This window comes from Donghicola sp., from assembly GCF_025210255.1.
In the GTDB taxonomy this organism is placed as follows: domain Bacteria; phylum Pseudomonadota; class Alphaproteobacteria; order Rhodobacterales; family Rhodobacteraceae; genus Donghicola; species Donghicola eburneus.
Genome location: NZ_JAOARZ010000025.1, coordinates 56520 through 104483, shown reverse-complemented (window position 1 = coordinate 104483; position 47964 = coordinate 56520). Strand labels below are relative to the sequence as shown.

Genomic DNA, 47964 nt, shown 5'->3' with positions numbered 1-47964 from the left:
TTTGGCGTTTCAGCAGGTCTAGGAAACGGGCACGGGATTCGGGGAGAGGTTTGTCGCCAAAGGATTTTGCGAGGTGGTGTTCGAGGAAGTAGCCTGTGAGACGGAAGCCATCGAGGATCTCTAGGTCGGTGACTGGACCTTGGCCAAGAAGGCATTGGGGAAGCGGCAGAAGCTTGGGGGCCCATTTGCCAGCTCCTTCGGAGCTGACGGCACGGCCTGATCGAGGGGAGACGTAGGCCAGATCATCCATGTCGCCGGTTACGGCGCAGCGGGAGAGGTCGAGCCCAAAGCCAAGTTCCTCGAGCAACTCGAGTTCCCAGCGCAGGTAGGCGAGGGGAAAGGCGGCAGGGTGCGCTAGCAAGTCCATAAGTGTGACGGAGCGGATGTAGAGCGGGTGGTGCGCTTCGCGTTCAGGGAGCGCGAAACGCAGCAGTGCCGTTGTCGCGTTGAGCCCTGCGAGCGCAACGCGATCAGCCAGCGCCGCGCTCCGCGAACGAATGGGCTCGACTGAAAATGTGCCAAGCTGATCCTCAACCCGTGCGCGCCAAGTCACGTCGACTTGGTTGCCAGGCTGAAGGATTGGGGCGATCTTGCGCGATACACCACCGCGCACGACACCTGCGTGGCGGCCGTGATCTTGGGTGAACACTTCGATGATGGCTGATGTTTCCCCGTGCTTGCGGGTCGACAGCAGGATGCCTTGGTCTCTCCATTCCATTTGGCAACTATGGGCTGCGGCTCCGCGGTTGCAAGGGGGTGACGCAGGGCTCCGCTTGCCTATAGAGGTTGTGGGACCTCAGAGTGCAGGCAAAGGGGGACTGCGACGTTGGAACACCGTTTGATGTGGGTTATTGGCGCTGTGGCGGCGATCAGCCTTGTTCTGCAGAGTTACGTTAATTTGATCGCCGATGGCCCCGAGGCAACGCTGCTGTCAGTGTGGTGGAACATGCTGCGCTATTACACGATTCTAACCAATCTTGTGGTTGCGGCTGTATTCATCATGCGGCCCCAGTTCACGGCGCATTGGGCCGGTGCGATAACCCTGCAAATTCTACTCGTCGGCATTGTTTACCACGCCCTTTTGTCGTCCACCCACGTGCCCGAAGGCCTACTGGGAGAGGTGGCGAACCACGGGCTCCACACTGTTGCACCCGCGCTCGTTTTTCTGTGGTGGCTGATCTATGCGCCAAAACAAGGATTGGGGTGGCCAAACCCGCTATGGTGGGTGATCTGGCCGCTGATCTATGCCGCCTACGGAATTTGGCGCGGAACGCTTGACGGCAAGTATCCCTACTACTTCCTCAACCTGCCAGAACTCGGGCCCATTGGTCTGCTGCGCGAAATGAGCATCGTCGCAGCAGGCTTTTTGATTTTTGGCTTCGTTCTCTTGGGAATCGCGCGGGTTCAGAGACCCTCTTCGTCCAGCAAATGACGACCTTGTCGATCTTCGACCTCGATCACCCAAATGTCGGGGTCAAAGGATTGCTGACGGCGGATGGCTTCGTCCACCTCGAACTCGGGGCCGGAGGCCAGTGTGGCCCAAACCCGCTCGCCTGACATCAGATCATAGGTCCGGTGAAAGGCCTGCGCCTGCCCGTCCAGTGTCGCCAGTTTGACCAGCACCGCCCCCGCCGTGTCGTCGCCATGGGCGATTACGTAGGCGGGGATGTCGGCCAGCCGCAGGCGCGCCAGATAGGCATGCACCCAAAAGTCAGAGGTGAGACGCGCCATTACTTGCCGTCTTTGAAATCAAGGCCCATTTCGCTGTAGCGCTCGGCCTCGTCCAGCCATTTCTCGCGGACTTTGACCTGCAGGAACAAGTGCACCTTGCGACCCAAGAATTCGGTCAGTTCTTCGCGGGCAAGCTTAGAGATCGCTTTGATCGTCTCGCCTTTGTTGCCAAGGATGATGCCTTTGTGACCGTCACGGCTGACATAGATGATCTGATCGACACGGGCACTGCCGTCCTTGCGCTCTTCCCAGTGCTCGGTTTCGACCGTCAGCTGGTAGGGCAGTTCCTGATGCAGGCGCAGGGTCAGCTTTTCGCGGGTCATTTCAGCCGCGATCATGCGCATGGGCAGGTCCGCAATCTGATCCTCGGGGTAGAGCCAAGGGCCCTCGGGCAACTCGCCCGCCAGCCACTTGCGCAGATCGGTGACGCCGTAGCCCTTTTCGGCCGAGATCATGAAGGTCTCGTCGAAGGGGAAGCGCTCATTCATCTCTTTGGTGATCGCCAGCAGCACGTCGCTTTGTACGCGGTCGATCTTGTTAATCGCCAGCACGACGCGACGGCCTTTGGACACATCGCCAAGACCTTCGAGGATGCGCTCGACGCCCTCGGTGATGCCGCGGTGCGCTTCGATCAGCATGACGACCAGATCGGCGTCAGCCGCACCGCCCCAAGCCGCCGCGACCATCGCGCGGTCCAGACGGCGCCGGGGTTTGAACAGACCGGGGGTATCGACGAACACGATCTGGCAATCCCCCTCCAGCGCGACGCCGCGAATGCGGGCACGGGTGGTCTGCACCTTGTGGGTCACGATCGACACCTTCGCGCCCACCATGCGGTTCAGCAGAGTGGATTTTCCTGCGTTGGGTTCGCCGATCAAGGCGACAAAGCCTGCACGTGTTGTCATGGATCTCTTTTCGATTCTGGTCTGTCTGGAATTCAGCGGTCTTGCCGCCCTGCGCGGGCCGTGTAAAGCCCGCTGAGGATAATAACACCGATCCCCGCCCACGTCAGCAGATCGGGCCACTCTCCGAACACGGCAAACCCGAGGATGATCGCAAAGAGCTGGCGAGTGTAGCGGAACGGGGTCACGATGCTGATTTCGCCCGTCCTCATGGCTAGCGTCAGGGCGCTATAGGCCAGCACACCGGCAGCAGTCGCCCCCATGGTCGCACCGACCGACAGCAGCGTCGGGGTCGTCAGGCTCTCGCCCATGATAAATGACAGCAGCACGCCCGCAATGACAAGGATCGCAAAACCAAGGCTACCCAGTTGCTCGGTCGACATGGTGGCGGGGCTGGCGCGGGTGGCCAGATCGCGACCCGCAAAGCCCAATGTCGCGAGGACGGCAAAGACTGAGGTCAGCTCAAAGAGCTGAGGGGTCGGGCGGATGATCAGCAGCACACCGACCAGCCCAAGGCCGATCGCGAGCCAGCGTCGCCAGCCCACCCGTTCACCAAAAAAAACCACGGCCCCGATCACCACGACCAGCGGCGCGGCCTGAAGGATCGCACTCGCGCTGGTCAGTGGGGTCAGCGCCAAAGCCAGAGCAAAAAACAGACGCCCGATCAGTTCGGACACAGACCGCAAGATCAGCGCGGTCGAGAAAAGCTGGGGATGCCAGATCGGCTCTTTGCGGCGCAGGGACAGCAGGGCGAATACGGCAAGACCCATCGCCCCGAACATCATAAGCGCTTGGCTGGTCGCGATATCCTGCGTGGCGCGCTTGAAAAACGCGTCTTCGACAGAGAACGCCCCCATCGCGGCAGCCATATAGAGGCTGCCCCTCGCGTTGGGACTCACGCGGCGCCGCTTTCGAGCTGGTCGAGCAGGGTCTTGGCCGCAGTCTGTTCGGCTGTGCGCTTGGCGCCGGCGGTGGCTTTGGCCGTCTCGCCGCTTTCCAGTGTCACAGACATGGTGAAGGTCGGCTGGTGCGGCGGGCCATCGCGGCTCACTTCCTGATAGCGCGGAGGCTGCTGGCCACGAGCCTGTGCCCATTCCTGCAGTGCCGTCTTGGGATCGCGGGCATCTGCCTCGACCGTTTCGACTCGCTTGCCCCAGAGTTTCAGGACGACATCACGAGCCACTTCGAAACCGGCATCACGGTACACGGCGGCGATCACCGCCTCCATTGCGTCACCCAGCAAGGCCTGCTTGCGGCGGCCACCGGACATCATCTCGGACCGGCCGAGTTTCAGCACATCCCCCAGCGCAATCTCGCGGGCGATGTCGGCGCAGGCCTCTTTGCGGACCAAAGCGTTGAAACGCGGGGCCAACAGGCCCTCGGCCGCATTGCGGTCCGCCTTGAGCAGCGCTTCGGCCATCACCAGACCCAGCACCCGATCCCCGAGGAATTCGAGACGCTGGTTATCCTCGCGCGTTGGCGAGGACATCGAAGGGTGTGTCAGGGCACGCAAAAGCAATTCGGGGCGCCCGAACCGGTGCCCCAAACGCTCTTCGAATGCTTTCATGTCGGCAGAGAGTTTCACTCGATCCTCTTGAAGAAACGGTCGCCGCGCCAGGTCCAGAAGAACAGCATGGACCGACCAGCAGACGAGAACATGATGCGATCCGCGCGGCCAACGATATTTTCGTAGGGCACATAGCCCACGCCGCCGATCGACTGGGGCACGCGGCTGTCAGTCGAGTTGTCGCGATTGTCGCCCATAAAGAAGTAGTGGCCTTCGGGAACGGTGTAGATCGGGGTCTGGTCGGACGCCTGACGGGTGATGTTCAGGACGTCGTGCGACACGCCATTGGGCAGCGTTTCGGTCATCCGCGACTTGGTGCAGAGCGCACCTTCGCCAACGGGGCCGTTTTCACAACGAGGATACAGACGCTCGGGGCCTTGGGCCTTGAAGATTTCTTCGAACTGGCCTGCGTCTTCGAGTTCAACCGCTTTGCCGTTGATGTGCAGCACGCTGTCGACCATCTGGATTTCATCACCGGGCAAACCAATGAGACGCTTGATAAAGTCCGCGCCGCTCACAGGGTGTCGGAACACAACAACGTCGCCGCGCTGGGGTTCACCGCCCAAGATGCGCTCGTTGTCGCCCTTGAGGAAGCCGCAGAAATCCTCGGCGTCGATGTTGATGCCCAGACGGGGAATACGCACGGTCGGGCAGGACGCATATGAATAGCCGTAGGCCATTTTGTTTACGAAGAGGAAATCGCCAATCAGCAGCGTGTCCTTCATCGAGCCCGACGGGATCCAGAACGGCTGGAAGAAGAAGGTGCGGAACACACCAGCGATCAGAATAGCGTAAACGACCGTCTTGATGGTCTCGATAATAGCGTTTCCGGCTTCGGACTTGGCGGCCATAAATATATCACTCTCGGCGGCGGGTTGATGCATGTTTCATGGGGGCCAAGGCGTCAGGTGTCAAGCGATGCGGGGGCAATCGGGCGCGCCTCGATCACCACAAAGGCCTGCGCCCAAGGGTGATCATCGGTCAAAGTCACGTGAACGATGGCCTCGTGACCATCGGGCGTCATCTGCGCCAACCTTTCCGCGGCCCATCCGGTTAGGTGCATCACGGGTTGGCCACTGCGCAGATTGCTGACGGCCATGTCCTTCCAACTGATGCCCATGGCGAGGCCGGTGCCAAGCGCCTTGGAACACGCCTCTTTGGCCGCCCAGCGCTTAGCATAAGTGCCTGCTTCGTCCTTGCGACGGCTGGCTTTTGCCTGCTCCTCCTCGGTGAAGACGCGATTACGAAAGCGGTCGCCAAAGCGGTCCAGCGTTCCGGAAATGCGTTCGATATTCGCAAGGTCGCTGCCAATCCCAAGGATCATGGGCTGACCGTCAGGATTTTCAGGCTGGCCGCGCCAAAGAGCGCCGCAAAGGTCAATTCGAACCAGCGGCGCGCCCGTTCGTAGACGCGAATTGCAGCAGCGCTGGAAAAGAGCAGTGCGTAGGCGACCATGACAGACGTCGACGCGCCCATCAGGATTGCTTGGAGGCGAAACAGGTCGGACATCGGTGCCGCAGGCGGCAGAGTCAGCGCGAAAACCGATCCCCAAGCCAGCACGGCCTTGGGGTTGGTCAGGTGGATCAGAAGTCCCTTGAGATAGACTTTGTCAAAGGACCCGTCCGCGATGTCCGCCTTAATCTCCACATCCTTCTTCATCGCAGAGCGCAAGGATTTAAAAGCGAGAAACAGCAGGTACGCCGCACCAAGGTACCGCATCACTGTGAACATCCAGACTTGCGTCTGCATAACGGCCCCCATGCCCAGAATGGCGGCGGTCGACCAAAACAGACTGCCTGTCAGAATGCCGGACGCGAACAGCATCGCATGCGGCCTGCCAGAGCGCATGGCGGTTCCCATCACCCCCAAAGACGCCGGCCCGGGCGAGCCGACCATCAGCATCCACCCCATGACGAATAGTACAAGTTGGGTGGGCGTCATGCCCGCGCCTCGTCCATCAGACGGCGCATTTCTTGGATCGACGGCACGATGCCGCGGAAAATCGCCTCGCCGATTAGGAAGTGGCCGATGTTCAGTTCCATCATCTGCGGCAGGGCTGCGATGGGCTGCACAGTGTCATAAGTCAGACCGTGTCCAGCGTGGACTTCGAGCCCCAGCCCGTGGGCGAAATCAGCCATTTCGGTGATCGACTCAAGCTCGCGGTCACGATCCTCGAACCGGCCTTCGGCATGGGCGTCGCAATAGGCACCGGTGTGGATCTCGATGACCTGTGCGCCAATACGGTGGGCGGCCTCAATCTGGCGTTTGTCGGCGGCGATAAAGATCGACACGCGGCAGCCAGCTTCGCGCAGGGGCGCGATAAAATGGGCCAAGCGGTTTTCTTCGCGGGCGACTTCCAGACCGCCTTCGGTGGTCCGTTCTTCTCGCTTTTCCGGCACAATACAGACCGCGTGGGGCTTGTGACGCAGGGCAATTTTCTGCATCTCGTCGGTCGCGGCCATCTCGAAATTCAGTGGCACGGACAGAACGTCCATCAACCCGTCGATATCGGCGTCGCTGATGTGGCGACGGTCCTCGCGCAGGTGGGCGGTGATGCCGTCCGCGCCCGCCTCTTCGGCCATTTTGGCTGCGCGCAACGGATCAGGAACAGTGCCTCCGCGTGCGTTCCGGACAGTGGCGACGTGGTCGATATTCACTCCGAGACGGAGTTTGCCGAGCGGTTGCATATGTGCCCCCAAGTTTCAAAGTCAGTGCCGCGAAGACCCGCTGTCTTTCGCATGTTTCCGTTTCTTGAGCGACGCTAGGCGCGCTGCCAAAGTCCCGCGCCGCCGTTTCTGGTAGGCCCGGATGAGGGGTAATGTGACGTAATAGCCGACAATTGACAGGACCAATCCGGGTAAAATTCCCCCGACCAGATAGGGAAAGAAAACCTCGTGGTAAAACACCTCGAGTCGGCTCCAGTCCGTATACTCGCCAGTGAAGAAGGCAATGCAGTTCTGCAGCAGGTTCTCACCAGCATCAAAGAACTTCTCGACCAGCGACTTGTCCAGCCGGTGCCCGTCCTCGATCCCCAGAAAGAAGTAGCCCGTCTTCATCGAGATCACCGCGATCGGCACATAGGTCAACGGGTTTCCGAAAAACGTCCCGAGGATCGACGCCAAGATGTTGCCGCGCAAAATAAACGCCAGCCCCGCCGCGATGAAAAAGTGCAGGCCATACAAGGGTGTAAAGGTCGTGAAGAGCCCCGCCATGATCCCGCGCGCAATCTTTTCCGGTGTATCGGGCAGTCGGTAGACGCGGTGGCGCACGTAGTGAAACGCACGTTTCCAGCCGCCTTTGGGCCAAAGGAAGTCCTTGGCGATCTGCCAAAGCGTGCGTTTATCACGACGCTTAAAGACCACGCCAGCTACCTCTCTTACTTGTCACCCGAAGCATGAAGGCGGCTCGCATCGCGGCAGCGGGAGATTTCCGCTACGTCACTGTCCGCTTGTAGCGCCGTCATGACACGGTGGAGGTGTTCCACATCCTTGAGGTCGACATCAACCATCAGTCGGTAAAAATCAGGTTTGCGATCAAGGAAATGCAGATCCGAGATATTCGCTTTCTGCTCGCCGATCAGAGTGCAGATCCGCCCCAGTACACCTGCATCATTGCTAATCGTAAGATCAAGCGAGACAGGATACTTGGCCGGGTGCTCGCCGCCGTGCCAATAGATGTCCATCCAGCGGCCAGTCTGATCCTCGAACTCGGCCAGAGCCTCGCAGTCAATGGCGTGCACCATGACGCCCTGCCCGCGGGTCGTGATGCCCACGATCCGTTCACCCGGAACCGGCTGACAGCACGGCGCCAGCGTAAAGCTTTGTCCCGCTTCAAGGCCGATCACAGCGCGTTTCGGCTCCACCTCGGCAGAGGTGTTGAGTTTCAGGTTCGGGTAGATCGCGGCGACAACTTCGGTGCCAGTGATCTCTGCACTGCCCAGACGCGCTAACAACTCTTCGCCGTCGGGAATGCGCAGGGCGGTCGCGGCAGTAGAGAGCGCCTTGTCAGTCGCCTTTTTGCCGACATGTTCAAACGCAACGCGAGCCAGCTCGCGGCCCAGCTTGATAAAGCGTTCACGATCCTCGGCACGCAATGCGCGGCGGATCGCCGATTTCGCGCGGCCGGTGGCGACGATGTCGATCCAAGTGGCCTGCGGCGTCTGCCCCTCCGCCGTAATGATCACAACGCTTTGGCCGTTTTTTAGGCGGGTCCAAAGGGGCACACGCAGGCCATCAACTTTGGCCCCGACGCAGGCGTTCCCAATCCGCGTGTGGATCGCGTAGGCAAAGTCGATCGGCGTCGCGCCTTTGGGAAGTTTGATCACCTCCCCCTTCGGCGTGAAACAGAACACCTTGTCCGTGTACATTTCCAGCTTCACCGCCTCGAGGAAGGCATCGTGATCGTCATCCTCTTCGAAGCGTTCGGTCAGGCTGGCCAGCCATTTCGCGGGATCTACGGCAAACGGGTTCCCGCTGCGCACACCGTCTCGGTAGGACCAGTGCGCGGCCACACCGGTTTCCGCCACATCATGCATCTGACGAGTGCGAATCTGCACCTCGACGCGGCGACCATCGCGTCCCGACACCGTGGTGTGGATCGAGCGATAGCCGTTGGATTTTGGCTGGCTGATGTAATCCTTGAACCGGCCCGGAACCGCACGCCAGCGCTGGTGGATCGCTCCCAGTGCGCGATAGCAGTCCTCTTCAGACTCGGTAATGATGCGGAAGCCATAGATGTCCGACAGGCGGCTAAAACCCTGATCCTTGGCCTGCATCTTGCGCCAGATCGAATAGGGCTTCTTGGCGCGGCCAAAGACCTCGGCCTCGATCTCCTGCTTTTCCAAGAGATTGCGCATGTCGCCGGTGATCCGGTGGACCACATCGCCCGCCTCTTTGTGCAGCATGACAAAGCGGCGCATGATGCTGGCGCGTCCTTCGGGATTCAGCACGCGGAAGGACAAGTCCTCTAGCTCTTCGCGCATCCACTGCATGCCCATACGGCCTGCCAGTGGGGCAAAGATTTCCATGGTCTCGCGGGCCTTTTGCGCCTGCTTTTCAGGGCGCATCGCCTTGATCGTGCGCATGTTGTGCAGACGGTCGGCCAGCTTGACCAGAATCACGCGCAGGTCCTTGGACATCGCGATGAACAGCTTGCGGAAGTTCTCGGCCTGCTTGGTTTCGGTCGAGGACAGCTGCAAATTGGTTAGCTTCGTCACACCATCAACCAGATCGGCGACTTCTTGGCCAAAGCGCTCTGTAATCTCGGAATAAGTGGATTTGGTGTCTTCGATCGTATCGTGCAGGAGTGCGGTGATGATCGTCGCATCATCCAAACGCTGCTCGGTCAAGATCGCCGCAACAGCAACGGGATGCGTAAAGTAGGGCTCGCCCGAGTGGCGGAACTGCCCGTCATGCATAAGGCGGCCATAGTCATAGGCCGCCTCGATCAACTCGGCATTGGTCTTCGGGTTGTAGTTGCGGACCAGGGCGACCAGGTCTTGCGCTGCAATCATTCCGGTTAGCCCTGTATCGGCAAATTACTTCTGACCCTGAGCTTCCATCAGAGCGCGCAGCAGCTTTTCTTCGGACATATCGTCGTCCTGCGGCTTGTCAGCAGTTTCCGCACCCATGAGCAGAGCCATCGAATCATCTTCGGGCTCATCAACTTCGATCTGGGTCTGGTTCGATTCAATCATGCGCTCACGCAGCGAATCAGCCGACTGGGTCTCTTCTGCGATCTCGCGCAGGGCAACGACAGGGTTTTTGTCGTTGTCACGTTCGACCGTGAGCGACGCACCAGCAGAAATCTCGCGTGCCCGATGGGCAGCAAGCATCACCAGATCAAAACGGTTCGGAACCTTGTCGACGCAGTCTTCAACGGTAACGCGGGCCATGGGATCTCCACTTAGCAGGCTTGTAGAAAGCGCTTATTTATACGGGCTCGGGGTAATTTACAACCCGTGTTCCGTCGATCGCTTGCACTGAGTCAACCTCGGTGTCAGGCAGGCTGTCACGAAGCTGTCGCGCAGTCAGCTTCGTGACAGGATGAACCCAATCTTCGGATATGTCACACAAGGGGACCAACACAAATGCGCGATCCTGCACGCGGGGGTGTGGCAGAATCAATTGCTCCGGGGCCTTTGTTTTCTGCCGTTCCAAGGGCAGGTCGACCCATTCTTGGTAAGTTTCGGTGTCTGGGCTCACCTGTTCATTGAAAGAAATCAGATCGATATCGATTACACGTTCGCCCCAACGAACAATCCGTTTCCGCCCCATTTCCGCCTCGATTTGATGGCAAATCTGCAAAACTTGATGCGCCGATAGAAGGGTATTTGCACGAATCGCACAGTTCACGAAATCTGCACCGATTCCGGCCGGAAAGGCTGGTGTAAGGTAGAATTTCGAAATTGAGAGCGGAAAAACGTCGCGTTCCCTGAAAAGACTGGCTACTCTGACTTGCAACTCGATATTTTTTGAAACATCAACCTCTTGATTGCCACCGATAGAAAAAATGACCTGATTATACTTTTTCATGTCCCCTACCCCAATATTGCTGACTGCGTTCAACGCTTGAGTTTTGCACAGTTCACCATACTTCGTTCTAAGATGCCCAGATAAGACCACTCACCTTTAACGGCATCCAATTACCGAAAGGAATTTTCATGTTCTACAAGGACGAGCGATTGGCTCTGTTCATTGATGGATCGAACCTCTACGCAGCGGCTAAGTCGCTTGGCTTCGACATCGATTACAAGCTTCTTCGCCAAGAATTCATGCGACGCGGTAAACTCCTGCGCGCGTTCTACTACACCGCTCTGCTCGAGAACGACGAATACTCGCCGATCCGTCCTCTGGTTGACTGGCTGCACTACAACGGCTTTTCCATGGTCACCAAACCGGCCAAGGAATACACCGACAGCCAAGGCCGCCGTAAGGTCAAGGGCAACATGGACATCGAGTTGACTGTCAACGCGATGGAACTGGCGCCTCACGTGGACCACATCGTGCTGTTCTCTGGCGATGGCGACTTCCGTCCGCTGGTCGAAAGCCTGCAGCGTCAGGGTGTTCGTGTTTCGGTCGTGTCGACTATCCGCAGCCAGCCCCCAATGATCGCCGATGAACTGCGCCGTCAGGCAGACAACTTCATTGATCTGAACGATCTGAAAGAAGTGATCGGCCGCCCCCCGCGCGAAATGCCCGACCGTTCGGACGACACCTCCAAAGACGACTAAGTTCTGACGACGTGCCCACCGCGCCGTCAGAACAACCCACTGTACGAGTATCGGCCCCGAGGACACTGCACCACTCACATCGCAGGTATCCAGACGGGGCCCATCCCCCCCTTCATCACGATCTCCGGCCCGCCAATTGCGAAGGCGGCCCCCATGCATTAGGTCTGGGGCAAATGTGCATGACAGGACGGTAGGTATGACCAAGCCACAGCTGACCATCTATCTCGCAGCCCCCCGCGGGTTCTGCGCCGGTGTGGACCGCGCCATTAAGATTGTCGAAATGGCCATCGAGAAATGGGGCGCGCCGGTCTATGTCCGCCACGAGATCGTGCACAACCGGTTCGTGGTAGATTCCCTGCGCGACAAGGGCGCTGTCTTTGTCGAAGAGCTGGACGAATGCCCCGACGACCGCCCTGTGATCTTTTCGGCCCACGGCGTTCCGAAATCCGTGCCCGCCGCAGCCGCCAAACGCGAGATGGTGTACGTCGATGCCACCTGCCCGCTGGTCAGCAAAGTGCATATCGAGGCAGAGCGTCACTTCGAAAACGGTCTTCAGATGATCATGATCGGCCACGCGGGCCACCCAGAGACGCTTGGCACCATGGGCCAGCTGCCTGAAGGTGAAGTTCTGCTGGTGGAAACAGTCGAGGATGTGGCCAAGGTCAACGTCCGCGATCCATCCAAGCTGGCCTTTGTCACCCAGACCACCCTGTCCGTGGATGACACCATCGACATCGTGGCCGCGCTGCGCGAGCGGTTCCCCGCGATCGTCGGCCCCCACAAAGAAGACATCTGCTACGCCACCACCAACCGCCAAGAAGCGGTCAAAGCGGTCGCGCCCGATTGCGATGCCCTTTTGGTTGTTGGCGCGCCGAACTCTTCGAACTCCAAACGACTGGTCGAAGTCGCCGCCAAGAACGGTTGCAACTATGCGCAACTTGTACAGCGCGCAACCGAGATTGACTGGCGCGCCTTGGGTGAAATCCGCAGCCTTGGCATCACCGCTGGCGCTTCGGCCCCAGAGGTTTTGGTGAACGAAGTCATCGATGCCTTCCGCGAGCGTTTCGACGTCACTGTTGAGATGGTGGAAACGGCCAAAGAGAATGTCGAATTCAAAGTGCCTCGCGTCCTGCGCGTACCTGCGTAATTCACTTCAACCTACATGATCTGGCTCAAAGACCGGGGGCGTGAAACCGCTAGGGAGTGAACTAATTTCAACGGCCAATGGCCGCACTGATTGGAGTTAGTTATGACCAGAATCCCTTTGCCCGCCCTTATCTTAGGTTTTGCAGGCGTCATCCCCTTTGCATGGGGCGCTGCCTGCATCCTTTACCCCGAACTGAATGAATGGAGCCTAATGACCTTGGGCTCGCGTATGTCTGCGCCGTACATCCAGCTGTCCTATGGCCTGATCGTGCTCTGTTTCATTTCGGGCATTCTCTGGGGCTTCTCGGCCACGGTCGAAGATGACACCCTGCGCGCCTATGGCCTTGGCCTGTCGTGCCTGCCGACCATCTGGGCCTTCTTCATGGTGGGCGATGGCACCATGAATTCCGCGATCAACCTGATCGTCGGATTCGTCGCCCTACTGGCGCTCGACGTCTATTACAATTATCTGGGGATGAACCCGAAGTGGTGGCTCCAGCTGCGTATCATGCTGACCATCCTTGTTGTCATCTGCCTAGGAATTACAGCTTTTGCCTGATCTATACGCCTACACCGACGGAGCATGCAGCGGAAACCCCGGTCCTGGAGGCTGGGGCGCCCTGTTACAAGCAAAGTCAGGTGAAGACGTGGTGAAAGAGCGCGAGCTCAAAGGCGGCGAGGCCGAGACGACCAACAACCGTATGGAACTCTTGGCCGCGATCAACGCGCTGGAGGCGCTAGAGCGCCCCAGCACCATCACCGTGGTGACCGACAGCGCCTATGTCAAAGGCGGCATCACCCAGTGGATGTTCAGCTGGAAAAAGAACGGCTGGAAAACCAGCACCAAAAAGCCGGTCAAGAACGAAGACCTGTGGCGCCGCCTCGACGAGGCGCGGCAAAGGCACGAAGTAAAATGGGAATGGGTCAAGGGCCACGCAGGCCACCCCGAGAACGAGCGCGCCGATGAACTGGCCCGCGCGGGTATGGCCCCTTTCAAGAAATGACAGCGACCTACGCCCTCGATCTGGCAGCGGTGTTCGTGTTCGCCTTGTCTGGCGCGCTGGTCGCGAGCCGTCAGCAGCTGGACCCCGTGGGCTTTGGCTTCGTGGCCTGCCTGACAGCGGTTGGCGGCGGCACGGTTCGCGATGTGCTCTTGGACCGGAACCCTGTATTCTGGATCGCGGACCCGATTTACATTCTGGCCGCCCTGCTCGCGGCGGCCCTGGTTTTTCTGATCGCCCCGCAACTCGAGAGCCGCTATGCCGCGATCCGATGGCTCGATGCCGTCGCCCTGTCGACTGCGGTTGTGGCAGGGGTCTCTGCCGCACACGAAGTGGGCCAGAGCCCGATGATCGTCACCATCATGGGCATGATTACAGGCTGTTTTGGCGGGCTGATGCGCGATGTGGTGTGCAATGACGTTCCCTTGGTCTTGCGGCACGGAGAACTCTACGTCACCGCCGCACTCGCGGGGTCAATCACGTCCGCCCTGTTGGCCCTGATTATTCCCGATCCGGTGATCTATCTGTCCGCAGGCGCGGCTGCGACATTTGTCGTGCGCGGGGGAAGCCTGCTGTTCGGGTGGAAGCTGCCGAACTATCGGCACCGCCCGCCGCGTCAGTAATCATCAGCGCCGAAAGTGAGTCGGAACGATGATCAGCGCCCCAATCGACGCGATGATGGCGTTCAGGCCCGGACTGCGAAATCCAATGCCGAACATGATAGTCACGAAGTAGAACAGAAACGCGCCGCCCACGCAGATCACGATGGACGGCAAATAGCCGTTGCGCGTGAAGCCCGAACGCTCGGAGACGTAGCCCACAATGCCTGCGATCACTACGGTGCCGATCAATACGGGAAACATCGCTTACTCCGACCCTAGTTTTTCGCCTGTTTCAATGGGCCATCCGCGCAGAAAAGTGTCAATGTCCTGAGCGCCCTTGCCCGCGCGTTGCGCCTTGGTGATGCGGACTGCGCCCTCTGCGCAGGCAACGGTCAGGGCAGGTCCGATCACAGTGCCAGCATCGCCCTGTCCCTCGGCCAGTTCGGCCCCCAGCAGTTTGATCCGCTCGCCCTTGTGTGTGGTCCACGCACCGGGAAAGGTTGCAAGGCCGCGGATCTGTCGGCTGATCTCAATCGCAGGCTTGGCCCAATCGACGGCGGCTTCGGTTTTGTCGATTTTCGACGCATACGTAACGCCATCTTCAGGCTGAACTTCCGGCGTTAAGGTCTCAAGCGCCGACAGAGCCTCGACAATGCAGTCCGCGCCCATGGTGGACAGACGGTTGTGCAACTGATCGGTGGTCTCGGTCTCGCCGATCGGAGTTTCTTTGCGCAGCAATACGGGACCTGTGTCCAGACCTGCCTCCATCTGCATGATGCAGATTCCAGTGGCCGCGTCGCCCGACATGATTGCGCGATGGATCGGTGCGGCCCCGCGCCAACGCGGCAGCAAAGAGGCGTGGATGTTCAGGCAACCCTTGGCGGGCGCATCCAGAATGGCTTGGGGCAGGATCAGGCCATAGGCCACCACGACCGCCACATCGGCGCCCAACGCTGCAAATTCCGCCTGCTCGGCTTCGCCCTTCAGGCTGACGGGATGGCGGACGGGCAGGCCCAAGGCTTCCGCGCGTGCATGGACGGGGGTTGGGCGATCCTTCTTGCCGCGCCCCGCAGGACGGGGTGGCTGGCAGTAGACGCTAACGACCTCATGGCCCGCCTCGACCAGTGCATCCAGCACCGGAATCGAGAAATCGGGCGTGCCCATGAAAACAACCTTCATTGGAACTTCCTCGATTTGCGGACCAGCATGTCGCGTTTCACCTTGGACAGGTAGTCGGTGTAGAGCTTGCCGTTCAGGTGGTCGATCTGGTGCTGCACGCTGGTCGCCCAGAGGCCGACAAAATCCTTTTCCACCGTCTCGCCGTTTTCATCAATGTAGCGCACGGTGACGGCCCGAGGACGCTCGATCCGCGCCGACACCCCGGGCAGGTGCGGGCTCGCCTCTTCGTGCTCGCGCAGTTTCACCGAGGCGTGCAAGATTTCGGGGTTCGCCATGCGCACGGCCTGACCACGTTCATCGCTGGCATCGACCACGATCAAGCGCTGCAAGACACCGATCTGGTTCGCGCCCAGCCCAACGCCGGGCATCGCTTCCATAGTGTCGATCATGTCCTGCCAGATTGCGCGGATTTCGTCGGTGATCTCTTCGACCGGCGCGGCGACTGTGCGAAGACGCTTGTCGGTATAGGGCAGAGTCTTACGTCTCACGAACGGGCCCGCTCTTTCTTCAACTTCATGGACTTGCGTGTGATCATCTGGCGTTTCATCGGGCCAAGGTAATCAATGAACAGCTTGCCGTTCAGATGGTCGATCTCGTGCTGCACGCAAGTCGCCCAGAGCCCGTCAAAGTCCTGCTCTTGCAGATTGCCGTCGCGGTCCAGCCAGCGCACCTTGACCTCTTTGGGGCGTGTGACTTCGGCAAACTGGTCGGGGATCGACAGGCAACCCTCTTCGTAGACGTTCGTGTCGTCCGAATTCAGGATGACTTCGGGGTTGAACATCACCATGGGCTGGGGCGCTTCGCCGTCCTCTTTGACGCAATCCATGACGATCACGCGATCCATGACACCGATCTGCGGCGCGGCGAGCCCGATGCCGGGCGCATCATACATCGTTTCCAGCATATCGTCGGCCAGCTTGCGCAGGTCGTCCGAGATGTCGGCCACGGGGGCACATACCTTTTTCAGGCGCGGGTCGGGGTGGATCAGAATGGGGCGTATCATAAAAATTCATCTAGGCGATGGCGCTCGATCACGCAACGCCCCTTGCGTCCGCAAAACACCGCGATAGCCTGCCGGCAGGACTAAAAAAGGACGCACCCCCATGAATTTTGACGAAATCATCGACCGCGTGGGCACTCATTCCGCGAAATGGGACCAGATGGAGCCCTTGTACGGCGTCTCGCCTACGGACGGGATTTCGATGTGGGTTGCCGACATGGACTTCCGCCCGCCCGCCAGCGTTCAGCGCGCGGTCGAGAAGATGGCAGAGCATGGGGTCTATGGCTATTTCGGCGGCGATCAGGACTACAAAGGTGCGATCCAGTGGTGGATGGACAACCGCCACGGCTGGACCGTCGACGCGAAGGCAATCATGACCACTCATGGATTGGTCAACGGAACCGGTATGTGCGTGGATACCTACACCAACCCCGGTGAAGGCGTGGTCCTGTTCACACCCGTCTACCACGCGTTTGCCCGCACCATCCGCGCAGCTGGACGCGAGGTCGTCGAGTGCCCGCTGGTGATCGAAGATGGCATCTACAAGATGGACTTCGATGCCTATGACGCCCAGATGACCGGCAACGAAAAGATGGTCATCCTGTGCTCGCCCCATAATCCCGGTGGCCGTGTCTGGACGCTGGAGGAACTGAAGGGCGTGGCCGCGTTCGCCAAGCGCCACGACCTGATCCTTGTGTCGGATGAGATTCACCACGATCTGGTCATGCCCGGCAACAAACATCACGTCATGGCTGTCGCTGCGCCTGACATCATGGACCGACTGGTGATGATGACCGCCACGACCAAGACTTTTAACATCGCGGGCAGCCATACCGGCAACGTCATCATCCCCGACGACACCCTGCGCGCCAAATTCAGCGCCCGCATGATGGCTTTGGGCATTTCGGGCAACTCGTTCGGTCTGGAGATGACCACCGCCGCCTATTCGCCCGAAGGTGCAGAGTGGGTGGATGCCTTGGTAGAGTATCTGGATGGCAACCGTCGCCTCTTGGACGAAGCTCTAAAGAGCATCCCAGGCGTGACCTCCATGCCGATGGAGTCGACCTATCTGGCGTGGGTCGATTTTTCAGGTACGGGCATGGACCAGTCCGAGTACAAGAAACGCATCGAACAAGACGCCCGCATTGCAGCCAACCACGGCGAAACCTTTGGCAAAGGCGGCGAGACCTTTATGCGGTTTAACTTTGCAACGCCGCGCGCCCGCGTTGCCGAAGCAGCAGAACGTCTGAAGGCCGCCTTTAGTGACCTGCAGTAAGCACAGGCTGCCCCGTTACAGGCGGGGCAGCAAACCCGCTGGCGCGTTCGGATCTTCGGCGAAATCCACAGGCGGTTTGTCAGCGGCCGGCGTGCTGCGCTTGAACTCGTAGCGCATTTCGCCGTCGCCCACTTCGGATGCCACGATCAGCGCCTGCGACAGGTGACGCCCAGCGTCGTACAGGTCGACCAACCCGCGCAAATGGGGCGCATCTTCGGTCGCAACCGAAAACCCGTTCGACCACATTTTCAGAACTTTGTAGCTCTCTTCTCCGTTCTGCACCCGCAAACGGCTTTGGCGGCGCTGGTTTGCGATTACCGCATCCCGCAGTCCGTCCTCTACATCTTTTGGCAAAAACGTTGACATCTGACCCTCCATCGCACTCCGAGCATGACACGCGAAAGACTAAGGTCAAGTTTCCAATGGATAACTTCGACAAAGGTCGCGCGCTGCAGCCTTCCTGCAACGCGCGTGCCATGAGCATTTCCGGCGTTATGCCAAGGCCGCAGCCACCACATCAGACAGGGGCGTCGTGGGCCGTCCGATCAAGCCAGACAGGGTATTTCCATCATCATAAAGCGCGCCTTTGGACGCTTCGGCGTCAAAGCTGGCGAGCGCCGCAGCGAACCCTTCGGGCAGGCCCGCCTGTGTCAGCGCTGCCGCATACTCAGCTTCGGACATGTTCACATAAGGAATATCCTTGCCCGTCTGTTTGGACACCTCGGCGGCCAATTCGATCAGCGTATAAGCCGAATCGCCCGAAAGCTCATAGGCTTTGCCCACGTGCCCTTCGCCGGTCAGCACGGCCACTGCAGCCGCAGCATAATCCACCCGTGAGGCCGACGAAATACGCCCATCCCCCGCCGCACCAATCAGCGCGTTATGTTCGACCGCAGCCGGCAAGCTCATAGTGTAGTTTTCGGTATACCAACCATTGCGCAACAACGTGTGCGGAATGCCCGAGTCGGCCAGCAGCTCTTCGGTAGCAACGTGTTCAGGGGCCAGCGAGAGCGTGTTCTCGGTCGCGTTCAGCAGGCTGGTGTAGGCGATATAGGGGACGCCCGCTGCTTTGGCCGCATTGATGACCGCGGTGTGCTGGTCGATCCGCTTGCCAATCTCGCTTCCCGAAATCAGCAGCAGCTTATCCACGCCCGATAGTGCAGGCTCTAGGGTTTCTGGCTTGTCGTAATCAAAGACCCGCGCCTCGACACCCAAGTCCGCCGCCTTTTCGGGTGAACGGACCAGAGCCACAATCTGCTCTGCAGGAATCTTGGCTTTCAATTGATTGATAACAATGCGGCCCAGTTGGCCGGTGGCGCCGGTGATCGCGATGGTCATTTCAAAATCCTCAACCGTGTTTCGATGACCCATAGCTAGACATAGCGCTTGTATTTCGTAAGTACGTACATAAATGTTAGTGCATAGATTTTTTCGGAGGTTTCATGACATCCCTCAGCGACGCCATTCACAGCGGGGCCCTGCGCGGCAATGTTCTGGCCAGCGCCTGCCCGTCTCGCGACATCCTAAAACACGTCACCAGCCGCTGGGGCGTTTTGGTTCTGATCGCTCTGCAGGGCGGCACCAAACGGTTCGCCGAACTCCGCCGGATGGTAGGCGGCGTGAGTGATCGTATGCTCGCCCAGACCCTTCAAACATTGGAAGAAGACGGTTTTGTACGGCGCCATGACCACGGTGAAGTGCCCCCACGGGTGGACTACACTCTGACACCGATGGGCGAAGAAGTGGCCGAGCATGTGCGCGCTCTAGCCGACTGGATCGAAGGCAACCTGCCCCGCATCTTGAAACCCGAAAATAGCCCCGCAGAAACCGCCTAAAGCGGCCCTATGTGCATTTTGGCAGGGGATATGCGCGGCCCTACCTGTGTGCACGGACCCGTGATCGCCCTACGTTCTGTTCAAATTGGAACACTGACTGACAGATTGCGAGGCCCCGATGGGACTGCTGGTAGACGGCGAATGGAAAGACAAATGGTACGACACTTCTGAAACGGGCGGAAAATTCGTCCGCGATCAAGCGAAGTTCCGTAGCTGGGTGACCGCGGACGGCAGCGCAGGCCCTACCGGCGACAGTGGCTATGCCGCCGAGAGCGGTCGCTACCACCTCTATGTGTCTTACGCATGCCCTTGGGCGCACCGCACCCTGATTTTCCGCGCGATCAAAGAACTGGAATCCCACATCAGCGTCAGCGTCGTGCACCCCGAAATGCTGGGCGAGGGGTGGACGTTCTCGACCGACTACCCCGCAGCGACCGGTGACACCCTGTTCGGGCTGGATTACCTGCGCGAGGTCTACACCAAGGTGTTGCCCGAAATGACTGGCCGCGTGACCGTGCCTGTCCTCTTCGACAAGAAGACCAACACCATCGTGTCGAACGAAAGCGCCGAAATTATTCGGATGCTAAACAGCGCGTTCAACGACTTGACCGGCAACACCGATGATTATTGGCCCGTTTCCCTGCGCGACCAGATCGAGACGCTGAACAGCCGCATCTACGACACGGTGAACAACGGCGTCTACAAGGCCGGCTTCGCGACCTCTCAGGATGCGTATGACGAGGCGGTGCACCCGCTGTTCGACAGCCTAGATTGGATCGAACAGATCCTCAGCACCAATCGTTATTTAACCGGCGACCACTTGACTGAGGCCGACTGGCGCCTGTTCACCACTTTGGTCCGGTTCGACTCGGTCTATCACCAGCACTTCAAGTGCAATCGCAAGCGGATCATCGACTACCCGAACATGTGGGGCTACGTTCGCGAGCTGTACCAACGCCCCGGTGTCGCACCGACGGTGAACTTGGATCACATCGTGCGCCACTACCACTACAGCCACGACATGATTAATCCGAACCGCATCATTCCGATCAATCCGGTGCTGGATTTCGACGCACCCCACGGTCGCGGCTAATTTTGACTTGCCCCGCGCCGTTCAATCGGCAACCTGCGCCCCAGACGAACAAGGGGCGCAGACGATGGCGGTCAAAACCAGAGACCACGGGGGCGGCATCGACGCCGCGATAGCGCAGTATGGCGGCACACGGGACGGCTGGCTTGACCTGTCGACTGGCATCAACCCTGTCCCCTACCCCGTCGGCGAAATCAGCGCGGACGCGTGGAACGCGCTGCCCGATTTGAATGCGAGATATGCACTGTCTGACGTGGCGCGGCGCTTTTGGAATGTGCCCAAAGGCGCTTCCGTGATCTCTGCACCCGGCGCGTCGAGCCTGATTGCGCGCATTCCCGCACTGGCGCAAACCGGCGCTGTGAATATCCCCACCCCAACCTACAACGAACATGCCGCTGCCTTTACCGCGTGCGGTTGGGATGTGTCTCCACAGGGGACAGACGCCACCGTTGTTGTCCACCCAAACAACCCCGACGGTCGCCTCGCCGAAGAGGCGGCGCTGACCGCACGCCTCAATATCATCGACGAAAGTTTCTGTGATGTGACGCCGGAGGCCACTTTGATCCATAGGGCCGAACGCCCCGACACACTGATCCTCAAGTCCTTTGGCAAGTTCTGGGGTCTCGCGGGATTGCGTCTGGGTTTCCTGATCGGCCCCACCCCGCTGGTGGACCGGATGCGCGATATGATTGGGCCGTGGGCCGTCTCTGGGCCCGCTCTAGAGATCGGAACAAGGGCCCTGATGGATGACGAGTGGGCCGTGCAAACACGCGCCCGTCTGGCCACAGACAAAGCCCGCATGGACAAGATCATGACAGGCAAGGGGGCAAAGCTCGTCGGTGGCACGGCCCTTTTTCGCCTGTACGATGTCGGCGACGCAACCGCATGGCAGGACCGCATGGCGCAGCACCACGTCTGGACCCGTATCTTTCCCTACTCCGACCGCTGGCTCCGCCTTGGCCTGCCCGCTCCCGACCGCTGGGACCAGTTCGAGGCCAGCCTATGAGCGCCGCGCTCGTACTCGCGATGGCGCTAGACGCGGTCATGGGCGAACCCAAGGCTCTTTGGGATCGCGTTCCGCACCCTGCCGTCCTGATGGGCCGTACCATCGACTGGGCAGACAAGCGCTTTAACAAGGGCGAGGACAAGCGGCAGAAAGGCGTCATCGCACTGGGCCTATTGATCCTGTTCTGGATCGTCATCGCAGGTATTCTGTCCAGCTTTGGCTGGATCGTACAGATCGTCTGTGCCGCCATCCTGCTGGCTCAGAAATCACTTGTTGAACACGTCGAGGCTGTCGGCGCAGGTCTGCGCCAGACCATCACCAGAGGCCGGAAATCTGTCGCCATGATTGTGGGCCGCGATACCGCTGAGATGGACGAACCAGCCGTCGCCCGTGCCGCGATCGAATCCGCGGCCGAGAATTTCAGTGATGGCGTTATTGCCCCCGCCTTCTGGTTTCTGATCGGCGGTTTGCCCGGCATCGTCCTCTACAAATTGGTCAACACCGCAGACAGCATGGTTGGCCACCGCACCCCGCGTCACGAAGAATTCGGCTGGGCCGCTGCTCGCCTTGATGACTGGCTGAACTGGGTGCCCGCTCGCCTGTCTGCGGTCCTGATCCTGCTGTCCCACGGCCGTCCCGACCTGTGGCGAGGCTTGCCCACAGAGGCGCGGCAGCACAGGTCCCCCAACGCGGGTTGGCCCGAAAGCGCCATGGCCCGCGTTCTGAATGTCTCTCTTTCCGGTCCACGCGCCTATCATGGGCAAATGCAGGACTTCCCTTGGGTGCATCCTTCGGGCAACCGCTATCCCGGCCCAATGCAAATCGATGCAGCTTGCACGGTGCTGTGGCGCGCATGGGCCGGCATGGTTTTGCTGGCTGCTCTGATCTGGCTGATCTGACATTTTACCGACACGCTGCGAGTGCTAAGTTCTGATCAATTCTTTGATCTACAGGACTTTCCTATGCGCCTCTTGACCGCCAGCCTCTTTGCCCTCGGCCTCGCCCTGCCCGCTTCTGCCCAAACCTGTGGAGGCAATTGGGGTAGTTTTATCAACGGGCTCAAGGCCGAGGCCATGCAGCGCGGCCACTCCCAAGCCACGGTCGACGCCTTTTTCTCGGGCGCACAGCAATCCGGCGCAGTTCTCAAGGCAGACCGTGCCCAAGGCGTCTTTCAAAAGGACTTCATCGAATTCTCGCGGATGCTGATCAGCCAGAACCGCATGCAGGCGGGCGCGCAAAAATGGCGCCAGTACCGTAGCACCTTTGATCGTATCCAGCAGCAATACGGCATCAGCCCCGGCGTGCTCTTGGCGTTTTGGGCGTTCGAAACCGACTACGGCGGCTTCCAAGGGAACTTCAACACCCGTGACGCTCTGGTCACCTTGGCCCATGACTGCCGCCGCCCCGAGCTCTTCCGCCCGCAGGTGTTGTCCGCGATCCGCCTGTTCGAAAAGGGCGACTTTGATCCCCAGGCCACCACGGGCGCTTGGGCTGGCGAGATCGGCATGGTTCAAATGCTGCCCGGCGACATTTTGGAAAACGGCGTGGACGGCGATGGCGACGGTCATGTCAGCCTGAAAACCTCGGCACCCGATGCGCTGATGTCCGGCGCCAAGATGCTGTCCGGCCTTGGCTGGCGTCCCAACGAGCCGTGGCTCCAAGAAATCGTCGTGCCGCAAAATCTGGACTGGAGCCAAACCGGCCTCAAAACCCGCAAAACCGCCGCCGAATGGCAGTCAATGGGCGTTCAGGCCCGCAGCGGGCAGATGCTCCGCCCTGATCTGCCTGCTTCGATCATCCTGCCCATGGGGCGCAAAGGTCCGGCCTTCCTCGCCTATCCCAACTTCAACGTCTACTTTGAGTGGAACCAAAGTTTCACCTACGTCCTGACCGCTGCCTATTTCGGCACTCGCCTCGAAGGCGCTCCGGTCTACAACGCGGGCAACCCCGACCCCGGCCTCAGTGGTCCGCAGATCAAACAGCTTCAGCAGAAGCTACAAGCGCGCGGCTATGATGTTGGCGGCGCAGATGGCATCTTGGGCGAGAAATCCCGAGAGGCTGTGCAGGACATTCAGCAAAAACTGGGCCTGCCCGCCGATGCTTGGCCGACCCAAGGGCTGCTGAACCAACTTTGATTGCCCAACGTGAACTGGACGACCGGTGATCGGTCGTCCACCGAAACGGGCTTAGGCGACCATCGACTCGGCTTTTTTCAGGTCCACAGAGACCAACTGGCTGACCCCTTGTTCAGCCATTGTCACACCGAACAGGCGGTCCATCCGAGCCATTGTTACCGCATGGTGAGTGATGATCAGGAAGCGGGTGTCGGTGCGGCGGGTCATTTCGTCCAAAAGATCGCAGAAGCGCGTCACGTTCGCGTCGTCCAAAGGCGCATCGACCTCGTCCAGCACACAGATCGGCGCGGGATTGGCCAAGAACACAGCGAAAATCAGCGCCAGCGCAGTCAGGGTCTGCTCCCCGCCCGACAGCAAGCTCAGCACGCTCAGCTTCTTGCCCGGCGGTTGGCACATGATCTCTAGACCCGCATCCAAGGGATCGTCGCTCTCGACCATGACCAGCTTGGCCTCGCCCCCGTTAAAGAGGTGGGTGAACAGCATCCCGAAGTTCTCGTTCACCTGATCGAATGCGGCCAGCAGTCGCGCGCGCCCTTCTTTGTTCAGGCCAGAAATGCCAGTGCGCAGGGCCTTGATCGCCTCTTCCAGATCGTGCTTTTCGCCGACCAGAGTGTCATGTTCTTCGGCCACTTCCCGCATATCCTCTTCGGCGCGCAGGTTCACCGCCCCCAAGGCATCGCGCTGACGGCGCAGACGGGTGACTTCCTCCTCCAGCACATCAGAGGCGGGCATGTTCTTGGGGTCCAATTCCAAGCGCGCCAGCAAAGCGTTCGGGGTGACTTCCAACTCTTCTTCGATCCGATCTGCGGCATGCTGCACCGTCTCGCGGGCGCCGTCCAAGCGGGCCTCGGCGCGGGCGCGGGCCTCTCGGGCCTCGCCAGCCTGACGCTCACAATCGCGGCTGGCGATATCAGCGGCGCGCAACGCGGTCTCAGCCGCAGCCAAGGCATCCCCCGCGGCACTCCGGCGACGTTCTGCATCCTCGATCTGCGCGTTCATCTCTTCGCGTCGGATCGCGATCTCTTCGGGCGCGGCGCAGGCCTCGTCCAGTTCGATCTCGGTGTCTTCTTTGCGGGCCTGCAATTCTTCGGCGCGCAGGTTCGCGGTCTCAAGACGATGACGCCAGCCTGACAGTTCCTGAGTGACCTGCTGGCTGCGCTTCAGACGCGCCTCGCCCTCGCGCTTCACCGCATCCCACATGGACCGCTTGGTCATCATGGTCATGCGCGAGGCCTCAACCGTGAGCTTCAGATCCTCGATCTCGGCACGTGCGGCCTCCAGATCTCCCAGATCCTCAGCGGCGGCTTCGGCCTCGGTCAACGCTTCGCGCGCGGCCAGCGCATCATCGGCATGACGGCGCACCGACAGGTCCAACGTTTCCAATTTGCCCTCAGCGAGGTTGCGCTCTGCTTCCAGTCGGGACACGCGACGGCCCGCTTCGGCCACCTGCTGGTCCGCCATCCTGCGCGCATCCCGCGCAGCCGCATCCGCCCGCGCCAATTCCGCCAGTTCCGCGCCGACCTTTTCGTGGGCCGCGCGGGCGTCTTCGGCACGAATTTCAGCTTCGTCCAATTCCTCGCGCAGGCGTTCCAAGCGGTTCAACTGCTCCAGCCGCAAGGCCGCAGCGGTCGGCGCCTCTTCGGCATTTGCGTGCAGACCATCCCAACGCCAGAGGTCGCCTTCAACACTGACCAAGCGCTGGCCCGGCGCCAAAACGGCGTGCAGACGCGCGCCATCCTCGGCCGTTACGATCCCGATCTGGGACAAGCGGCGGGCCAAAACGGCCGGCGCCTCGACCACCTCGGCCAAGGGACGGACCCCGGCGGGCAATGTCTGAGGCACCGCGTATTCCGGCAGCAACGTCCACCCGCTTTCGCCCTCTCGGACGGCGGGCTGGCGCAGATCATCGGCCAGCGCAGCGCCCAAGGCCTTTTCATACCCAGCGGTCACGTGCAGCTGATCCAACAGCGGCGCGCTGTCCGACTCATCCCGCGACACCAATTTGGCCAACGCGCCCGCTTCGGCGCGCAAGGTATTGGCGGCGCCCTCAGCCTCGGCACGGGCCGCGCGGGCGGCGTTTTCACGGTCCTGCATCTGGGATCGTGCGCTTTCGGCATCTGACAGGGCGATCTCTGCCGCCTCGGCCTGCGCCTGCGCGATCGCTTCCTCTTCTTCTGCGCGCGCTAAATCTTCGCTCGCACGGGCCAAGATATCGCGGGCTTCGGCAACCGCCTGACGCGCGCGTTCGCCTTCGGCTTCGGCCTTGCCCAAGGTCCGGCGTGTGTCCGACAGCAGGCGCTGCACGGACTGGTGACGCGCAGCCAAACGGGCCACATCTTCGGTCCGCTCGCTCAGGTCAGCCTCGCGATCCGCCAGAACCGCCGCCGCTTCGGAGGCGGCATCGCTGGCTTCAGCCAGACGGTCCTCGTGACCTTCGCTGGCCTTGGCCAGTTCACGCGCTTCCCATTCCAGTCGTTCAATCGTCTCGCCCGCATCACGGTTCAAACCGGACTCGCGATCAATATCCTGCGCAAGCTGGGTGATCCGGCCCTGCAGCGTCCGAATGCGATCCTGCGCCTGTTTTTCCTGATCAGACAAGGCATCGCGGGTCACCTGCAAGCGCTGTAAAATGGCGCTGGCCACGGCCTCTTCCTCGCGCAGCGGCGGAAGCAGTCCCTCGCATTCCTCTCTGGCGGCAGAGGCTTTGCGCGAATCCGACTCGGCCTGAGAGGCCGTCAGACTGGCCTGACGCAGCACCTCTTCGGCGGCCATCCGCGCTTCGTCCGCCTCGCGCCAGCGGCGGTACAAGAGCTGCCCCTCGGACTTCCGCAATTCCTCGCCAATCGCGCGATAGCGCGCAGCCTGCTTGGCCTGACGCTGAAGCGTGGCCAATTGCTGGCTGAGTTGGTCAATCACATCGTCCACGCGGGTCAGATTGCCCTCGGTCGCCTTGAGCCGCAATTCGGCCTCGTGGCGACGCTGATAGAGCCCCGAAATCCCTGCCGCCTCTTCCAGAATGCGGCGGCGCGCCTTGGGTTTGGCGTTAATCAGTTCGGAAATCTGCCCCTGTCGCACAAGCGCCGGCGAATGCGCACCGGTCGAGGCATCGGCGAACAGCATCTGAATATCGCGCGCCCGCACATCTTTGCCGTTGGCCTTGTAGGCGCTACCCACATCACGGGTGATGCGGCGCACCACGTCCACGCTGTCCTGATCGTTGAAGCCCTGCGGCGCCAGACGGTCCGTGTTGTCCAAGTGCAGGGACACTTCGGCAAAGTTCTTGGCCGGACGGGTCGAAGCCCCAGCAAAGATCACGTCCTCCATGCCGCCGCCGCGCATGGCGGTCGGGCGGTTCTCGCCCATGACCCAGCGCAGCGCTTCCAGAAGGTTGGACTTACCGCACCCGTTAGGGCCCACCACCCCTGTCAAACCGTCGTGGATTATCAAATCCGTTGGGTCTACAAAGCTTTTGAAGCCAGTCAGGCGAAGTTTGGTGAACTTGAGGGGCATCGTTTTCCTGCGCGAGTCGTAAGGCGCTTATTTTGCAGGCGGCATTGCACCGAAGTCAACGGAACCACATCACGATCTATTGTTTATGCACGGCTTATCCACAAGATATTGCGGAAACCAAGAGGCCCACAGATGACTGTTACTGTTGCGGTCGGCAACCCACATGCCCCCGAATCCACCGCCTTATTACAGGCCAGCCACGCACTCATGCTCTCTCTTTTTGACGCGGAGGCCTGCCACTTTCTGTCAATCGACGCGCTGTGCGTGCCAGAGATCACATTCTTTGAAGGGCGGATTGATGGCGTCACGCGGGGTTGCTGCGCCATCGCCCGCAAAGACGGCTATGGCGAGATTAAATCGATGTTCGTGGACCCGACCTGTCGGGGTGCAGGACTCGCTGATGCGATGCTCGAGGCGATCTTCGCCGTCGCGCGCGAGGAAGGGATTCCAATCCTCAGACTCGAGACCGGAACCCTGCTGACAGCGGCGCACAAGCTATATCAACGCCACGGCTTTACCTTCTGCGGTCCCTTCGGAGATTACACAGACCACCCCGACAGCCTGTTCATGGAAAAGACCATGACTTAGGGTGCGACACTTTGGGACTTCACATTCCATTTTGTGAATACTATTATATTCACAAAGACGAATACGTCAGGAGAGTCCGATGTCGATTCACACTTACAAAGCCGCGGACAAATATGTCCCCACCTACTTCCTAGGCTCCGTCGGAGCAGGCGGCCTTGCCGTCACATTCTTTATGTATCTGATGTTCTGGGTCCCGCATCCCGGCAAGCCTGTCCCCGTCTTCGAGGACATTCGCGCCGCGTTCGAAACAGGTACGCTGCCGCTGAAAGCCGCCATCATCGTGGCCGCTCTGGGCATCGCCGTGTTTGCCTTCATGAACATCAAGGCACTGATCTGGAACCTCGGCCAGCTGTCCAAATTCAAGCAGACCGAAGCCTATACCAAACTGCGCAACTCTAACGGCGAAACGACCTTGCTCGCCGCACCTCTGGCCGTTGCCATGAGCATCAACGCCAGCTTTATCGTCGGTCTCGTGTTCGTGCCGCAGCTGTGGAGCATCGTCGAATATCTGTTCCCGATGGCGATGGTTGCCTTCGCGCTGACCGGTGTGTGGGCTGTGCGCCTGATCGGCGACTTCCTTGGCCGCGTGCTGTCCAAGGGCGGGATCTTTGATGTGACCGCGCACAACTCTTTTGCCCAAATGCTGCCTGCGTTTGCTCTGGCTATGGTTGCCGTTGGTCTGTCCGCCCCCGCCGCGATGTCGCACACCACCGCGACAGTCGGTGCGAGCCTCGTGCTGTCCACCGTCTTTGGGGTGGCCGCCGTGCTCTACAGCGTTGTCGCCGTGCTGACCGCCTTCAATTCGATGCTGCACTATGGCACCGCCAAAGAAGCTGGCCCGACGCTGATGATTATCGTCCCATTGATGACCGTGCTCGGGATCATGGTCCTGCGCCAAGATCACGGCCTGCACACCACCTTCGAGGTGCACACCACTGCAGGCGAAACCATGGTCTTCTTGGCCAAGCTACTGGCAGTACAACTCGTCTTCCTTGGCCTTGGCATGACGGTTCTGCGCCGCCAAGGCTACTTCAAGGACTTCGTTCTGGGTCAGAAAACATCTGCTGGGTCCTACGCTCTGGTCTGCCCCGGTGTCGCGCTGAGTGTCATGTTGCACTTCTTCGTGAACAAAGGGCTCGTGGCTGCTGGCGTGATCACCAAGTACGACGTGACCTACTGGAGCATCACCGCCATCGCCCTGATCGCACAGTTCGCGATGGTTGCCTTGGTCTTCCGCCTGAACCGGCAGCACTTTGCCACCTCAGAAGCCACGGCGGTGCCCGCAGAATAAAACCACCACTCTCTTTTCCATCCCTGGAAAGACTTGGGCGCCCTTCGGGGCGCTCTTTTTTTCGCTGTGTTTTCCGCGCCGCTCCGGTCATATAATATGACCAATCAATTCGACGGTGCCCGCAATGCCCTTTCAAAAAGTCCAAACGGAAAAGCTTTCGACCTCTGTGGTCCGACAGATCGAGCAGTTGATTCTGCGCGGCATTCTCCGGCCGGGGGAACGGCTCCCATCAGAACGAGAGCTGTCGGATCGGCTTGGCGTGTCGCGTCCCTCCCTGCGCGAAGCCGTATCGGAACTGCAGGATAATGGGTTGCTTGAAACCCGCGCCGGATCCGGCGTTTTCGTGGCCGAAGTTTTGGGAAATGCGTTTTCACCCGCCCTCATTCGGCTCTTCGCCGCGCATGACGAAGCCGTGTTTGACTACATCTCGTTCCGCCGCGACATCGAAGGGCTGGCCGCCGACCGCGCGTGCCGCATGGCGTCAGACACGGATTTACGGGTGATCGACACCGTCTTCAAACGGATGGAGGCCGCCCATCCCAAACGAAATCCCGCCGAAGAGGCTGCGATTGACGCAGATTTCCACATGGCCATCATCGAGGCCAGCCACAACACGATTATGCTGCACATGCTGCGCTCCATGTTCGATCTGCTGCGCGAAGGTGTGTTCTACAATCGCAACGTCATGTTCAAACAGCGCACCACCCGCGATGACCTGTTAGAGCAGCACCGCGCGATCAACACAGCTCTACAGAAACGGGATCCAGCCGCCGCACGGGCCGCAGTGACTGCGCATCTGGATTACGTCGAAACGGCCCTGCGGGACGAAAAGCGTGCGCTGCGCAACGAAGCGGTCGCGATGCAGCGTTTCCAGCACGAACGGGATCGTTAACCCCGCCTGCGCTCAGAAATGCAGCTCCATACGAACAGAAACCCCATAGCAAAGTTCGCAAGACCGATCCGCATGAAATCGCCTGCTGCATGACCGACAGCCATCTCATAGGCCGCTAGGGCACCCAACGAGAACATCAGAATGATGGAGCCATGGCACAGGGTGTTTCGCACTTTGCCTGCTGGCACGTCATGCAACCTGAACAGCAAGAATGCGTAGATCAGCATAAAGATCGACATGCGGCGCGCCATTATGTGCGGATAATCTGCGGACAGGTCAAACGAGTCGTCCAGAATCGAGTCCGGCGCCCATAGCAAAACCAGTCCGAGCGCCGCCATAACCGCCGCCGTCAAAATCGCTGTTGTCTTGAAAGGCATACCCCAACCCTTTCACCGCATGATGCGATGATAGCACACTCGTCTAAACTTGGTTGCTTACTGCAACGAAAAAGCGCGGACTGCAAGAATGCAATCCGCGCTTCACTGTCCCTGTAAGACCTTGGCCGTTAGTGCAGTTTGGCTTTTACTTCGTTGATCGACGAGTCGATCAGAGCGCCCGACTTTTCGTCGGTCATCTGCTTGGCAAGGATGTCGCGCGCCGCGCCGACAGCTGCGTTGATCGCGCTGTCACGGACTTCACGAACAGCCGATGCTTCGGCCGATGCGATCTGCTCTTCGGCAGCTTGCACACGGCGAGCAATCGATTTCTGCAGGTCTTCTTTCGCCTGAACGGCAGCAGCTTCAGCTTCGGCTTTGGCGTTTGCAACAATAGCGTCCGCCTGGTCCTGAACTTCTTTCTGCTTACGCTCGTAGCTTGCAAGCAGGCTCTGAGCCTCTTCGCGCAGCTGACGTGCTTCGTCCAGTTCGCCTTTGATCTCGGTCGCACGGTTATCCAGCATACCACCCAGAGTGCCAGGCACTTTGAAGTACACGAGGATGCCGAGGAACACCAAGAAGGCGATCAAAACGACAAAGTTAGTGTTGTGCAGCGAGAAGAACGGACCTGATGCAGCCATCGCCGGCGAAGCGGCAAGAGCAGCGGCAAGGATGATCAGTGTGCGCATGGCTTATCCTTTCATCCGGGCGTTAACAGCTGCGGTCACCGAGCGGCCATCAACTTCGCCACCCAGAGCAGCGATAAGCTCTTTGGCGGTGTCTTTGGCGACTTCGGCTGCGCTTTCGGCTGCGTTCGCGCGGATTTCGGCGATTGCCTTTTCCGACTCTGCAGCTTTGGCAGCGATTTCAGCGTCAGCCTTTTCCAGAGCGGCATCAAGGTCAGCCTTGATGTCGGCACGGGTGGCTTCGACAATCTCGTTCGCCTGCGTGCGGGCATCAGCCAGTGCCTGTTCATAGGCGGCCTCTGCCTCTTTCGCCTTGAGCTTCAGCTCTTCGGCGGCGGCGATATCATTCGTAATGGTCCCCTGACGCTCGGCCAGAACGGCTGCGATACGCGGCAGAGCCACGCGCGACAGGATCAGGTAGGTCGCGACAAGCGCGACGAGGAGCCAGAAGATCTGGTTCCCAAAGGTCTCGACTGCGAGCTGAGGCATACCTGCCGACTCGGCTGCGGCGTGACCTGCTGCAACGGCTTCAGCGCCATGCGATTCAGTTGCCATGTTGTGCGTCCTCCGTGGCCCGTCCTTGGTTCGGACCCGAAGGTCCGATATTACCGGGCGAGCGTCGCAGTGACGCTCGCCCGGCCGTAAGGAATGAACCCGTAGATTAGACGGCGAACATCAGCAGCAGAGCAACCAGGAACGAGAAGATGCCCAGTGCTTCTGCGAACGCGATACCGATGAACAGGGTCGCGGTTTGGCCGCCAGCGGCCGAAGGGTTGCGCAGTGCGCCAGCCAGGAAGTTACCGGCGACGTTACCCACACCGATAGCTGCCAGACCCATACCGAATGCCGACAGGCCGGCACCGATGAATTTACCCATTTCTGCGATCGAGCCTTCCATAACATTTCTCCTTACGTTGGAATGGCGATAATTCAGTCCTGATCTGCGGGGCCGAGCCCTAGTGGCTCGGGTGCAGAGCGTCTTTCAGGTAGACACAAGTCAGGATGGTGAAAACGTAGGCCTGAATGAATGCAACCAGCATTTCGAGGCCGTACATGGCGGTGATGCCCAGGATAGCCAGCGGCGACAGAGCGACCAGACCAGCGAATGCAGCAAACACTTTGATCACGGCGTGACCGGCGGTGATGTTACCGGCAAGACGGATAGAGTGGCTGACAGGGCGAACAAAGTAGGAAATCACTTCGATGACGGCCAGAACGGGACGGATGGCAAGCGGCGCCGAGGTCACCCAGAAAAGGCCGAGGAAGTGCGTGCCGTGCTTGACGAAACCGATGATCGTCACGGCAAAGAAAACTGCGAATGCGAGGATCGCGGTGACTGCGATCTGTGCAGTGTTCGCGAAGCTGGCAGGGATCAGACCCAAGAAGTTGTTCATCAGGATGAACATGAACAGGGTCATAATGTAGGGGAAGTAGACGATGGCATCCTTACCGGTCACGTCCTCGATCATCTTGTAGACGAAGCCGTATGCCAGTTCGCCGATCGACTGACCGCGCGAGGGGATCACAGCGCGGCCGCGTGTCCCAACAACCATCACGAGGAAGACAGCCAGAACGGTCAGGGCAAGCCACAGCATCGCGTTGGTCGGGGTGTACCAGCTTACGTCAGTACCACCGAACAGCGGCTGGACCTTGAACTGATCCATGGGGTGAAAAACCAGGCCGGTGCCTTCTGCTGCGTGTGCATTATCCGCCACTGTTACGTCCCTCATCATCCTGTGCGGCCGTCGCCGCGTGTTGATCTTGGATTTCTGTTACCGAGCGGAGCATTGTCTTCACGCCCGCGATGAAACCCAACAATGTAAATACCGCCATGAACACCGGTTTGGTCCCTAAAATGGCATCCAAACCGTATCCCATGCCGAAGCCGATCAATAAACCGGCAACCAGTTCCGTCACCATCCGCCAAGCAACCTGCGCTTGGGAATAATGTTCGTCGGCCCGGGGCTCAGGCTCGGCATGAGCCTTTTTCGCTTCCGAGATCCGCGCCTCGAGCCGCTCAAGACGCTCTTTTTCGGCTGGATCAATCATCTACGCACCCCTTGGGCTGTTGAAGGTTGGATAGGTGTCACAGCGCTGTGAGTCAAGCGACAGAATGTCCGCCGTAAGTCATTGATTTTTATGACATCGATTTCCGTTTGCGCCACCACACCGTAGGCAAAACCGGCACGAAAGGCCCATTTGCTATATTCAACCATTTGGTTGACGTTCCCAAATTCCTGCCCCATGCCCTGATTATGGACCAGCAGCTCGACCTTGTTTTTGCGGCGCTCGCCGATCGCACCCGACGCACCATCCTGTCGATGCTGCTCGAGGATGATATGGCTGTCACCGATGTGGCAGAGCCGTTCGACATGTCATTGGCTGCGATTTCCAAGCATCTGACCATTCTCGCCAACGCGGGCCTGATCTCTCAGGAAAAGCGCGGACGGGTGAAATGGTGCAAGCTAGAGCCGAATGCCCTGCGCGATGCCAGCATCTGGATGCAGAGCTTCGGCCAGTTCGAAGCCGTCAATCTGGACGCCTTCGAACGGTTTCTCGAGGTTGAACTCAGCGCCAGCCCTGGGCCTGATCCTTCAGATACTTGAGGAAGGTCTGAACCTTGGGTGTGCGATGCAGGTCCACGTGGGTCACGATCCAGATATTCGAGGCCCAAGTGTCATCGGGTTCGCAAATCTGCACCAGATCTTTGTGCTGCTGCCATTCCCAGTAGGCCATGAAGCCGATTCCGGCACCGTCCAGAATGGCCTGCTCGATTGCTCGGGAATCTTCTGACCGGAAGGTCACGTTCTCACGCGGGATGTTGTCCTTCATCCACACATAAAAGGGCGCGCGGCTGTCGACATTATCCTGCCCGACAAAACGGTGGTTCTTGTAGTCCGTCGGGCTCTCGGGCTTGCCGTGTTTCTCGACATAGTCTTTGGACGCGAACAGGGCGACCTGCTGACGGAAGAACGGCTGGACCACGTTATCCGGCTGATCAGGCGCATTGCCCGCACGGATCGCCACGTGCGCCTCGCCATACTCCAGACGGAACAGACGCTCGCCGGTCAAGAAGCGAACACAGACATCCGGATGCTCTTCCTGAAAGCCCTTCAGCACGGGCACGATCAGCGGAGACAACTGCACCAACGATGTAACGACCAACTCGCCACCTACACCGGCGCCCTGCCCTTTGATCCGGCCTGCCAGCTGGCTGAACTGGTCATCGGTGGTTTGCGCCACGCGGAACAGGTCATGACCCGCTTCGGTCGGCGTGTAACCACGGGCATGGCGTTGGAACAGTTTCACCCCGAGTCGCTGCTCTAGCGCGTCGATGTGGCGGATCACAGTGGCATGGTGAACGCCCAAAATGTCGGCGGCGCCACTCACAGTTCCCATGCGCGCCACCTGATAGGCGGTACGCACCTCGTCCCAATTCTCCATACCCATCAGACCAATTAGACCCCCGAAACGTTATCGCTGTGCAGACACACACATTTACTACCGCATTTCTCGTGATTGCGTTCGAAAAAGCAAGAGCCATGTTATCGGAAAGACCGAAAAACCACCCTCCTCACTCGAACACAGTGGATTTTACAAATGACCAAGACAGTACTTCGTATTGATAGCTCCGTCCGCAAAGAAGGCTCGATCTCGCGCGACCTAACCACTCGCATTCTAGAGCGTTTGGCACCCGAGAAGGTCATCACCCGCGACTTGACCGAAGAGCTGCCCTTGATCGACGGCAACTGGGTCGGCGCGAACTTTACCCCCGCGGACAAGCGCACCGAAGACCAGAAAGAGGCTCTGTCGCTGTCCGAAACCCTGATCGCCGAAATTCAGGAAGCCGACACCATCGTCATAGGCGTGCCGATCTATAACTTCACCATCTCTGCGCGCCTGAAGGCATGGATCGACCAGATCGCCCGCGCCGGCGTGACTTTCCGCTACACCGAAGATGGTCCCGTTGGTCTTCTGGAAAACAAGCGCGCCATTCTAGCAGTGGCATCGGGCGGGACCGCTGTTGGATCCGAGATTGATTTCGCGACCACCTACCTGAAATTTATCCTTGGTTTTGTTGGCATTACCGACGTGACCATCGTGGCTGCTGACCAGCTGGCGCTTGACGCCGACGGTTCTGTGAAAAATGCGTACAACGCCGTGGAACAAATTGCTGCGTAACGCAGTTAGCTGATCAACCGGCCGCGTTCCTCCCTCATTCCCGTGGCCCACTCAAAGGCGCGTCCCATTCCTCCCCGGGGCGCGCCTTTTCTTGACTCTGGTGCTTGTATCATGCATACGCGCGCAGAATCCTCCGGAAGTTATGATGCTTCCGGTCCCATGGCTATCGCCGGGATCGCCCTCCATCAGCGCGTTGCGCCCATGGGGGCGCTTGGCGTATGTCGCATCACCGCCTATCTAGGGCGCATTCTTTAACGGTCTTGGAAAGGGCTTGGCATGTTCGAAAATCTATCTGAACGCCTTGGCGGTGTCTTTGACCGGCTGACCAAAGCAGGTGCGCTGTCCGAGGACGACGTTAAAACGGCTCTGCGCGAAGTGCGCACCGCTCTGCTGGAGGCCGACGTCTCTCTGCCCGTCGCACGCGACTTTATTAAAGCTGTCCAGAAAAAAGCGACCGGCGCGTCGGTGACCAAATCGGTTACCCCCGGTCAACAGGTTGTCAAAATCGTCCACGACGAGCTGGTGGCGTTCCTCGCTGGCCAAGGCGAGCCCGGCAAGCTGAAGGTCGACAACCCGCCCGCGCCGATCCTGATGGTCGGTCTGCAGGGTTCCGGTAAAACCACCACCACTGCGAAACTGGCGAAACGTCTGAAAGAGCGCGAAGGCAAGCGCGTGCTGATGGCCTCGCTCGACGTGAACCGTCCTGCAGCGATGGAACAGCTGGCCATTCTGGGTCAGCAGATCGGCGTCGACACCCTGCCCATCGTCAAGGGCGAAGACCCCGTCACCATCGCCAAGCGCGCCAAGACCCAAGCGGGCCTCGGTGGCTACGACGTCTACCTGCTCGATACCGCGGGCCGCCTGCACATCGATCAGGAACTGATCGCACAGGCCGCCGCTGTTCGCGACGTTGCCAACCCGCGCGAAACCCTGCTGGTCGTTGACGGTCTGACCGGTCAGGACGCCGTGAACGTGGCGACCGAATTTGACGACAAGATCGGCGTGACCGGTGTGGTCCTGACCCGTATGGACGGTGACGGGCGCGGCGGTGCAGCTCTGTCCATGCGCGCTGTCACCGGCAAGCCGATCAAGTTCGTCGGCCTTGGCGAGAAGACCGACGCTCTGGAAGAATTCCACCCCGAACGTGTCGCGGGCCGTATCCTCGGCATGGGTGACATCGTCTCGCTGGTAGAAAAGGCGCAGCAAACGCTCGAGGCTGAACAGGCCGAGCGCATGATGAAGCGCATGATGAAGGGTCAGTTCAACATGAACGACCTGAAGAGCCAGCTTGAGCAGATGCAGAAAATGGGCGGCATGCAGGGCATGATGTCCATGATGCCCGGCATGGGCAAAATGGCCAAGCAGGTGCAGGAATCCGGCATGGACGACAGCATCATCAAGCGCCAGATCGCTCTGATCAACTCGATGACCAAGCAGGAACGCGCCAACCCGGGCCTGCTGCAAGCCAGCCGCAAGAAGCGTATCGCCAAAGGCGCGGGCCTTGAGGTGTCGGAACTGAACAAGCTGCTGAAAATGCACCGCCAGATGGCCGATGTGATGAAAAAGATCAGCCAGAAGGGCGGCAAAGGCATGCTCAAACAGGCTGTCTCGGCCATGCGCGGCAAGGCTCTGCCCGGCATGGACGGCAACTTCGATCCCGCATCGATCGACCCCAGCAAAATGGATCCCAAAGAGCTTGAGGCCACCGCGCGCAAGCTCGGCATGGGCGGCCTTGGCGGAATGGGCGGCGGCATGCCCGGCATGGGCGGTCTGCCCAACATGTTCGGCAAAAAGAAATAATGACCACTGCTCCCACCATAACGACGGCACGTCTGACGCTGCGCGCGTTCGAGATCGCGGATTTTCCCGTGTTCTCGGCGTTCTATGCGTCTGACCGCTCGAAATATTGTGGGGGCCCTGCCGATCCCGAAAGCAGCTGGCGCATGCTGGCCTGCGAAATCGGGCATTGGCAGTTGCGCGGCTATGGCCGTTGGGCTGTGACCCTGACCGAAACCGGCGAGCTGATCGGCAACGTCGGCCTCTGGAACCCCGAAGGGTGGCCCGAGCCCGAAATCGGTTGGGACATCTACGAAGGTCACGAGGGCAAAGGATACGCCACCGAAGCCGCAATCGCGGCCCGCACCTATGCCTATGACGTTCTGGGGTGGGACACCGTGGTCAGCCTGATCATGCCCCCGAACGAGCACTCGAAAAACGTCGCCCGCAAGATGGGCGCGAAATTCGAGCGCATGTTCAACCACGTGCGCTTTGGCGAAGAAGAAATCTGGCGCCACCTCTCTGCAGCCGACCTGATGGACGGCGGGATGGAGGCTTACGCATGAGCCAGTTCTCGACCACCAAAATCCCCGAACTGCGCACCAAGCGTCTGGTTCTGCGCGGCCCCGAGCCGCAGGATTACCCAGATTTCAAAGCGACCTTCAGCAGCTATCGCTCGCGTTTCATGGGCGGCCCGCTGAACCAGTACGAGGCATGGATGCTCTATGCCGCTGAAATCGGGCACTGGGAAATCCGCGGCTATGGCATGTGGATGATCCACGACGCCGACACCGACGAAACCTACGGCATGGCCGGCGGCTGGAAGCCCGCAGGCTGGCCCGAGGCGGAAATCGCTTGGATCATTTGGCCCCGCGTGGCTGGCCGTGGCATCGCGCTAGAGGCCGCCGATTGCGTGCGCCGCTACTTCTACAACGAGCGTGGCTGGGAAACCGCCGTCAGCTATCTGGACCCGAAAAACCTCGACTCGATCCGCCTTGCCGAACGGCTTGGCTGCAAAAAGGATCACGAGGCCCCGTCGGTCGATGGCAATGACGTGGTGTATCGCCACCCCACCCCTGCGCAGTGCCGGTCCAGCCAGATTGCGGACGCGATCGCGCAGGAAATCGGTTTCTACCAGAATCCCAATTTTAAACCGGAAGGATGGGCCCTTGACTGACACCGTGACCCGCGCTGCCGAAATCCTCAAAGGTCACCGCGAAAGCATCGACCGTCTGGATGCCATCCTAGTCTATACCTTGGGCGAACGGTTCAAGCACACGCAGGCCGTTGGCCGCCTCAAGGCGGAACACGACCTGCCCCCCTCGGATCCCGCACGCGAACAAAAACAGATCGCGCGGCTCGAAGAATTGGCAGTTCAGGCCGATCTGGACCCTGAATTCGCCAAGAAATTCCTGAACTTCATCATTCAGGAAGTGATCAAGCATCACGAAGCCAAACAGAAGGACGCCTGAGCGCGGCCCACTCTGAAAACAAACCAGAAATACCCTCTAAGGAGACACTCCAATGGCAATGAAAATTCGTCTGGCCCGCGGCGGCAGCAAAAAACGTCCCCACTACGCAGTTGTTGCAGCTGACTCGCGCATGGCGCGCGACGGCCGCTTCATCGAGAAACTGGGCACCTACAACCCCCTTCTGGCAAAAGACGACGAGCGTCGCGTTTCGCTGGACATGGAGCGCGTTCAGTACTGGCTGAGCCAGGGCGCACAGCCCACCGACCGTGTTGCTCGCTTCCTCGAAGCAGCTGGCGTCGCCCCCAAGAAAGAGCGCGCCAACATGAAGAAAGCCGTTCCCGGCAAGAAAGCGCAGGAACGCGCTGAAGAGAAAGCTGCAAAAGCGGCTGAAGCAGCAGCCGAAGAGTAATCGGCTCTGTGATGACCGGATTTTCGGACACCTTTCGGGACGAGCTGGACCAGCTCATGCGGTGGCGGCGCGATGTGCGCCACTTCCGCACCGATCCGGTGTCCGAGGATCTGCTGGCGGGTCTGTTTGGCACCTTTGCTCTGGCACCCTCTGTGGGGCTGTCAGAGCCTTGGCGTCTGATCCGCGTGACCAGCGCCGCGGCCCGTACCGCGGCGCTGTCCAATTTCCGCACTGCCAACAGTCAGGCGCTGGACGGGTATTCAGGCGACGACGCCAAGACCTATGCCACGCTCAAGCTGTCCGGCATGCAAGAGGCCCCTGTCCATCTGGCCGTCTTCTGCGACGACAGCACCACCAAGGGCAAAGGCCTTGGCGCGGGCACCATGCCCGAAATGCGCCGGTATTCCTGCGTTTCCGCGATCATGCAGTTCTGGCTTGCCGCACGTGCCCACGGGCTGGGGGTGGGCTGGGTCTCGATCCTTGATCCCGAAATGCTCTGCCGTGATCTGAATGTGCCCACCGATTGGGCCTTGGTCGCGTATCTCTGCATCGGCTACCCGACAGAAGACAACATCACCCCCGAGCTAGAGCGCAAAGGCTGGGAAGCCCGCGCCGCTGCCCTGCCGCTCGAAACCCGCTAAACCGGAGAGACCCATGTTCGGCCTCATTCGCCTGCCATTCCTGTTGGCCGTCGCCTTTGTGGCGGGCATGATGTACGAACGCTCGGAAAAGGGTAAACTCTGCGACGAAATCGGCGGGACCACCCGCAACGGACTATGCATCATGAGGACGGAATGACCGAACGTGTTCGAGTAGGGACCATCGGCGGCGCATACGGCGTCAAAGGCGAGGTCCGGATCAAAAGCTTCTGCGCCATCCCCGAGGCCATTGCTGACTACGCCCCCCTCACCACCGAGGATGGCAGCCGCACCTTCGAGGTGACCATCACCCGCCAGATTTCCAACGGTCTGGCCGCCCGCATGACCGGTATCGACAGCAAAGAAGACGCGGATGCCCTGCGCGGCATGGGCCTCTATGCCCTGCGCAGCCAGCTGCCCGAAACCGATGACGACGAATACTACTACGCGGACCTGATCGGGCTCGACGTGTTCGACACCGGCGGCAACCCGATTGGCAAGATCAAGGCCGTCCAGAACCACGGCGCCACCGACCTGCTAGAGGTCTTTGGCCCCGGTCTGAAAACCACCGTTCTGATCCCCTTTACCAAAGAGGTCGTGCCCACCGTGGACATCGCCTCTGGCCGCGTGATCGCGGACCCGCCCGAAGGCCTGTTTGACTAATCCCATGACCGACGCTCCCAAACGCTCTCACGGCCGCAAGGCGATCAAACTCACCGCGCAGCCCACGGACCTGATGGCGCCCGCCCCGCTGGCCCACATCTGGACCGCCCGCGTGATCACCCTGATGCCCGGCACCTTTCCCGGCATCTTGGGCGAGAGTCTGACCGGCAAAGCCCTCCGCGAAGGGCGCTGGCAGCTGGAAACCGTGAACCTGCGCGACTACGGCGTGGGCAAGCACAAGAACGTCGACGACACCCCCGCGGGCGGCGGCGCGGGCATGGTCCTGCGCCCCGACGTGGTGGGCCGCGCGATCGAAGACGCGATGGAGGGCACCCGCGGCAACTGGCCGATCCTCTACATGTCCCCCCGCGGCAAACGCATCGATCAGGAAATGGCCCGCAATCTGTCCACCTGCGACGGCGTCACAATCCTCTGCGGCCGGTTCGAGGGCGTGGACGAGCGCGTGCTGGAACACTACGGCATCCAAGAGGTCTCTCTGGGGGACTTCGTGATGACCGGCGGCGAAATCGCGGCCCATGCGCTGCTCGACGCCACCGTCCGCCTGATCCCGGGCGTCTTGGGCAACGCCGAAAGCATCGAAGAAGAGAGCTTCTCCAACGGCCGCCTAGAGCACGGCCAATACACCCGCCCCGCCGTCTGGAAAGGCCGCGAAATCCCCGAAGTCCTGATGTCCGGCCACCACGGCAAGGTGGCCGACTGGCGCAAGGAAGAGTCCGAGCGGATCACTCGGGAGCGGCGTCCGGATTTGTTGGATTAGCTTTAATTACTGCCTTTTGGCTTTACCACACTAGGGTTGCGAGGCGGAGCGGCCTTTTTCGACTGCGTTGGAGCCTTAAACCCGCGAGAACCGTCGGAATAATTTAGCTTCACGTCGCGATTTGGAGCCTTGATCTGATTGCCCACATTGCTCTGGCTTGGTTTCTTTGAATCAGACATCAATGTCCCCCATGAAATTCGATAGCGATTATCTCGTCTGCGGATATCCACATACTCGTCTTGTGATCCTCGTCTAAATCTTCGGTTTCAGGAAAACAATCTCCAAAAACGTACTCCAAGAATATGTCGCTTCTGCTCAAATCTATTGACGCGTTGGAGCGATCGGTGAATTTGCCACAAACAATGCCCATGCTCTTCGTGTGGACACTAACCCAGGCATGGTTCTTCAGCGTTGAAAATGCGCCGTCCCAACCCGTCATATGGGGAGTTATTGCATTTAATCGCAACCAATTTTCAATAAATCGAAACCAACCCTTCTGTACTGCAGCTCCTAAAAAGACGCCCACGCCCACCGGAAGCAGGAATGTCCAAATAAGTGCAACAAACGGATCATCTAATGTGAAATTGACTTTCTCATACGCTCGCGCAATGTCAAAAATGGAGAAGGTAACAACGTAATAAATTGAAGAGAATAAGAGATACTCCAACAGCGCCGAAGACAAGCTTTTCATTCGCCCACTAACATAGCGAGTGCGAAAAAAAATAATTAGAAAGCCAGGAGCCAACAACCTTATCGAATTGGCGAAGTCTTGAAGGTCAATTTCTGAGGTTCCAAAAATATTAGCTACTCCATTTTTCAGAGAACATAGCGAACGACCTCCCCCCTTGCCAACCCCAGCAAAACCTGACATATCGCGCGCATCCCGCACATGGAGGCCCCAGTGCGATTCCGTCTTCTTCTGGCGGCAATCGGGCCCTCTGACGTTCGGGAACCGAACCAAAGCTGATCTGATCCTCTGGCGGGCGCTGCGGCGGACCCGAGAGAAGACCTAGAGTTCTGAGACCGGCACCAGACCTTTGTGGGCCAACCACAAGCAGTTAGGAGATATGCGATGGATCTTATCGCACAGATCGAAGCGGAGCAGATTGCTGCGCTGGGGAAAGAAATCCCCGACTTCAAAGCCGGCGACACCATTCGCGTCGGTTACAAGGTGACCGAAGGCACCCGTTCGCGCGTTCAGAACTACGAAGGCGTGTGCATCAGCCGCAAGAACGGCAAAGGCATTGCTGGCTCGTTCACCGTTCGCAAAATTTCGTTTGGCGAAGGCGTAGAGCGCGTATTCCCGCTGTACTCGACCAACATCGACAGCATCACTGTTGTGCGTCGTGGCCGCGTCCGTCGTTCGAAGCTGTACTACCTGCGCTCGCGTCGTGGTAAGTCGGCTCGTATCGCCGAAGTCAGCAACTACAAGCCCAAAACCGAAGCGTAAGAGGTGTAGTCATGAAAAAAGACATCCATCCCGACTACCACTTCATCACCGTCAAAATGACCGACGGCAGCACCTTCCAGGTCCGCTCGACCTACGGCAAAGAAGGCGACACCCTGTCGCTGGACATCGACCCCACCGTGCACCCCGCATGGACCGGCGGTTCGTCGCGCCTGCTGGACCAGGGCGGCCGCGTCTCGAAGTTCAAAAAGAAATACGAAGGCCTGGGCTTCTAATCCCAGCCACATCGGTTTCGTTAACGCCGTCCCTCACCGGGCGGCGTTTTCTTTTGCGGCACGGTCCAGAAACTCTGCATAGGCTTCAGCATCCGCGTGCCGCAACGCCTCTAGGGCGCGCGCCGCATGCCCCTGTAGATCATCACGCTTCTGGGTCTTGATGGCCTCGACCTTGCGGTGAATGTCCTGCAAGCGATCCAGCGGGTCACGGTCTGTCTCCAGCGCCTCGGTCCGACCCGATAACGCCAGTACAGCCTCGATCAGCGCTCCCAATTGCCGCCCATAACCGGCGACTTCGGTGATCACTTCTTTCTCGATCTCAACCGATCCACAGTAGTCCTGACTAAAGAGTTCGGGGTGAATGTCCTGCACAATATCGCCGGACCAAGGCATCCGGATCACGTTTGGAAAGGGTATTGAGGTAAAGTTCATAGCGTTCCCTCATGTATGAAATATGGGCAGCATTGTCGCATAAAGAGATCATTGCGCCCTATGCAGGCCTTCCTGACCTGCACCCGTGCCACGAAAACGTGAAAAATCGCGGCTCAGAGGTACGCGGACTCTTGCCCAACCCCGTCCGGTCTAGGCATAAGCATAACTAAACCAATATCCGGTTCCGAGAAAATCAGGGGACACCATATATGGCGCATATCATTGTCGTGGGGAACGAAAAGGGCGGCTCTGGCAAGTCGACCACCTCGATGCACATCGCGACGGCACTCGTTCGCCTTGGCTTCCGCGTCGGCGCGCTCGACCTCGACATGCGTCAGAAAAGCTTTGGTCGCTACTCCGAGAACCGCAAGCGCTTCTTGGCGAAAGAGGGCATCGAACTGCCCAGCCCGAACTACATCGAACTGCCCGAGGTCGACCCCGCCACCCTCAAGGAAGGCGAGAACATCTATGACGTGCGTCTGTCGTCGGCGGTCCAACAGCTCGAGGCCGAAAGCGACTTCATCCTGATCGACTGCCCCGGCTCGCACACCCGCCTCAGCCAGATGGCACACAGCCTCGCGGACACGCTGGTCACGCCCCTGAACGACAGCTTCGTGGACTTCGACCTCTTGGCCCGCACGGATGCCGAGGGCGAGAATATCCTTGGCCCGTCGGTCTACTCGGAAATGGTCTGGCACGCCCGCCAACTCCGCGCCCAAGCGGGCCTGACCCCGATCGACTGGATCGTGGTCCGCAACCGGATCGGCGCGCAGAACATGATCAACAAGAAAAAGATGACCGCCGCCGTCGACAAACTGGCCAAGCGCATCGGCTTCCGTATCGCGCCCGGCTTCTCGGAACGCGTCGTCTTCCGCGAACTCTTCCCCAAGGGCCTGACGCTTCTGGACCTCAAGGACATCGGCGTCACCCAGCTGTCGATCTCGAATATCGCCGCCCGCCAAGAGCTGCGCGACCTGATCAAGACGCTCAACCTGCCAGACGTCAAAGTGAACTTCTAAACCCCCAAAGGCAGCCCCAGCGGCTGCCTTTGTCGTTCCAGACGTCACCAAACAAAAAGGGCCGGTCCCCAAGAACCAGCCCTTTCTGCTTTGAAAAAATACTCACGGCACTGCAGCCGCCAGAAGCCCGCCCCTAGATCAAGGGCCCCAGCTCCGCCACAACCTGCTCATACACACCGCGCTTGAACGGCACGATATTCTCGACCAGTTCATCGACGGGCAACCAGCGCCATTCGCTGAACTCGGGATGCGGCCGGTCAATCACGATCATGTCGTCAGAGCCTTTGAACCGCATCAGGAACCACTTCTGCTCCTGACCGCGGTACTTACCCTTCCAGATCTTGGGAACGATGTCATGGGGCAGATCGTAGCTGATCCAACCCTCGGTCTCGCCCGCAACATCCACCATGTCGACCGAAATGCCGGTCTCTTCTTCCAACTCGCGCAGGGCGGCCGCGCGGGCATCTTCACCCTTGTCGATCCCGCCCTGAGGCATCTGCCACGCAGGCACTTCGCTATCCAGACGCTGCCCGACCCAGACCAGACCGTCGGCGTTCACGATCATAACGCCGACGTTCTTGCGATAAGGCAGCTTCGCGATGTCTTCTGGCGTCACTGATCGCTCTCCAGCGCCGACAGACCCTTGAGGATGTCGATGGCATAAGCCAGCTGGTAATCCTCATCGCGCAGCTTCGCGGCTTCTTCGGCCTTGGCGTTGTCCTCTTCGATCTGGCGGATCTCGTCTTCGCTCAGGCTGTCATTGGACAGGCTGCCACGCAGGTCCGCTTCCGAACGGGTGCGGGGTGTGCTCTCGTCCTCGTCCTCGACAACCGACGCACGGGGCTGCTGCACCACGATGTCAGGCGACACACCCAGGTTCTGGATCGAACGGCCCGACGGCGTGTAATAGCGCGCCGTGGTCAGACGCATCGCGCCATCGCCCCGCAGCGGCATCACGGTCTGGACCGACCCTTTGCCGAACGACTTGGTGCCGACAACCACCGCGCGGCGGTGATCCTTTAGCGCGCCCGCCACAATCTCGGACGCCGAAGCAGACCCGCCGTTGATCAGCACGACAATCGGCTTGCCCTCGGCCAGATCACCGGGGGTCGCGTTGAACCGCTCGCCGTCTTCGGGGTTGCGGCCACGGGTGGAGACAATTTCACCTTCTTCAAGGAAGGCATCCGCCACCAGAATAGCCTGATTGAGCAGACCACCGGGGTTGTTGCGCAGATCGATCACAACGCCGCTCAGAGCGTCCAGGCCGCCCGCCTCTTCGGCAGCAGTTTGCAGACCGTCCTTCAGGTTGTCGAACGTTTGGTCGTTAAAGGTGCTGACCCGCAGAACCACAGCCTCGCCTTCGGTACGGGTGCGCACGGCGGTCAGGCGGATAGTGTCACGAATAATGGTCACGTCGAACGGCTCCGGCTCGCCCTCGCGGACCAGCGTCACCACGATCTCAGAGCCCACAGGGCCGCGCATCAGTTCAACCGCTTCGTCCAGCGTCAGGCCCAGCAGGCTCTCGCCATCTACGTGGGTAATGAAATCGCCCGACAAAACGCCCGCCTCTTCGGCAGGGGTGCCATCCATAGGCGCCACGACCTTGACGAAGCCCTCTTCCTGCGTGACCTCGATGCCCAGACCGCCAAACTCGCCGCGGGTTTGGACGCGCATGTCCTGCGCATCATCGGGGGACAGGTAGCTCGAATGCGGATCAAGGGACTGGAGCATGCCGTTAATGGCGGCTTCGACCAGTTCGCCCTCATCAACCTCTTCGACATACTGCGCGCGGATGCGCTCAAAGATGTCGCCGAACAGGTCCAACTGCTCATACACGTTGACTTGGGTTTTTCCTTCTTGGGCCAGCAGCGGTCCCGCGATCTGCGTCGAGGCAATCAGCCCCGCCAGAGCGCCACCGCCCACTGCCATCAGAAACTTGCGCATTCGTGTCATTCCTTGTCCGTCTTGAACCATTCGGCGGGGTTCACCGTCTCTTGGTCCTCTCTCACTTCGAGATAGAGCGTTTCTGTATTCTGTCCGGCGCTAGCCTGCGTCAGGATCTCGTCCTGTGCAACACCCGCACCCCCCATGAGGCCCAGCGGATGCCCTGCGGGCAGCACCTGTCCGACCTCACCGTAGACCTGATCGAGCCCTGCAAGCACGAACAGAATGCCCGGTCCGGGCTCGATGATCATCACATTTCCGTAGTCCAAGAGCGGCCCACGATAGCGAATGGTTGCTGCCGCTGGCGTGGTCACCAGTGCCCCGGGCGCCGTCGCGATCACCCAACCGGGGCGCTCGATCCCTGCGGCATCGGGCTGGCCCGCCTCTCTCAGGATGGTCCCTTGCACGGGCAGAGACAACATGCCGCGCTGCTCGTGGACGTCAGGACCGCCCTCCAGCTCGTCGCCAACGACGATCTCGCCCAGATTATCGGCAAAGCTCGCCAGCGTGTCCGACGCCGCGACCAGCACAGCGGTCTGCACCGGATCAGCGGTGAACTTCATGGGCAGGTCGGTCCGGTCCGAAATCGCAGCGCTCAGCGCGGTGCGCGCCGTTTGCGCCCCTTGCAGCCCCTCGCGCAGGGTATCCGCCGCCGACTGCTGCAGGGCGCGCAGGGTTCGCACCTCTTCCAGATCGCGGGCCAAGCCATCGGCCTCGGCCTGCAATGCGGGCGAGATTTCGGTCAGGATCATCCCCGCCCGCGCGGTGCCCGTAGGCCCCGCTGGGTGGGTCAGCTGCACAGGGGCCGGACTGCGGGAAATGGTCAGCAGGCTGGCCAGCAAATCCGCCACCTGCCCCTGCGCCGAATTCAATTCCTGCGCCAGCGCCTTTTCCCGAATAGCCGCACGGCGCAGGCCAGCGCGCAGGGCCGTCAGCCCCGCCTCATACGCCTTGACCGTCTGGGTCAGCGCCGCCACACGGTCCCGCGCCCCTTGGGCATGGTCCAGCGCAACCGCAGCTTCGTCCAGCAATCCCTTGGCCCGCAGCGCCGCCGCAGCCGGATCTTCTTGCGCCCCCAACGGCGACGCAAGCAACCCCAGACACAAGACGGCCGCGCGACGGATCATCACTTGATCAGGCTCTCACCAGTCATTTCTTCGGGTTTCTCGACACCCATCAGCTGCAGCACGGTCGGCGCCAGATCGGCCAGACGGCCGTCACGCAGTTCCGCGCCCTCGGGGCCGCCCACCATGACAACCGGCACAAGGTTCAGCGTATGCGCGGTGTGCGCTCCGCCCGACTTGGGGTCCACCATCACTTCGCAGTTGCCGTGGTCCGCCGTCACGATCATCGCGCCGCCCTTGGCTTCCAGCGCCTTCAGCGCCTCGCCCAGACCGCTGTCCACCGCTTCACAAGCAGCCTTTGCGGCCTCAAGGTCGCCGGTGTGACCGACCATGTCGGGGTTCGCGTAGTTCACCACGATCATGTCGTAATCGCCATTGATCGCCTCGACGAACTTGGCGGTCACTTCGGGGGCCGACATCTCGGGCTGCAGGTCATAGGTCGCCACGTTCGGCGACTTCGGCATGAAACGATCTTCGCCCTCTTCGGGCACCTCGACACCACCGTTCAGGAAGAACGTCACGTGCGGGTATTTCTCGGTCTCGGCCAGACGGAACTGCTTCTTGCCCTGCTTGGCGACCCAAGCGCCCAGCGTGTTCACGATTTTCCGCTTGGGGAAAGCCGTGTCCATATAGTCGTTGTGACCGTCCGAATATTCCACCATGCCCAGCAGCGCCGACAGCTTGGGGCGTTCGCCCACTTCGAAATCATTGAAATCGGGTTCGCCAATCGCGCGCAGGATTTCACGAGCACGGTCCGCACGGAAGTTCAGACAGAAGAAGCCGTCGCCGTCATGCACGCCTT

62 protein-coding genes (1 of these 62 cut by a window edge) are annotated in these 47964 nt (G+C 59.9%); 29 read left to right on the top strand and 33 right to left on the bottom strand.

Features of this window, described 5'->3' with window-relative positions:
* The coding region (recO, locus tag N4A58_RS12250; RefSeq protein ID WP_293709978.1) for a DNA repair protein RecO at positions 1-718 on the bottom strand (718 nt) is incomplete at its 3' end.
* A gap of 108 nt (positions 719-826) precedes the next feature.
* Here recO and N4A58_RS12245 point away from each other — a divergent pair.
* Positions 827-1432 (top strand): Pr6Pr family membrane protein, encoded by a 606-nt coding sequence (locus N4A58_RS12245; protein WP_293709976.1) that lies wholly within the window; start codon positions 827-829, stop codon positions 1430-1432.
* Here the strand turns inward: N4A58_RS12245 and N4A58_RS12240 are convergent.
* From N4A58_RS12240 to folK, 12 genes are read right to left on the bottom strand one after another with little or no spacing between them, the layout of a single operon-like run.
* On the bottom strand, positions 1405-1731 hold the full coding sequence (locus tag N4A58_RS12240; RefSeq protein WP_293709974.1) for a DUF1491 family protein: 327 nt from the start codon (positions 1729-1731) through the stop codon (positions 1405-1407). The two genes, N4A58_RS12245 and N4A58_RS12240, sit on opposite strands and share 28 nt — an antisense overlap.
* Entirely contained in the window at positions 1731-2636 is a 906-nt protein-coding gene (gene era / locus N4A58_RS12235) for a GTPase Era (RefSeq protein ID WP_293709972.1), read from the bottom strand. The genes N4A58_RS12240 and era overlap by 1 nt, the downstream gene beginning before the upstream one ends.
* A gap of 32 nt (positions 2637-2668) precedes the next feature.
* Positions 2669-3502 carry a DMT family transporter gene (locus N4A58_RS12230; RefSeq protein WP_293709970.1) on the bottom strand — a complete coding sequence of 278 codons (834 nt, stop codon included), beginning with the start codon at positions 3500-3502 and terminating at the stop codon, positions 2669-2671.
* 26 nt (positions 3503-3528) lie between these two features.
* Positions 3529-4218, bottom strand: a complete 690-nt coding sequence (rnc, locus tag N4A58_RS12225; protein WP_293709968.1) for a ribonuclease III — start codon at positions 4216-4218, stop codon at positions 3529-3531.
* Positions 4215-5051: a signal peptidase I gene (gene lepB / locus N4A58_RS12220; RefSeq protein WP_293709984.1), complete on the bottom strand. Its 837-nt coding sequence runs from the start codon at positions 5049-5051 to the stop codon at positions 4215-4217. Before lepB ends, rnc begins: the two co-directional genes overlap by 4 nt.
* A 53-nt stretch (positions 5052-5104) precedes the next feature.
* Positions 5105-5524: a holo-ACP synthase gene (gene acpS / locus N4A58_RS12215; RefSeq protein ID WP_293709966.1), complete on the bottom strand. Its 420-nt coding sequence runs from the start codon at positions 5522-5524 to the stop codon at positions 5105-5107.
* Positions 5521-6141: a LysE family translocator gene (locus tag N4A58_RS12210; protein ID WP_293709964.1), complete on the bottom strand. Its 621-nt coding sequence runs from the start codon at positions 6139-6141 to the stop codon at positions 5521-5523. The genes acpS and N4A58_RS12210 overlap by 4 nt, the downstream gene beginning before the upstream one ends.
* Positions 6138-6887, bottom strand: a complete 750-nt coding sequence (locus tag N4A58_RS12205) for a pyridoxine 5'-phosphate synthase (protein ID WP_293709962.1) — start codon at positions 6885-6887, stop codon at positions 6138-6140. Before N4A58_RS12205 ends, N4A58_RS12210 begins: the two co-directional genes overlap by 4 nt.
* A gap of 21 nt (positions 6888-6908) precedes the next feature.
* Positions 6909-7562 carry a DUF2062 domain-containing protein gene (locus tag N4A58_RS12200; RefSeq protein WP_072709725.1) on the bottom strand — a complete coding sequence of 218 codons (654 nt, stop codon included), beginning with the start codon at positions 7560-7562 and terminating at the stop codon, positions 6909-6911.
* 14 nt (positions 7563-7576) lie between these two features.
* Positions 7577-9712: a bifunctional (p)ppGpp synthetase/guanosine-3',5'-bis(diphosphate) 3'-pyrophosphohydrolase gene (locus tag N4A58_RS12195; RefSeq protein WP_293709960.1), complete on the bottom strand. Its 2136-nt coding sequence runs from the start codon at positions 9710-9712 to the stop codon at positions 7577-7579.
* 24 nt (positions 9713-9736) lie between these two features.
* A complete protein-coding gene (rpoZ, locus tag N4A58_RS12190) occupies positions 9737-10093 on the bottom strand; it encodes a DNA-directed RNA polymerase subunit omega (RefSeq protein WP_072709720.1) in 357 nt (118 codons plus the stop codon).
* 37 nt (positions 10094-10130) lie between these two features.
* Positions 10131-10733 carry a 2-amino-4-hydroxy-6-hydroxymethyldihydropteridine diphosphokinase gene (gene folK / locus N4A58_RS12185; protein ID WP_072709718.1) on the bottom strand — a complete coding sequence of 201 codons (603 nt, stop codon included), beginning with the start codon at positions 10731-10733 and terminating at the stop codon, positions 10131-10133.
* 128 nt (positions 10734-10861) lie between these two features.
* Between folK and N4A58_RS12180 the strand changes: the two genes are divergently transcribed.
* The 5 genes from N4A58_RS12180 (at position 10862) to N4A58_RS12160 (ending at position 14201) form a co-directional block, all read left to right on the top strand.
* On the top strand, positions 10862-11431 hold the full coding sequence (locus tag N4A58_RS12180; protein WP_072709716.1) for an NYN domain-containing protein: 570 nt from the start codon (positions 10862-10864) through the stop codon (positions 11429-11431).
* Positions 11432-11627: 196 nt separating this feature from the next.
* Positions 11628-12578 (top strand): 4-hydroxy-3-methylbut-2-enyl diphosphate reductase, encoded by a 951-nt coding sequence (gene ispH, locus N4A58_RS12175; protein ID WP_293709957.1) that lies wholly within the window; start codon positions 11628-11630, stop codon positions 12576-12578.
* A gap of 102 nt (positions 12579-12680) precedes the next feature.
* Complete coding sequence (locus N4A58_RS12170) at positions 12681-13136, top strand: DUF3429 domain-containing protein (protein ID WP_072709700.1); 456 nt, start codon at positions 12681-12683, stop codon at positions 13134-13136.
* Positions 13129-13581 (top strand): ribonuclease HI, encoded by a 453-nt coding sequence (gene rnhA, locus N4A58_RS12165; RefSeq protein ID WP_072709698.1) that lies wholly within the window; start codon positions 13129-13131, stop codon positions 13579-13581. Before N4A58_RS12170 ends, rnhA begins: the two co-directional genes overlap by 8 nt.
* Positions 13578-14201 carry a trimeric intracellular cation channel family protein gene (locus N4A58_RS12160; RefSeq protein WP_293709954.1) on the top strand — a complete coding sequence of 208 codons (624 nt, stop codon included), beginning with the start codon at positions 13578-13580 and terminating at the stop codon, positions 14199-14201. The genes rnhA and N4A58_RS12160 overlap by 4 nt, the downstream gene beginning before the upstream one ends.
* 3 nt (positions 14202-14204) lie before the next feature.
* On the opposite strand, the gene N4A58_RS12155 is transcribed toward N4A58_RS12160, so the two are convergent.
* The 4 genes from N4A58_RS12155 to def (N4A58_RS12140) are packed head-to-tail and all read right to left on the bottom strand — an operon-like array spanning position 14205 to position 16362.
* A complete protein-coding gene (locus N4A58_RS12155) occupies positions 14205-14441 on the bottom strand; it encodes a hypothetical protein (protein WP_072709694.1) in 237 nt (78 codons plus the stop codon).
* A gap of 3 nt (positions 14442-14444) precedes the next feature.
* Positions 14445-15359 (bottom strand): methionyl-tRNA formyltransferase, encoded by a 915-nt coding sequence (gene fmt, locus N4A58_RS12150; RefSeq protein WP_293709952.1) that lies wholly within the window; start codon positions 15357-15359, stop codon positions 14445-14447.
* A complete protein-coding gene (gene def / locus N4A58_RS12145; protein ID WP_293709950.1) occupies positions 15356-15847 on the bottom strand; it encodes a peptide deformylase in 492 nt (163 codons plus the stop codon). The genes fmt and def (N4A58_RS12145) overlap by 4 nt, the downstream gene beginning before the upstream one ends.
* The gene (gene def, locus N4A58_RS12140) at positions 15844-16362 is read right to left on the bottom strand and encodes a peptide deformylase (RefSeq protein ID WP_072709688.1); all 519 of its coding nucleotides are present in this window, start codon (positions 16360-16362) and stop codon (positions 15844-15846) included. Before def (N4A58_RS12140) ends, def (N4A58_RS12145) begins: the two co-directional genes overlap by 4 nt.
* A gap of 100 nt (positions 16363-16462) precedes the next feature.
* Between def (N4A58_RS12140) and N4A58_RS12135 the strand changes: the two genes are divergently transcribed.
* Positions 16463-17635: a MalY/PatB family protein gene (locus tag N4A58_RS12135; RefSeq protein ID WP_293709948.1), complete on the top strand. Its 1173-nt coding sequence runs from the start codon at positions 16463-16465 to the stop codon at positions 17633-17635.
* A gap of 15 nt (positions 17636-17650) precedes the next feature.
* Here the strand turns inward: N4A58_RS12135 and N4A58_RS12130 are convergent, their stop codons facing one another.
* Together N4A58_RS12130 and N4A58_RS12125 are read right to left on the bottom strand one after the other, a co-directional pair.
* Entirely contained in the window at positions 17651-18001 is a 351-nt protein-coding gene (locus tag N4A58_RS12130; RefSeq protein ID WP_293709946.1) for a hypothetical protein, read from the bottom strand.
* A gap of 126 nt (positions 18002-18127) precedes the next feature.
* Entirely contained in the window at positions 18128-18973 is an 846-nt protein-coding gene (locus N4A58_RS12125; protein ID WP_293709944.1) for an SDR family oxidoreductase, read from the bottom strand.
* Between the two features lie 104 nt (positions 18974-19077).
* Here N4A58_RS12125 and N4A58_RS12120 point away from each other — a divergent pair, with 104 nt between their 5' ends.
* The 5 genes from N4A58_RS12120 (at position 19078) to N4A58_RS12100 (ending at position 23701) form a co-directional block, all read left to right on the top strand.
* Positions 19078-19470: a helix-turn-helix domain-containing protein gene (locus tag N4A58_RS12120; protein WP_293709942.1), complete on the top strand. Its 393-nt coding sequence runs from the start codon at positions 19078-19080 to the stop codon at positions 19468-19470.
* A 118-nt stretch (positions 19471-19588) separates the two neighbouring features.
* Positions 19589-20563: a glutathione S-transferase family protein gene (locus N4A58_RS12115; protein WP_293709940.1), complete on the top strand. Its 975-nt coding sequence runs from the start codon at positions 19589-19591 to the stop codon at positions 20561-20563.
* Between the two features lie 64 nt (positions 20564-20627).
* On the top strand, positions 20628-21566 hold the full coding sequence (locus N4A58_RS12110; protein ID WP_293709938.1) for a threonine-phosphate decarboxylase: 939 nt from the start codon (positions 20628-20630) through the stop codon (positions 21564-21566).
* On the top strand, positions 21563-22465 hold the full coding sequence (gene cbiB / locus N4A58_RS12105) for an adenosylcobinamide-phosphate synthase CbiB (protein ID WP_293709936.1): 903 nt from the start codon (positions 21563-21565) through the stop codon (positions 22463-22465). Before N4A58_RS12110 ends, cbiB begins: the two co-directional genes overlap by 4 nt.
* Before the next feature lie 63 nt (positions 22466-22528).
* Positions 22529-23701, top strand: coding sequence for a lytic murein transglycosylase (locus tag N4A58_RS12100; protein ID WP_293709934.1), 1173 nt, complete (start codon positions 22529-22531; stop codon positions 23699-23701).
* A gap of 51 nt (positions 23702-23752) precedes the next feature.
* On the opposite strand, the gene smc is transcribed toward N4A58_RS12100, so the two are convergent.
* Positions 23753-27211: a chromosome segregation protein SMC gene (gene smc / locus N4A58_RS12095; RefSeq protein ID WP_293709932.1), complete on the bottom strand. Its 3459-nt coding sequence runs from the start codon at positions 27209-27211 to the stop codon at positions 23753-23755.
* A 132-nt stretch (positions 27212-27343) separates the two neighbouring features.
* Between smc and N4A58_RS12090 the strand changes: the two genes are divergently transcribed.
* From N4A58_RS12090 to N4A58_RS12080, 3 genes are all read left to right on the top strand, one after another.
* Positions 27344-27799: a GNAT family N-acetyltransferase gene (locus tag N4A58_RS12090; RefSeq protein ID WP_072709656.1), complete on the top strand. Its 456-nt coding sequence runs from the start codon at positions 27344-27346 to the stop codon at positions 27797-27799.
* 79 nt (positions 27800-27878) lie between these two features.
* Entirely contained in the window at positions 27879-29090 is a 1212-nt protein-coding gene (locus N4A58_RS12085) for a hypothetical protein (protein ID WP_293709930.1), read from the top strand.
* 124 nt (positions 29091-29214) lie between these two features.
* Entirely contained in the window at positions 29215-29982 is a 768-nt protein-coding gene (locus tag N4A58_RS12080) for a FadR/GntR family transcriptional regulator (RefSeq protein WP_293709929.1), read from the top strand.
* On the opposite strand, the gene N4A58_RS12075 is transcribed toward N4A58_RS12080, so the two are convergent.
* The 6 genes from N4A58_RS12075 to N4A58_RS12050 all read right to left on the bottom strand — a co-directional run bounded on the left by N4A58_RS12075 (position 29979) and on the right by N4A58_RS12050 (position 33091).
* The gene (locus N4A58_RS12075; RefSeq protein ID WP_293709927.1) at positions 29979-30359 is read right to left on the bottom strand and encodes a hypothetical protein; all 381 of its coding nucleotides are present in this window, start codon (positions 30357-30359) and stop codon (positions 29979-29981) included. The genes N4A58_RS12080 and N4A58_RS12075 overlap by 4 nt on opposite strands.
* A 128-nt stretch (positions 30360-30487) precedes the next feature.
* Entirely contained in the window at positions 30488-31045 is a 558-nt protein-coding gene (locus N4A58_RS12070; protein WP_072709648.1) for a F0F1 ATP synthase subunit B, read from the bottom strand.
* 3 nt (positions 31046-31048) lie between these two features.
* The gene (locus tag N4A58_RS12065) at positions 31049-31597 is read right to left on the bottom strand and encodes a F0F1 ATP synthase subunit B' (RefSeq protein WP_072709646.1); all 549 of its coding nucleotides are present in this window, start codon (positions 31595-31597) and stop codon (positions 31049-31051) included.
* Between the two features lie 106 nt (positions 31598-31703).
* The gene (locus tag N4A58_RS12060; RefSeq protein ID WP_072709644.1) at positions 31704-31940 is read right to left on the bottom strand and encodes a F0F1 ATP synthase subunit C; all 237 of its coding nucleotides are present in this window, start codon (positions 31938-31940) and stop codon (positions 31704-31706) included.
* A gap of 58 nt (positions 31941-31998) precedes the next feature.
* A complete protein-coding gene (locus N4A58_RS12055) occupies positions 31999-32772 on the bottom strand; it encodes a F0F1 ATP synthase subunit A (protein WP_072709642.1) in 774 nt (257 codons plus the stop codon).
* Positions 32747-33091, bottom strand: a complete 345-nt coding sequence (locus tag N4A58_RS12050; protein ID WP_072709640.1) for an AtpZ/AtpI family protein — start codon at positions 33089-33091, stop codon at positions 32747-32749. The genes N4A58_RS12055 and N4A58_RS12050 overlap by 26 nt, the downstream gene beginning before the upstream one ends.
* A gap of 206 nt (positions 33092-33297) precedes the next feature.
* Here N4A58_RS12050 and N4A58_RS12045 point away from each other — a divergent pair, with 206 nt between their 5' ends.
* Positions 33298-33648, top strand: coding sequence for a helix-turn-helix transcriptional regulator (locus N4A58_RS12045; protein ID WP_293709922.1), 351 nt, complete (start codon positions 33298-33300; stop codon positions 33646-33648).
* Here the strand turns inward: N4A58_RS12045 and N4A58_RS12040 are convergent.
* Entirely contained in the window at positions 33611-34486 is an 876-nt protein-coding gene (locus N4A58_RS12040; protein WP_293709983.1) for a LysR family transcriptional regulator, read from the bottom strand. The two genes, N4A58_RS12045 and N4A58_RS12040, sit on opposite strands and share 38 nt — an antisense overlap.
* 156 nt (positions 34487-34642) lie before the next feature.
* On the opposite strand from N4A58_RS12040, the gene N4A58_RS12035 reads away from it, so the two are divergent.
* The 10 genes from N4A58_RS12035 (at position 34643) to trmD (ending at position 40960) form a co-directional block, all read left to right on the top strand.
* Positions 34643-35224, top strand: a complete 582-nt coding sequence (locus tag N4A58_RS12035; RefSeq protein WP_293709920.1) for an NAD(P)H-dependent oxidoreductase — start codon at positions 34643-34645, stop codon at positions 35222-35224.
* 276 nt (positions 35225-35500) lie between these two features.
* Positions 35501-37024, top strand: a complete 1524-nt coding sequence (ffh, locus tag N4A58_RS12030) for a signal recognition particle protein (protein WP_293709918.1) — start codon at positions 35501-35503, stop codon at positions 37022-37024.
* The gene (locus tag N4A58_RS12025) at positions 37024-37566 is read left to right on the top strand and encodes a GNAT family N-acetyltransferase (protein ID WP_293709916.1); all 543 of its coding nucleotides are present in this window, start codon (positions 37024-37026) and stop codon (positions 37564-37566) included. Before ffh ends, N4A58_RS12025 begins: the two co-directional genes overlap by 1 nt.
* Complete coding sequence (locus N4A58_RS12020; RefSeq protein WP_293709914.1) at positions 37563-38177, top strand: GNAT family N-acetyltransferase; 615 nt, start codon at positions 37563-37565, stop codon at positions 38175-38177. The genes N4A58_RS12025 and N4A58_RS12020 overlap by 4 nt, the downstream gene beginning before the upstream one ends.
* Positions 38170-38472 carry a chorismate mutase gene (locus N4A58_RS12015; protein WP_293709912.1) on the top strand — a complete coding sequence of 101 codons (303 nt, stop codon included), beginning with the start codon at positions 38170-38172 and terminating at the stop codon, positions 38470-38472. The genes N4A58_RS12020 and N4A58_RS12015 overlap by 8 nt, the downstream gene beginning before the upstream one ends.
* Positions 38473-38524: 52 nt before the next feature.
* A complete protein-coding gene (gene rpsP, locus N4A58_RS12010; RefSeq protein ID WP_293709910.1) occupies positions 38525-38881 on the top strand; it encodes a 30S ribosomal protein S16 in 357 nt (118 codons plus the stop codon).
* Between the two features lie 11 nt (positions 38882-38892).
* Positions 38893-39522: a 5,6-dimethylbenzimidazole synthase gene (gene bluB, locus N4A58_RS12005; protein ID WP_293709908.1), complete on the top strand. Its 630-nt coding sequence runs from the start codon at positions 38893-38895 to the stop codon at positions 39520-39522.
* A 13-nt stretch (positions 39523-39535) separates the two neighbouring features.
* Entirely contained in the window at positions 39536-39679 is a 144-nt protein-coding gene (locus N4A58_RS12000; RefSeq protein WP_177218635.1) for a hypothetical protein, read from the top strand.
* Entirely contained in the window at positions 39676-40182 is a 507-nt protein-coding gene (gene rimM, locus N4A58_RS11995; protein WP_293709906.1) for a ribosome maturation factor RimM, read from the top strand. Before N4A58_RS12000 ends, rimM begins: the two co-directional genes overlap by 4 nt.
* A gap of 4 nt (positions 40183-40186) precedes the next feature.
* The gene (gene trmD / locus N4A58_RS11990; RefSeq protein WP_293709904.1) at positions 40187-40960 is read left to right on the top strand and encodes a tRNA (guanosine(37)-N1)-methyltransferase TrmD; all 774 of its coding nucleotides are present in this window, start codon (positions 40187-40189) and stop codon (positions 40958-40960) included.
* Positions 40961-41138: 178 nt separating this feature from the next.
* On the opposite strand, the gene N4A58_RS11985 is transcribed toward trmD, so the two are convergent.
* Positions 41139-41831 (bottom strand): DUF6338 family protein, encoded by a 693-nt coding sequence (locus N4A58_RS11985; protein ID WP_293709902.1) that lies wholly within the window; start codon positions 41829-41831, stop codon positions 41139-41141.
* Between the two features lie 201 nt (positions 41832-42032).
* On the opposite strand from N4A58_RS11985, the gene rplS reads away from it, so the two are divergent.
* Positions 42033-42410 (top strand): 50S ribosomal protein L19, encoded by a 378-nt coding sequence (gene rplS / locus N4A58_RS11980; protein WP_072709619.1) that lies wholly within the window; start codon positions 42033-42035, stop codon positions 42408-42410.
* An 11-nt stretch (positions 42411-42421) separates the two neighbouring features.
* Entirely contained in the window at positions 42422-42643 is a 222-nt protein-coding gene (rpmE, locus tag N4A58_RS11975) for a 50S ribosomal protein L31 (RefSeq protein ID WP_072709617.1), read from the top strand.
* Positions 42644-42676: 33 nt separating this feature from the next.
* Here rpmE and N4A58_RS11970 read toward each other — a convergent pair whose 3' ends face one another.
* Positions 42677-43075, bottom strand: coding sequence for a hypothetical protein (locus tag N4A58_RS11970; RefSeq protein ID WP_293709898.1), 399 nt, complete (start codon positions 43073-43075; stop codon positions 42677-42679).
* Positions 43076-43284: 209 nt separating this feature from the next.
* On the opposite strand from N4A58_RS11970, the gene N4A58_RS11965 reads away from it, so the two are divergent.
* Complete coding sequence (locus N4A58_RS11965) at positions 43285-44094, top strand: division plane positioning ATPase MipZ (RefSeq protein ID WP_072709612.1); 810 nt, start codon at positions 43285-43287, stop codon at positions 44092-44094.
* A 133-nt stretch (positions 44095-44227) separates the two neighbouring features.
* Here N4A58_RS11965 and N4A58_RS11960 read toward each other — a convergent pair whose 3' ends face one another.
* The 4 genes in view from N4A58_RS11960 to gpmI are tightly spaced (at most 5 nt apart) and all read right to left on the bottom strand, a layout consistent with a single transcriptional unit that may run on beyond the window.
* The gene (locus tag N4A58_RS11960; RefSeq protein WP_293709897.1) at positions 44228-44710 is read right to left on the bottom strand and encodes an RNA pyrophosphohydrolase; all 483 of its coding nucleotides are present in this window, start codon (positions 44708-44710) and stop codon (positions 44228-44230) included.
* Complete coding sequence (locus tag N4A58_RS11955; RefSeq protein WP_072709608.1) at positions 44707-46038, bottom strand: S41 family peptidase; 1332 nt, start codon at positions 46036-46038, stop codon at positions 44707-44709. Before N4A58_RS11955 ends, N4A58_RS11960 begins: the two co-directional genes overlap by 4 nt.
* 5 nt (positions 46039-46043) lie before the next feature.
* Positions 46044-47165, bottom strand: a complete 1122-nt coding sequence (locus N4A58_RS11950) for a peptidoglycan DD-metalloendopeptidase family protein (protein WP_293709895.1) — start codon at positions 47163-47165, stop codon at positions 46044-46046.
* A protein-coding gene (gene gpmI, locus N4A58_RS11945; protein WP_293709894.1) for a 2,3-bisphosphoglycerate-independent phosphoglycerate mutase crosses the window boundary here: on the bottom strand, positions 47165-47964 show its 3' portion. Its footprint extends 718 nt past the window's final position; 800 of the gene's 1518 nt are visible here — the last part of the coding sequence; the start codon falls outside the window, past its right edge; it ends in the stop codon at positions 47165-47167. Before gpmI ends, N4A58_RS11950 begins: the two co-directional genes overlap by 1 nt.

Excerpts from the sequence above, each read along its gene's own strand:
- N4A58_RS12240 (WP_293709974.1), bottom strand. The coding sequence starts at position 1,731 with ATGGCGCGTCTCACCTCTGACTTTTGGGTGCATGCCTATCTGGCGCGC.
- era (WP_293709972.1), bottom strand. The coding sequence starts at position 2,636 with ATGACAACACGTGCAGGCTTTGTCGCCTTGATCGGCGAACCCAACGCA.
- N4A58_RS12230 (WP_293709970.1), bottom strand. The coding sequence starts at position 3,502 with ATGGCTGCCGCGATGGGGGCGTTCTCTGTCGAAGACGCGTTTTTCAAG.
- lepB (WP_293709984.1), bottom strand. The coding sequence starts at position 5,051 with ATGGCCGCCAAGTCCGAAGCCGGAAACGCTATTATCGAGACCATCAAG.
- acpS (WP_293709966.1), bottom strand. The coding sequence starts at position 5,524 with ATGATCCTTGGGATTGGCAGCGACCTTGCGAATATCGAACGCATTTCC.
- N4A58_RS12210 (WP_293709964.1), bottom strand. The coding sequence starts at position 6,141 with ATGACGCCCACCCAACTTGTACTATTCGTCATGGGGTGGATGCTGATG.
- N4A58_RS12205 (WP_293709962.1), bottom strand. The coding sequence starts at position 6,887 with ATGCAACCGCTCGGCAAACTCCGTCTCGGAGTGAATATCGACCACGTC.
- N4A58_RS12195 (WP_293709960.1), bottom strand. The coding sequence starts at position 9,712 with ATGATTGCAGCGCAAGACCTGGTCGCCCTGGTCCGCAACTACAACCCG.
- rpoZ (WP_072709720.1), bottom strand. The coding sequence starts at position 10,093 with ATGGCCCGCGTTACCGTTGAAGACTGCGTCGACAAGGTTCCGAACCGT.
- folK (WP_072709718.1), bottom strand. The coding sequence starts at position 10,733 with ATGAAAAAGTATAATCAGGTCATTTTTTCTATCGGTGGCAATCAAGAG.
- N4A58_RS12180 (WP_072709716.1), top strand. The coding sequence starts at position 10,862 with ATGTTCTACAAGGACGAGCGATTGGCTCTGTTCATTGATGGATCGAAC.
- ispH (WP_293709957.1), top strand. The coding sequence starts at position 11,628 with ATGACCAAGCCACAGCTGACCATCTATCTCGCAGCCCCCCGCGGGTTC.
- N4A58_RS12170 (WP_072709700.1), top strand. The coding sequence starts at position 12,681 with ATGACCAGAATCCCTTTGCCCGCCCTTATCTTAGGTTTTGCAGGCGTC.
- N4A58_RS12160 (WP_293709954.1), top strand. The coding sequence starts at position 13,578 with ATGACAGCGACCTACGCCCTCGATCTGGCAGCGGTGTTCGTGTTCGCC.
- N4A58_RS12155 (WP_072709694.1), bottom strand. The coding sequence starts at position 14,441 with ATGTTTCCCGTATTGATCGGCACCGTAGTGATCGCAGGCATTGTGGGC.
- fmt (WP_293709952.1), bottom strand. The coding sequence starts at position 15,359 with ATGAAGGTTGTTTTCATGGGCACGCCCGATTTCTCGATTCCGGTGCTG.
- def (WP_072709688.1), bottom strand. The coding sequence starts at position 16,362 with ATGATACGCCCCATTCTGATCCACCCCGACCCGCGCCTGAAAAAGGTA.
- N4A58_RS12135 (WP_293709948.1), top strand. The coding sequence starts at position 16,463 with ATGAATTTTGACGAAATCATCGACCGCGTGGGCACTCATTCCGCGAAA.
- N4A58_RS12130 (WP_293709946.1), bottom strand. The coding sequence starts at position 18,001 with ATGTCAACGTTTTTGCCAAAAGATGTAGAGGACGGACTGCGGGATGCG.
- N4A58_RS12125 (WP_293709944.1), bottom strand. The coding sequence starts at position 18,973 with ATGACCATCGCGATCACCGGCGCCACCGGCCAACTGGGCCGCATTGTT.
- N4A58_RS12120 (WP_293709942.1), top strand. The coding sequence starts at position 19,078 with ATGACATCCCTCAGCGACGCCATTCACAGCGGGGCCCTGCGCGGCAAT.
- N4A58_RS12115 (WP_293709940.1), top strand. The coding sequence starts at position 19,589 with ATGGGACTGCTGGTAGACGGCGAATGGAAAGACAAATGGTACGACACT.
- N4A58_RS12110 (WP_293709938.1), top strand. The coding sequence starts at position 20,628 with ATGGCGGTCAAAACCAGAGACCACGGGGGCGGCATCGACGCCGCGATA.
- cbiB (WP_293709936.1), top strand. The coding sequence starts at position 21,563 with ATGAGCGCCGCGCTCGTACTCGCGATGGCGCTAGACGCGGTCATGGGC.
- N4A58_RS12100 (WP_293709934.1), top strand. The coding sequence starts at position 22,529 with ATGCGCCTCTTGACCGCCAGCCTCTTTGCCCTCGGCCTCGCCCTGCCC.
- smc (WP_293709932.1), bottom strand. The coding sequence starts at position 27,211 with ATGCCCCTCAAGTTCACCAAACTTCGCCTGACTGGCTTCAAAAGCTTT.
- N4A58_RS12090 (WP_072709656.1), top strand. The coding sequence starts at position 27,344 with ATGACTGTTACTGTTGCGGTCGGCAACCCACATGCCCCCGAATCCACC.
- N4A58_RS12085 (WP_293709930.1), top strand. The coding sequence starts at position 27,879 with ATGTCGATTCACACTTACAAAGCCGCGGACAAATATGTCCCCACCTAC.
- N4A58_RS12080 (WP_293709929.1), top strand. The coding sequence starts at position 29,215 with ATGCCCTTTCAAAAAGTCCAAACGGAAAAGCTTTCGACCTCTGTGGTC.
- N4A58_RS12075 (WP_293709927.1), bottom strand. The coding sequence starts at position 30,359 with ATGCCTTTCAAGACAACAGCGATTTTGACGGCGGCGGTTATGGCGGCG.
- N4A58_RS12070 (WP_072709648.1), bottom strand. The coding sequence starts at position 31,045 with ATGCGCACACTGATCATCCTTGCCGCTGCTCTTGCCGCTTCGCCGGCG.
- N4A58_RS12065 (WP_072709646.1), bottom strand. The coding sequence starts at position 31,597 with ATGGCAACTGAATCGCATGGCGCTGAAGCCGTTGCAGCAGGTCACGCC.
- N4A58_RS12060 (WP_072709644.1), bottom strand. The coding sequence starts at position 31,940 with ATGGAAGGCTCGATCGCAGAAATGGGTAAATTCATCGGTGCCGGCCTG.
- N4A58_RS12055 (WP_072709642.1), bottom strand. The coding sequence starts at position 32,772 with ATGAGGGACGTAACAGTGGCGGATAATGCACACGCAGCAGAAGGCACC.
- N4A58_RS12050 (WP_072709640.1), bottom strand. The coding sequence starts at position 33,091 with ATGATTGATCCAGCCGAAAAAGAGCGTCTTGAGCGGCTCGAGGCGCGG.
- N4A58_RS12045 (WP_293709922.1), top strand. The coding sequence starts at position 33,298 with ATGGACCAGCAGCTCGACCTTGTTTTTGCGGCGCTCGCCGATCGCACC.
- N4A58_RS12040 (WP_293709983.1), bottom strand. The coding sequence starts at position 34,486 with ATGGAGAATTGGGACGAGGTGCGTACCGCCTATCAGGTGGCGCGCATG.
- N4A58_RS12035 (WP_293709920.1), top strand. The coding sequence starts at position 34,643 with ATGACCAAGACAGTACTTCGTATTGATAGCTCCGTCCGCAAAGAAGGC.
- ffh (WP_293709918.1), top strand. The coding sequence starts at position 35,501 with ATGTTCGAAAATCTATCTGAACGCCTTGGCGGTGTCTTTGACCGGCTG.
- N4A58_RS12025 (WP_293709916.1), top strand. The coding sequence starts at position 37,024 with ATGACCACTGCTCCCACCATAACGACGGCACGTCTGACGCTGCGCGCG.
- N4A58_RS12020 (WP_293709914.1), top strand. The coding sequence starts at position 37,563 with ATGAGCCAGTTCTCGACCACCAAAATCCCCGAACTGCGCACCAAGCGT.
- rpsP (WP_293709910.1), top strand. The coding sequence starts at position 38,525 with ATGGCAATGAAAATTCGTCTGGCCCGCGGCGGCAGCAAAAAACGTCCC.
- bluB (WP_293709908.1), top strand. The coding sequence starts at position 38,893 with ATGACCGGATTTTCGGACACCTTTCGGGACGAGCTGGACCAGCTCATG.
- N4A58_RS12000 (WP_177218635.1), top strand. The coding sequence starts at position 39,536 with ATGTTCGGCCTCATTCGCCTGCCATTCCTGTTGGCCGTCGCCTTTGTG.
- rimM (WP_293709906.1), top strand. The coding sequence starts at position 39,676 with ATGACCGAACGTGTTCGAGTAGGGACCATCGGCGGCGCATACGGCGTC.
- trmD (WP_293709904.1), top strand. The coding sequence starts at position 40,187 with ATGACCGACGCTCCCAAACGCTCTCACGGCCGCAAGGCGATCAAACTC.
- N4A58_RS11985 (WP_293709902.1), bottom strand. The coding sequence starts at position 41,831 with ATGTCAGGTTTTGCTGGGGTTGGCAAGGGGGGAGGTCGTTCGCTATGT.
- rplS (WP_072709619.1), top strand. The coding sequence starts at position 42,033 with ATGGATCTTATCGCACAGATCGAAGCGGAGCAGATTGCTGCGCTGGGG.
- rpmE (WP_072709617.1), top strand. The coding sequence starts at position 42,422 with ATGAAAAAAGACATCCATCCCGACTACCACTTCATCACCGTCAAAATG.
- N4A58_RS11970 (WP_293709898.1), bottom strand. The coding sequence starts at position 43,075 with ATGAACTTTACCTCAATACCCTTTCCAAACGTGATCCGGATGCCTTGG.
- N4A58_RS11965 (WP_072709612.1), top strand. The coding sequence starts at position 43,285 with ATGGCGCATATCATTGTCGTGGGGAACGAAAAGGGCGGCTCTGGCAAG.
- N4A58_RS11955 (WP_072709608.1), bottom strand. The coding sequence starts at position 46,038 with ATGCGCAAGTTTCTGATGGCAGTGGGCGGTGGCGCTCTGGCGGGGCTG.
- N4A58_RS11950 (WP_293709895.1), bottom strand. The coding sequence starts at position 47,165 with ATGATCCGTCGCGCGGCCGTCTTGTGTCTGGGGTTGCTTGCGTCGCCG.